The organism is Shinella sp. (assembly GCF_049651085.1).
In the GTDB taxonomy this organism is placed as follows: domain Bacteria; phylum Pseudomonadota; class Alphaproteobacteria; order Rhizobiales; family Rhizobiaceae; genus Shinella.
The window spans coordinates 278106-334290 of record NZ_JBASBL010000009.1; the positions used below are offsets into that span (position 1 = coordinate 278106).

The following is a 56185-nucleotide window of genomic DNA, read 5'->3' on the forward strand; positions in this document are numbered from 1 at the left end:
CGAGCAGACGGGCAGCACGGCCCAGCGCAGCGCCGGCACGGGGCTGGGTCTTGCCATTTCCGCGCGCATCCTCAGCGAGGCCGGCGGTGGCCTGACGCTCGAAAGTGCGCCCGGCAAGGGCAGCACCTTCACCATCCGCATGCCGATCGAGGGCCGCAAGACGGGGGGCGCCGGCCGTTCCCGCAAGGGCATCCTGACGGGCAGCCTCGTCTTCCTGCTGGCGCCGGCGGGCCCGGCTTCGCTGGCGCTGGTGCGCACCATCGGCGCGCTGGGCGGCGCCTGCCATCTGGCGACCTCTGTCGATGAGGCGCTGGCGTTTGCCGAGGGGCTCACCGGCCGAAAGGCCGATCTGACGGATATCATCGTGGACAACCGTCTTGCCGGCGTCTTCCGCCGGGAGCTTGCCGATATGGCCTGTTTCCGAGACAGCCGTGCCCGGCGCATCTATCTCGTCAACCCGGAAGAGCGCAGCGGCCGAGCGATCGGCAATGGCGAGGGCTACGATTCCTGGCTCATCCGACCGCTGCGCGAGCGTTCGCTCGTCGAGGTACTGCGAGGCCGCATGAAGGGTATCGAGGTGCGCGATGCGATCAACGACAACCGGCCGATCCTGAAGGATCTGCCGCAGCTCGTCGAGGAGCCGGCCCCGGTTCCCGCAACGGGCATGCGCATCCTGCTGGCGGAGGACGATCCGGTCAACGCCATGCTGGTGCGCTCCGTGCTGGAGCGGGCGGGCCACACGGTACGCCATGTGCCCGACTACCCGGCCCTCGCTGCCGCGCTCGGCGGGGTTACGGATACTGGCCCGTTCACCGCAGATCTCATCGTCACCGATTTCGGCATGCCCGGCGGCGACGGCAGGCAGATGATCGCCCGCATCGCCCAGCAGGACTTCGGCCATGCCCGCCTGCCGGTCATCGTGCTGACGGCCGACAGCCGCGCCGGGCTGCACGAGGAGCTGCTGGCGGCGGGCGCGGATGCGGTGCTGGCAAAGCCCGCGGACCCCGCGCAACTGATCGCGGAAATAGCGCGGCTCGCCCGGCGGGCCAGCGCCTGAAGGTCGCACCCGGGCGGGTTTTCGCTATCCAAGCCGGCTCCACGTCATTATCCTGTTGCAGAATCGTGGTTAGTTTCACGAAGTTTCGCTTAACGGGTAGACTGCCATGACGTTCGACCTTGCCCAGACTATCGCACCGGCGGAGATCGCCCAGAAGCCGGCGCCCGCTGCCGGGCGTTCTGGGACGGACGTGCTTGGTCGCATCGGCAATCTCGAGACGCGGCTTGCCCGCTCCGTCTCGGAAATCGACGCGGCCCAGGCCGTGCGCTACCGCGTCTTCGCCGAAGAGATGAAGGCAAAGTTGCCCGCCGACGCGGTGCGCCGCAAACGCGACATCGATGCCTGGGACATGGTCTGCGACCATCTGCTCGTGCTCGACACCTCGATCGAGGGCGATGCGGAAGAGCAGATCGTCGGCACCTATCGCCTGCTGCGGCAGGACGTGGCGGCGGTTTCCGGCGGCTTCTATTCCCAGTCGGAATTCGACGTCGATGCGCTGATCGCCCGCCATCCGGACAAGCGCTTCATGGAGCTCGGCCGCTCCTGCGTGCTGCCGGACTACCGCACCAAGCGCACGGTGGAACTGCTCTGGCAGGGCAACTGGGCCTATTCGCTGAAGCACGGCGTCGACGTCATGTTCGGCTGCGCCTCCTTCCATGGCATCGTGCCGGAGGAGCATGCGCTGGCGCTTTCCTTCCTGCACCACAATGTCCAGGCCCGCGACGAATGGAGCGTTTCGGCCCGGCCGGAACTCTTCCGCACCATGGACCTGATGCCGTCGGAAGGCATCGATGCGCGCAGGGCGCTCTCCGCCATGCCGCCGCTCATCAAGGGCTATCTGCGCCTCGGCGCGGCGTTTGGCGACGGCGCTGTCGTCGACCATGGCTTCAACACGACGGACGTGCTGGTCGTTCTGCCGACCGGCAGGATTTCCGGCCGCTACCTCAACTACTACGGCGCCGACGCCGGACGCTTCGCGAGCTAGGGCATTTCCGCAGCTGCGGAAATGCCCTGATTGTCAGACGCCTGAATTGTAGGCGGCGATCGTCGCCATGTTGACGATATCGGAATCCTTCGCCCCCATCGAGACGATCTGTACCGACTTGTCGAGGCCGACGAGCAGCGGGCCGATCACCGTCGCGCCGCCAAGCTCCTGCAGCATCTTGGTCGAGATCGAGGCCGAGTGGAACGCCGGCATCACGAGCACGTTGCCGGGGCCGGACAGGCGGCAGAACGGATATTGCTCCATGATGCGCGGGTCGAGCGCCACATCGGCCGCCATCTCGCCGTCATATTCGAAATCGACGCGCCGGCGGTCGAGGATCTTTACCGCTTCGCGCACCCGCTCCGAGCGCTCGCCCGACGGATGGCCGAAGGTCGAATAGGCGAGCATCGCGACGCGCGGGTCGTAGCCGAGGCGGCGGGCAAGGCCGGCCGCTTCTTCCGCGATATCCGCCAGCTCTTCCGCGGACGGCATGTCGTGCACCGCGGTATCGGCGACGAGCACGGCGCGGCCGCGGCAGAGCGCAAGCGACGCGCCGATGACCCGATGGCCCGGCTTGGCGTCGATGCAGCGACGCACGTCTTCGAGCGCCGTCGAATAGTTGCGGGTAAGACCCGTCACCATTGCATCCGCATCGCCGAGCGCCACCATGCAGGCCGCAAAGTGGTTGCGGTCGTTGTGGATCAGGCGCTGGGCGTCGCGGAAGAGGAAGCCGTCGCGCTGCAGCCGGGCGTAGAGATAGTCGATATAGACGTTGTTGCGCTTCGAGATGCGGGCATTCACCAGCTCTATGCCGGGCCGGTCGAGATCGATGCCGGCGCGTTCGGCCGTTTCGCGGATATGCTCCTCCCGGCCGAGCAGGATGGCGGTGCCGAGCTGCTGGTTCACATAGGAGACGGCAGCGCGCATCATCTGCTCTTCCTCGCCCTCGGCGAAGACGACGCGCTTCGGCTGGCGGCGCACCCGGGCGTAGATCTGCTGCAGCGTCGAGGCGATCGGATCGCGCCGCGCACGCAGATCGCGCGCATAGGCGTCGAGGTCAGGGATAGCCTTGCGTGCGACGCCCGTTTCCATGGCCGCCTTGGCGACGGCGACGGGGATGGCCGAGATGAGGCGCGGGTCGAACGGTACGGGGATGATGTATTGCGAGCCAAAACGGGGGCGCACGCCCTGATAGGCGGCCGCGACATCGTCCGGCACGTCTTCCTTGGCAAGGCTGGCGAGCGCTTCGGCCGCCGCGATCTTCATGGCGTCGTTGATGGTCGAGGCGCGCACGTCGAGAGCGCCCCGGAAAATGTAGGGGAAGCCAAGGACGTTGTTGACCTGGTTCGGATAGTCCGAGCGGCCGGTCGCGACGATGGCGTCGTCACGAATGCGGGCGACTTCCTCCGGCGTGATTTCCGGATCCGGGTTGGCCATGGCGAAAATGATCGGCCGCGGCGCCATGGAGCGGATCATCTCTTCCGAAAGCGCGCCCTTGGCCGAAAGGCCGAAGACCACGTCGGCGCCATCCATGGCTTCTGCCAGCGTGCGGCGGTCGGTCTTCACCGCATGCGCCGATTTCCACTGGTTCATGCCGTCTTCACGGCCCTGGTAGATGACGCCCTTGGTGTCGCACAGGATGATGTTGCCGGGTGCAAAGCCCATCGCCTTGACAAGCTCGATGCAGGCGATGGCGGCGGCGCCAGCGCCGTTGCAGACGAGTTTCGTCGTCTTCAGGTCACGGCCGGTCAGTGCCAGCGCATTGATGAGGCCGGCGGCGGCGATGATGGCGGTGCCGTGCTGGTCGTCGTGGAAGACCGGGATGTCCATCAGTTCGCGCAGGCGCTGCTCGATGATGAAGCAGTCGGGCGCCTTGATGTCCTCGAGGTTGATGCCGCCGAAGGAGGGGCCGAGGTAGCGCACGCAGTTGATGAATTCGTCGACATTTTCAGTGTCGACCTCGAGGTCGATGGAATCGACATCGGCGAAGCGCTTGAAGAGCACCGACTTGCCTTCCATCACGGGCTTGGAGGCGAGCGCGCCGAGATTGCCGAGGCCGAGGATGGCGGTACCGTTGGAGATGACGGCGACCATGTTGCCGCGCGTGGTGTAGTCGTAGGCGGTCGCGGGGTCTTCCGCGATGGCCTTGACCGGCACCGCGACGCCGGGCGAATAGGCGAGCGACAGGTCACGCTGCGTCGCCATCGGCTTGGTCGGCGTGATTTCAAGCTTTCCCGGACGTCCGGACGAATGGAAATCCAGCGCTTCCTTGTCCGTAACCGTTGCCCTCTGGCGCTCTGATTTGTCGATACCCGGCATGCTCTCCCCTTCACACTCCTGTGGGCGATAAACCCATAGCTTCTCACAGCTGTTGTTTTCTATATCGCTGCATGGCTAGGGTGGCACCTCTTTTTTAGGAAGAACAGACTCTCCGTGAACGATCAGATCGCCCGCCAGAACGATATCCTGTCGACAGCCGAGCTTGCCAGCGACGAAAGCCGCGCATCGGCGACGCCGATGATGGAGCAGTATATCGAAATCAAGGCGACCAATCCCGACAGCATGCTGTTCTACCGCATGGGCGATTTCTACGAGCTGTTCTTCCAGGACGCCGTCGATGCCTCCCGCGCGCTCGGCATCACGCTGACGAAGCGCGGCCAGCATCTGGGCCGCGACATTCCGATGTGTGGCGTGCCGGTCCATGCGGCGGACGACTATCTCCAGCGGCTGATCTCCGTCGGCTTCCGGGTCGCGGTCTGCGAACAGGTGGAAGACCCGGCGGAGGCCAAGAAGCGCGGCTCCAAATCCGTGGTGCGCCGCGATGTCGTGCGCCTGGTGACGCCCGGCACGCTGACGGAAGAAAAGCTGCTCTCGCCGTCCGACGCCAATTACCTGATGGCCGTCGCGCGCATCCGCGGCGGGGCGGACCCCGCCATGGCGCTCGCCTGGATCGATATCTCGACGGGTATCTTCCGTCTCTCGGAGACGGGCCAGAGCCAGCTTCTCGCCGATATCCTGCGCATCGATCCGCGCGAGCTGATCGTGCCGGACACGCTGTTCTACGATCCCGATTTCCGTCCGGTGCTGGATGTCATCGGCCGCGTGGCGGTGCCGCAACCGTCCGTGCTCTTCGACAGCGCGACGGCGGAAGGTCGCATCGCGCGCTATTTCGACGTCTCCACGCTCGACGGTTTCGGCACTTTCTCGCGTGCCGAGCTGGCGGCGGCGTCGGCTGCTGTCGCCTATGTGGAAAAGACGCAGATCGCCGAGCGTCCGCCGCTCGGCCGGCCCGAACGCGAAAGCTCGGCCTCCACGCTCTTCATAGATCCGGCGACCCGCACGAACCTCGAACTGGTGCGCACGCAATCGGGCGAACGCGGCGGCACGCTGCTGAAAGCCATCGACCGCACCGTCACGAGCGGCGGGGCGCGGCTTCTCGCCGAACGGCTGATGTCGCCGCTGACCGATCCCGCCGCGATCGGCGCACGGCTCGATTCGCTCTCGACGCTTGGCGACCGTCCGTCCTTCTGCGAGGACCTGCGCCGGGCGCTGCGGCAGCTTCCCGATATGCCGCGGGCGCTGTCGCGCATCGCGCTCGGCCGCGGCGGCCCGCGCGATCTCGGCGCGATCCTGCAGGGCTTTGCCGCGTCGGCCGAAATCACGCATCTGATGGCGGCGGAATATCTCGACGGCGAGCTGGCCGCGGCCCGCAAGGCCACCACGGCCCTGCCGATCGACCTGTCGCATCGCCTCTCCGCCATGCTTGCCGACGAACTGCCGCTGCTGAAGCGCGACGGCGGCTTCATCCGCGAGGGGGCGGACGCAGAGCTTGACGAGATGCGGGCGCTGCGCGACCAGTCCCGCCGCGTCGTCGCCGGCCTCCAGCTGCAATATGCCGAGGAGACGGGCGTCAAGTCGCTGAAGATCAAGCACAACAACGTGCTCGGCTATTTCATCGAGGTGTCCGCCGGCAATGCCTCCGCATTGACGGATGGCGACGAGGCGAAAGCACGCTTCATCCACCGCCAGACCATGGCCGGCGCCATGCGCTTCACGACGACGGTGCTGTCCGAACTCGAAACCAAGATCGCCAACGCCGCCGACCGGGCGCTCGCCATCGAGCTTGCGGCGTTTGACGGGCTCGTCGAGGCGGTCGTTGCTGAGGCCGAGGCCATCAAGACCGCGGCGCGGGCGCTGGCCGTGGTCGATGTTTCCGTCGGGCTTGCGGCGCTTGCCGAAGAGCAGGCCTATTGCCGGCCCGTCGTCGACGATTCGACGATGTTCGCCATTGTCGGTGGGCGTCATCCGGTGGTCGAACAGGCGCTGCGCCGCCAGCAGGCGGCCGCTTTCGTCGCCAATTCCTGCGACCTGTCGCCGGATGACGGCAAGGGGCATGGCGCGATCTGGCTGCTGACCGGTCCGAACATGGGCGGTAAGTCGACATTCCTGCGCCAGAACGCCCTCATCGCCATCCTTGCGCAGATCGGCTCTTACGTTCCGGCCGAAAGCGCCCATATCGGCATCGTCGACCGGCTGTTCTCGCGTGTCGGCGCGTCGGACGATCTTGCCCGCGGTCGCTCGACCTTCATGGTCGAGATGGTCGAGACTGCGGCGATCCTCAACCAGGCGACCGACCGCTCGCTCGTCATCCTCGATGAAATCGGCCGCGGCACGGCGACGTTCGACGGCCTGTCCATCGCCTGGGCGGCGGTCGAGCATCTGCACGAGGCCAATCGTTGCCGCGGTCTTTTCGCCACGCATTTCCATGAGCTGACGGTGCTTTCGGAGAAGCTGGCACGCCTTTCCAACGCCACAATGCGCGTCAAGGAATGGGACGGCGACGTGATCTTCCTGCACGAGGTCGGCCCCGGCGCGGCGGACCGTTCCTACGGTATCCAGGTGGCGCGCCTTGCGGGTCTTCCGCCTTCGGTCGTGGCGCGGGCGAAAGACGTCCTCGCCAAGCTGGAGGATGCGGACCGCAAGAACCCGGCAAGCCAGCTCATCGACGATCTTCCGCTCTTCCAGGTCGCGGTGCGCCGTGAGGAGACCCAGCGCGGTTCCGCGCCGTCGAAGGTCGAGGATCTGGTGAAGGATCTCAACCCGGACGACATGACGCCGCGCGAGGCGCTGGATGCGCTCTATGCGCTGAAGAAAGAACTTGGCAACCGCTAGCCGCTAGGATCACTGTCCTCGCGTGCCGAAAGGGTCTATAGGCATGCGAACCGAACGGGCGATCGAGGACAAGCGGGACGCAAGCCGGCATCCAATGGAAAAGAAGCTCTTGGCACCGGCCGATTCCGGTCTTCTCGACGTGCCGGCGCTACGCGCCAGATGCGAGTTCATCGCCAGCACCAATGCCGACTACCGCGATCGCATGCGGGGCGAGCTGCTGGCCGAATTCAAGAAGATCAATGCTGCCGGCCGCGCCCGGGCGCGCGAACTGCTGTTCGAGGACGGTAGCGGCCTGCAATGCGCGGCGCGTATTTCCTGGCTGCAGGACCAGATCATCTCGGTCCTGCACGATTTCACCCTCAACCACGTCTTCAGCGCCGGTCAGGCGCCGCCCGCCTCGCGCGTTACCGTGACTGCCGTCGGCGGCTATGGCCGCGGCACGCTGGCGCCGGGCTCGGACATCGACCTGCTCTTCCTGCTGCCGCAAAAGCCGGCCGCCTGGAGCGAACCGGCCATCGAGTTCATTCTCTATATCCTGTGGGATCTCGGCTTCAAGGTCGGCCACGCGACGCGCAATCTCGAGGAATGCATCCAGCTCTCCAAGGGCGACATGACGATCCGCACGGCAATCCTCGAAGCCCGCTATATCTGCGGCTCGGTGGCGCTGTTCGAGGAAATGGCTGTGCGCTTCGACCGCGAGATCGTGCGCGGGACCGGGCCGGAATTCATCGCGGCCAAACTTGCCGAGCGCGACGAGCGCCACCGCAAGGCGGGCGATACGCGCTATCTCGTCGAGCCGAACGTCAAGGAAGGCAAGGGGGGGCTGCGCGATCTGCACACGCTGTTCTGGATCGCCAAATACTTCTACCACATCCGCGATCCCGCCGAACTGGTGAAGCTCGGCGTGCTGTCCCGGCAGGAATACAAGCTCTTCCAGAAGGCGGACGATTTTCTCTGGGCGGTGCGCTGCCACATGCATTTCCTGACCGGAAAGGCGGAGGAGCGTCTGTCCTTCGACATCCAGCGCGAGATTGCGGAATGCCTCGGCTACCAGCCGCATCCGGGCCTGTCGGCCGTCGAGCGCTTCATGAAGCACTATTTCCTCGTCGCCAAGGATGTGGGCGACCTCACGCGCATCTTCTGCGCGACGCTGGAGGACCAGCAGGCCAAGGAAGCGCCCGGCATCAGCGCCGCCATCAGCCGCTTCACGCGGCGCACGCGAAAGATCGCCGGCACGCTGGACTTCCTGGAGGACCGCGGCCGCATCACCCTTGCCGACGCGGATGTCTTCAGGCGCGATCCGGTGAACCTCATCCGGCTCTTCCACATCGCCGACATCAACGGGCTGGAGTTTCATCCCAACGCCCTCAAGCAGGTTACACGGTCGTTGAAGCTCATCAATGCGGCGCTGCGCGAGGACGAAGAGGCCAACCGCCTCTTCCTCTCTGTCCTGACCTCGCCGCGCGACCCGGCGCTCATTCTGCGCCGCATGAACGAATCGGGCGTGCTCGGCCGGTTCATCCCGGATTTCGGCAAGATCGTCGCGATGATGCAGTTCAACATGTATCATCATTACACCGTCGACGAGCACCTGATCCGCGCCGTCGGCATCCTGGCCAGCATCGACCAGGGCCGCGAAAAGGATGCGCACCCGCTGAGCTATCAGGTGATGCCCGGCATCGAGGATCGCATCTCCCTCTATGTCGCGGTGCTGTTGCACGATATCGCCAAAGGCCGCCCGGAGGACCATTCCGAAGCCGGCGCCAGGGTCGCACGCAAGCTCTGCCCGCGCTTCGGCCTCTCGCCGAAGCAGACGGAGCTGGTCGTCTGGCTGATCGAGGAACATCTCACCATGTCCATGGTCGCCCAGACCCGCGACCTCAACGACCGCAAGACCATCGTCGATTTCGCCGAGAAGGTGCAGTCAATGGAGCGGCTGAAAATGCTGATGGTGCTGACGGTCTGCGATATCCGCGCCGTCGGCCCCGGCGTGTGGAACGGCTGGAAGGGCCAGTTGCTGCGCACGCTCTACCACGAGACGGAACTTCTGATTTCCGGCGGCTTCTCCGAACTGTCGCGCAAGGAACGTTCGCAGGCCGCGCGCGAAACGCTGTGCGAAGCGCTTCCGGCCGACTGGAGCCAGAAGGACCGCAAGACCTATACGCGCCTGCACTACGACCCCTACCTGCTGACGGTGTCGCTTGAGGACCAGGTGCGCCATGCGACGTTCATCCGCGAGGTGGACAAGGCGCGCCAGACGCTCGCCACCATGGTGCGCACGCACTCCTTCCATGCGATCACCGAGATCACGGTGCTCTCGCCCGACCATCCGCGCCTGCTGACGGTGATTGCCGGAGCCTGCGCGGCGTCGGGGGCCAACATCGTCGATGCGCAGATCTTCACGACGTCCGACGGGCGAGCGCTCGACACGATCCTTGTCAACCGCGAGTTCGCCGACGATGCGGACGAGACGCGCCGCGCCGGCACGATCGGCCGGATGATCGAGGACGTGCTGTCCGGCCGCAAGCGCCTGCCGGAAGTGATCGCGACACGCACGAAAAGCCGCAAGCGCAGCCGCACATTCACCGTTCCGCCGGCCGTCATCATTTCCAATACGCTGTCGAACAAGTTCACTGTCATCGAGATCGAGTGCCTCGACCGTCCCGGCCTGCTTTCGGAAGTGACGGCCGTGCTTTCTGACCTCTCGCTCGACATCGCCTCGGCGCATATCACCACCTTTGGCGAGAAGGTCATCGACACCTTCTACGTCACCGACCTCGTCGGGCAGAAGATTACCAACGACAACCGGCAGGCCAATATCGCGGCACGGCTGAAGGCCGTCATGGCCGACGAGGCAGACGAACTGCGCGACCGCATGCCGCCGGGCATGATCGCGCCCGGCCCCGCCACGCCGAAAAGGATCAGGGCAGAACAATGAGTCTCGTCAAGAAATTCGCGACCGTCGGCGGCGCGACGCTCGGCAGCCGCGTGCTCGGCTTTGCGCGCGAAACGCTGATGGCCGCGGCGCTCGGCACGGGGCCGATGGCCGATGCCTTCTATGCCGCCTTCCGGTTCCCCAACCTTTTCCGGCGTCTTTTTGCCGAGGGCGCGTTCAATGCCGCTTTCGTACCGCTCTTCGCCAAGGAGATCGAGGCCGGCGGCATCGATGGCGCGAAGCGCTTTTCCGAGGAGGTCTTCGGCGTCCTCTTCAGCATCCTCCTGATGCTGACCATCGCGATGGAACTGCTGATGCCGCTCATCGTCGCCTGGGTCATCGCGCCGGGCTTTGTGGGCGATGCGGAGAAGTTCGACGTGACGGTGAAGCTCGCCGTCGTCATGTTCCCCTACCTCATGTGCATGTCGCTGACGGCCATGCTGTCGGGCATGCTGAATTCGCTGCATCACTATTTTGCCGCCGCCGTTGCCCCGGTCTTCCTCAATGTCGTGCTGATCGGCGCGCTTGGCTACGGCCTCTGGCATGGGGCTTCGCCGCTGGAGACGGCCTGGTATCTTTCTTGGGGTGTGCTCGCCGCCGGCCTTCTCCAGATGGCGGTGCTCTATGCCGGCGTGCGACATGCCGGCATGCGCATCGGCTTTCGCCGGCCACGCATGACGCCCAACGTCAGGCGGCTGCTCTGGCTTGCCTTTCCTGCGGCGATAACCGGCGGCATCACCCAGATCAACCAGCTTATCGGCCAGATGATCGCCTCCACCAAGGACGGCGCGATCTCGGCCCTGCAATATGCCGACCGGGTCTACCAGCTGCCGCTCGGCGTCGTCGGCATCGCCGTCGGCGTGGTGCTGCTGCCGGAGCTTGCGCGGGCGCTGAAGGGAGGGCAGGAACGCGAGGCGGGCAACCTTCAGAACCGTTCGATGGAATTCGTGCTCTTCCTGACGCTGCCGGCGGCGGGTGCCCTCTGGGTGATTTCCGACGAGATCGTCCGCGTGCTCTATGAACGCGGCGCCTTCGGCACGGAGACGACCGCTATCGTGGCCGGCACGCTCGCCATCTATGGCCTCGGCCTGCCGGGCTTCGTGCTGATCAAGGCGCTCAATCCCGGCTTCTTCGCGCGCGAAGACACCAGGACGCCGATGCGCATCACACTGTTGTCGGTCGTCATCAACTGCGTGCTGGCGGTCTCGCTCTTCCCGTTGTTCCACGAGCGCGGCATCGCCACCGCCGAGGCCGTCTCCGGCTGGGTGACGGCGCTGCTGCTCTTCGTCACGCTGGTTCGGCGGGGCCATTGGTCGCTGGAAAAGGCGCTCGTCTGGCGCGTCGCACGGCTGTTGGTCGCGACCGTCGTCATGGCGGTCTCGCTCCACTACGCATCCGGCTATTTCGCCGACCGCCTCGCCTCGACCGCGCCACTCTATGAGCAGGTCCTGACGCTCGGCCTTCTCGTCGGGCTCGCCATGCTCGTTTATTTCTCCGTCGCCTTCCTCATCGGCGGGGCGGACCTCGGCATGATCCGCCGCAACATGAAGCGCAAGGCGAAGGCCGCACCCGCCGAGGACCCGAGCGAATAGGCTTGCCGCGTCAGCGCGCGGCGAGCCTCGCTCTCTTGGTCAGCCGGGCCAGCCCGCCGCAATGGTGCCAGCGCCGTTTCGGCCCGACATCGACATGGACGATGCCGTTGCAATAGGTGCCGATCCCGCCGATGGCGGGCGCTGAGCGTGCGGCGGCGATGATCCGCTTCACGGAAATGCCGGGAATACGAATGTCGGCGGCCAGGCATTTGCGGTGATAGGAGCCACGCCGTCCGTTCGAGCGATGGCCCGACGTGACGAGCGGCCGGCGTCCGACCTGGCGGGCGATATGGGAAAGCACGGCCTTCAGCTTGCCGGGAAAACATCGGTGCCGCACGCGCGGCGTCTGGATGGTGTAGATTTTCGCCAAAGTCCCCTTGTCGGTCCGGGAGGCGTGTTTCTGGCTGCGGCCCGCCATGGTTTCGGTCGCGAAAAGCGATGTCAGCGCCATGACGCAGGCAAGCAGAATGGAACCGTTCTTTCGCACGGGTCAGCTCCGTCTTGTGCCCCTTCGTCACAAAACGGCCGATCGGGACCGGCCTCCCTCTAAATCCCCGCGGGGAGACAACGCCCGGATGATGTCTTTTATAAGGACATCCTGATACGTGCGGGCCGGGCAGGCCCCCTTGATCGGCGCCCCGGCGCCGTGCATAAGCGCCACGTATTTTTTAACGCAATCCCGGCCGGAAAACCGCTTCGCACGTTTTCCCGGTATTGCGCGTGCAACAGGGACCAGGCCCTCCACCCGCCTGAAGGAAACACCGTCATGAGCGCATTCAAGCCTCTCGTCTTCTCCGGCGTGCAGCCGACCGGCAACCTCCATCTCGGCAACTATCTCGGCGCGATCCGCAAGTTCGTGGCGCTGCAGGAAGACAATGACTGCATCTATTGCGTCGTCGACCTGCACGCGCTGACCGCCCAGCTGGTGCACGAGGATATGCGGGGCCAGATCCGCTCCATCGCGGCCGCCTTCATCGCTTCCGGCATCGACCCGAAGAAGCACATCGTCTTCAACCAGTCCGCCGTGCCGCAGCACTCGGAACTCGCCTGGATCTTCAACTGCGTGGCGCGCATCGGCTGGATGGAGCGCATGACCCAGTTCAAGGACAAGACCGGCGGCAAGAATGCCGAGCAGGTTTCGCTCGGGCTGCTCGCCTATCCGAGTCTGATGGCGGCCGACATCCTCGTCTATCGCGCGACGCATGTGCCCGTCGGCGACGACCAGAAGCAGCACCTGGAGCTGACCCGCGATATCGCGCAGAAATTCAACATCGATTTCAGCGATCATATCCGCAAGGCCGGCACGGGCGTCGATATCGTCGTCGGCGAGGAGCCGGTGCACGCCTATTTCCCGATGGTCGAGCCGCTGATCGGCGGGCCTGCGCCGCGGGTCATGAGCCTGCGTGACGGCACGAAGAAGATGTCGAAGTCGGATGCATCCGATCTTTCGCGCATCAACCTGCTCGACGATTCCGAAACGATCTCGAAGAAGATTCGCAGGGCCAAGACCGATCCGGATGCGTTGCCGAGCGAGATCGAAGGCCTGAAGGGGCGTCCGGAAGCTGAAAACCTCGTCGGCATCTATGCGGCGCTCTCCGACAAGAGCAAGGCGGAGGTGCTTTCCGAGTTCGGCGGCCAGCAGTTCTCGGCTTTCAAGCCGGCGCTCGTCGACCTTGCCGTCAATGTTCTCTCGCCGATCACCGACGAGATGCGCCGCCTGATGGGCGACACGAGCCATATCGACGCGATCCTTAGGGATGGCGGCGAAAGGGCGCGGGCGCGGGCCGAAAAAACCATGAAGGAAGTTCGCGACATCGTCGGTTTTGTGCAGTAAGATTCGCGCCGAAACGTCCTTGAGAGAAGGGGGCTGTATGGTTTCTCGACGACTTTCCCGCCTTGAAGGCCACCGTCGCAAATTCCTGGCGGTCATCGACGATACGCCGGAATGCCAGCGCGCCGTCCACTATGCGGGAATGCGGGCGAAGAACTCCAATGGCGCCGTGGTTCTGCTCTATGTGATCGCCGACGCCGACTTCCAGCAATGGCTGGGGGTCGAGGAGATCATGCGGGCGGAAGCGCGCGAGGAGGCCGAGGCCGTGCTTGCCAAGGCGGCCCAGGCGCTGCGTGAATCGATCGGCATCGAGCCGGAAACGGTGATCCGCGAGGGCGTGGCGAGCGAGCAGATCAACGGACTGATCGAGGAGGATCGTGATATTGCGATCCTGGTTCTGGCGGCCGGATCCGCCAAGGAAGGGCCGGGGCCGCTGGTCTCGTCTCTGGCCGGCCGCGCGCAGGCTTTCCCGATCCCGGTCACGGTGGTCTCGGATCAGCTCAGCGACGAAGAACTCGACGCACTTAGTTAGTCCCCCGTCTTGAAGAACGGCGCGGAAGCTCCTATCTTCTTTTGAATTATTCTAAATATCTTGGCCGGCCGGCAAGCGCCTGGCCCGCACGGAGAGAAAGATGTTCATCCAGACCGAAGCGACGCCGAACCCGGCGACCCTCAAGTTCCTGCCGGGCAAGGTCGTGCTGGAGGCAGGCACGGCCGAATTCCGCGACGAGACGGAAGCGCGCGCAGGCTCGCCGCTTGCCGCCCGCCTGTTCGCCATACCCGGCGTAAAGGGCGTGTTCCTCGGCTATGACTTCATCACCGTCACCAAGGACGATGCCGATTGGCAGCACATGAAGCCGGCCATCCTCGGCAATATCATGGAACACTTCATGTCCGGCCAGCCGGTCATGGCAAGCGGCGCGCTTTCCGGCAATGACGACGAGGACGGCGAGTTCTTCGACGAGGGTGACGAAACGATCGTCGCCACCATCAAGGAACTGCTCGATACCCGCGTCCGCCCGGCCGTGGCGCAGGACGGCGGCGACATCACCTTCAAGGGGTTCCGCGACGGCGTGGTCTACCTCAACATGAAGGGAGCCTGCTCGGGTTGCCCGTCCTCGACGGCGACGCTGAAGCATGGTGTTCAGAACCTTCTCCGCCATTTCGTACCGGAAGTGCAGGAAGTTGAAGCAGTCGCCTGAGGCCTGCCGCACCTATCGCCGGTGCCCGGCATGATCGTCCTTGCGATCGATACTGCGGGCACGGGCTGCTACGCGGCGCTCTATGATTCCCTTGAGGATACCGTGCTCGGCAGTGCCGGCGCGGATATCGGCCGCGGCCATGCCGAGCGGCTGATGGAATTCGTCGATGCGGCGCTCGATGCCGCGGACATGGTGTTGCAGCAGGTCGATCGTATCGCGGTCACCATCGGCCCCGGCTCGTTCACCGGCATCCGCGTCGGCGTTGCCGCCGCGCGCGGGCTTTCCCTGGCGCTCGGCGTTCCCGCCGTGGGCGTCTCGAGCCTGGCGGCGCTCGCCGCCGACCGCAAGGCCGGCCTGCCGCTTCTGGTCGCGATGGATGCCAAGCGCGACGAGGTCTACTGGCAGTCTTTCGCCGCCGATGGCGCGGCCATCTCGCCGCCCGCGATTGCAACCCTTGCCGAGGCGCGTGACATTGCCGCAGGCCATGACGGCATGATCGCCGGTTCTGCCGCTGTCTTGCTGCGCGAAGGCGCGCTGCAGGAGGGCGATGGCGCTTCCATTGCGACGGTAGCGCGTCTTGGCGCGCTGCTTGAGCCGCAGGACCACCTGCCGAAGCCACTTTACCTGCGCGGTCCCGATGCCAAGCCGCAGGCGGGTTTCGCGATCCGGAGGGCGTGAATGTCGCTCACCGATTATTTCACCCGCAAGCCCGCCTTCGAGATCTTTCCGCTCGAAACGGCTGACGCCGGCATTGCCGCAGCGCTGCATCGCACGCGCTTTCCCAAGCCGTGGAACGACGGCGAGTTTCACTCGCTGCTGTCACAGGATCCGGTTTTTGGCTTCGTGGCGCTGCGCGAAGGCGATCTCGGCCGAACGGCCGGCGGCTTCGTGCTCGCCCGCGCGGCAGCCGGCGAGGCTGAAATCCTGACGATCGGCGTCGATCAGCGGTTCGGGCGCTCCGGTCTCGGCTGGCGGCTGATGCTGGCGGCACTGCGCGAGGCGAAGATGCGCGGCGCCGAGGACGTTTTCCTGGAGGTCGATCAGGAAAATACCGCTGCATGCGGGCTTTATGTCAAGCTCGGCTTTGCCAAGGTCGGCGAACGCAAGGCTTACTATGCCTCGGCCGGGGGCAGCCGCTCCACGGCGCTTGTCATGCGCCGCGATCTTCGCTAGTTCCCCTGTCGGGGGGGCAGAACGAACGAGGGAAGACTGCATGACGGAAGTGGAGAAATCGCTGGAAGAGCTTTGTGTCGAGCGCGGCATGCGCATGACCGATCAGCGCCGCGTCATTGCGCGCGTGCTGGAAGCTTCTGCCGATCATCCGGACGTAGAAGAGCTTTACCGCCGCTCGTCCGCCGTCGATTCGCGGATTTCCATCTCGACGGTCTATCGCACGGTAAAGCTCTTCGAGGATGCCGGCATCATCGAGCGGCATGATTTCCGCGATGGCCGTTCGCGCTACGAAACCGTACCGGATGAGCATCACGATCACCTGATCGACCTGAAGACGGGGACCGTCATCGAATTCCATTCGCCGGAAATCGAGGCCTTGCAGGAGCGCATCGCCCGCGAGCATGGCTTTCGTCTCGTCGATCACCGCCTGGAACTCTACGGTGTTCCGCTCAAGGAGGGCGAGTGAGGCGAACCGCCGCTCACCTCCCTGAACTTCCCCCGGTGAGCCATTGATCACCTGGCTCCGCATTGGGCTCGGCCTCATTGTTCTCGTCACGGCAACGCTCGTCCTGCTGCCGGTCCAGCTTGTCGGTCTCTACTTCGACCTGAGGGTCCGTCGCCGCGTGCCGCGTCTGTGGCACCGGGTCGCCTGCCGCGTGCTGGGCCTCAAGGTCCGGGTGCATGGCACGCTCGAGACGAAACGCCCCCTGCTGATCGCCGCCAACCATGCCTCCTGGAAGGACATCATGGTTTTGGGCTCGATCGCCGACGTTGTCTATATCGCGAAGGCCGAGGTGCGCGGCTGGCCGGTCCTGGGCGTTCTCGCCCGCCTTCAGGCGACGATCTTCGTGGAGCGGAATCAGCGCCAGAAGACCGGCGACCAAGTGGATGAAATCGCCCGGCGCATGGCGGATGACGAGATCGTCGTGCTCTTCCCGGAAGGCACGACCTCGGACGGCAATCGCCTGCTGGAGGTGAAAACCTCGCTGTTCGGCGCTGCCGCTTCCGCCGTTCCGCACGCGCGGGACGGCGTGGTCCATATCCAGCCCGTGTCCATCGCCTATACCGGCCTGCACGGCATGGCGATGGGCCGCTACCACAGGCCGCTTGCCGCCTGGCCGGGCGATATCGCGCTTCTGCCGCACCTTCTCGGCGTGGCGCGCGAGGGGGCGGTCGATGTCGATGTCGATTTCGGCGAGCGGGTGGACTATCTGCAGGCGAGCAATCGCAAGCAGGTGAGCCGTACGGTCGAGGCGCGCATCCGCGCGATGCTGGGCGCGCGGCTGCGCGGCCGGCGATCCGAAATGTGACGGGACTTCATTTTTCGGCACTTTTCCACTATGCAGGCGCCATGAGCGAACAATCAGTCATCACGCCCACAGCAGACGCCACGCCGAACACCCGCAAGGTCTTCGTCAAGACCTATGGCTGCCAGATGAACGTCTATGACAGCGAGCGGATGACGGACGCGTTGTCGAAGGATGGTTATCAGGCGACGGACGTGCTGGAAGAGGCCGATCTCGTTCTCCTCAATACCTGTCATATCCGCGAGAAGGCGGCCGAGAAGGTCTATTCCGAACTAGGGCGCCTGCGCGAGATGAAGAAGGCCCGCGCCAGGGATGGCCGCGAAATGGTGATCGGCGTCACCGGTTGCGTCGCCCAGGCGGAAGGCAAGGAAATCCTGCGCCGTGCGCCCGCGGTCGATCTCGTCATCGGTCCGCAGACCTATCACCGCCTGCCGGAGGCGCTGCGCCGCGCCAAGGACGGCGAGCGCGTCGTGGAAACCGACTACGCCATCGAGGACAAGTTCGAGCATCTGCCGCCGCCGGAAAAGGCAAGGACCCGCGCGCGCGGCGTCACCGCCTTCCTCACCGTGCAGGAGGGCTGCGACAAGTTCTGCACCTTCTGCGTGGTGCCCTATACGCGTGGGTCCGAAGTGTCGCGTCCGGTCGCTCAGATCGTCGCCGAGGCCGAGCGCCTCGTCGAAGGCGGCGTGCGCGAAATCACCTTGCTCGGCCAGAACGTCAATGCCTGGCACGGTCTTGGCCCGGACGGCAGCGAATGGGGGCTCGGCGATCTGCTCTACCGGCTTGCGGAGATCGAGGGCCTGGCGCGCCTGCGCTACACGACCAGCCATCCGCGCGACATGGACGACCGCCTGATCGAGGCGCACCGGGACCTGCCGAAGCTGATGCCCTATCTGCATCTGCCGGTGCAGGCCGGCTCCGACCGCATTCTGAAGGCGATGAACCGTCGGCACACGGCGGCGGACTATATCGCCCTCATCGAGCGCATCCGTGCCGTTCAGCCGGCGCTTGCGATCTCGGGCGATTTCATCGTCGGCTTTCCCGGCGAGACCGACGAAGACTTCGAGGAGACCATGCGCCTCATCGAGACGGTCGGTTATGCACAGGCATTTTCGTTCAAATATTCCACCCGCCCCGGCACGCCCGGCGCGGAGATGGACGGCCATGTCGAAGAGAGCGTGAAGTCCGAACGCCTTGAAAGATTGCAGGCTTTGCTGTTCCGCCAGCAGCGCGAATTCGCGACCGGCTGTATCGGCAAGGAGATCGACCTGCTTCTGGAGAAGCCCGGACGCATGCCCGGCCAGCTCGTCGGCCGCTCGCCCTGGCTCCAGCCTGTGAATGTTGATGCAAAAGGTTCTGAAATCGGTGACATTATCCGGGTACGAATCATCGATGCCGGGCCCAACAGCCTTTTCGCTGAAGCGATCGGGTAACGGGCGGATCGCAAGGAGCTTGACCGCTTGAACGGACACGAACTGATGACGTCATCGCCGCGCCAGTCGAAGACCGAGACCGACGCCAATCAATTCGTGCTCACTTTCGAGAACAATCGATACGCAAGCGAGCTCTTTGGCCAGTTCGACCAGAACCTGAAGCTTCTGGAACAGCGCCTCAGCATCGATGCCCGCGCCCGCGGCAATTCCGTTTCCATTTCCGGCGACGTGGTGGCCACCAACCAGGCCCGACGCGCGCTCGACTATCTCTATGATCGTCTCCAGAAGGGCGGCTCGATCGAGCTTTCCGACGTCGAGGGCGCGATCCGCATGGCGATCGCCGCGGACGACCAGCTTTCGCTGCCGACGATGGAGCGCAAGGCAAAGCTCACCATGTCGCAGATTAGCACCCGCAAGAAGACCATCGCCGCCCGCACGCCGACGCAGGATACCTATATCCGCGCGCTGGAGCGCTCCGAGCTCGTCTTCGGCGTCGGCCCGGCCGGCACCGGCAAGACCTACCTCGCCGTCGCCTATGCCGCCCAGCTCCTGGAGCGCGGCGCGGTCGATCGCATCATCCTGTCGCGCCCGGCCGTCGAAGCCGGTGAGCGCCTCGGCTTCCTGCCGGGCGACATGAAGGAAAAGGTCGATCCCTATCTGCGCCCGCTCTATGACGCGCTCTACGACATGATGCCCGGCGACAAGGTGGAACGGGCGATCACCGCCGGCGTCATCGAGATTGCCCCGCTCGCCTTCATGCGCGGCCGCACGCTCGCCAATGCCGCGGTCATTCTCGATGAGGCGCAGAACACGACCTCGATGCAGATGAAGATGTTCCTGACGCGTCTTGGAGAAAACGGCCGCATGATCGTGACCGGCGACCCGAGCCAGGTCGATTTGCCGCGCGGCGTCAAATCCGGTCTCGTCGAGGCCCTGCAGATCCTCAAGGGCGTGGAAGGCGTTTCGGTCGTCCGCTTCAAGGACGTGGATGTCGTGCGCCATCCGATGGTCGCCCGCATCGTCCGGGCCTATGAGGCCCAGACCGCCGTGCAGGACGAAAGCGAGCAGACGGACCGCTGAGGCGGCGAGGAGCAATTCCAGCAGGATCGTAGAGCAGCCATGCTTGCGGAACTGCGCAGACAAGAAGTCCCATGAGCGAACTTGATATCCAGATTTCCGTCGAAGAGGGTACGTGGCCCTCGGAAGAGCGCCTGCACGCCATAAGCGAGCGCGTGCTCGGCACGGCCGCGACATTCCTGCAGCGGCAGGAAAAGCAGCCCTTCCCGAAGACCGACGCACCGGAGGTTTCTCTCGTCTTTACCAGCGACGAGGAAATCCGCGGCATCAACGCCGAGTGGCGCAGCCAGGACAAGCCGACCAATGTACTGTCCTTCCCCGCCTTTCCGCTGACACCCGGAAAAATGCCGGGTCCGATGCTCGGCGACATCATCTTCGCGCAGGAGACGCTGACCCGCGAGGCGGCCGATCTCGGCAAGTCTTTCGACGATCATCTCACGCATCTTCTGGTGCATGGATTTCTGCATCTCTTCGGATATGATCACATGGACGACGAAGAAGCGGAAAAAATGGAAGGGCTCGAGACTCGCATTCTTGCCGAGCTTGGCTTATCTGACCCATACGGGGATGGCCCCGATTAACAGTTTGGACCAATGAGCGACTTCAGAAATCAGTCGGCAACGACGGAAAAAAACGAGGCGGATGCCTCAAGTCAGGACGAGGCGGGCAGTAGTAGCAGCGCGCCGAAGCAGGAAAGCAGTGGCCGATCATCCTTCTGGTCACGCGCGACACGGCTTTGGCGCATGACGGGCGCGTCCACCCTCCGCAAGGATCTTGCGGATGCCCTGATGACGGAAGATACCGGCGGCGAGCCGGCCTTCCTGCCCGAAGAGCGGGCGATGCTTCACAACATTCTCCGGTTCCGCGAGGTGCGGGTCGAGGACGTCATGGTGCCGCGCGCCGATATCGAGGCGGTCGACCAGGACATCACGATCGCCGAGCTGATGGTGATCTTCGAGGATTCCGGCCGCTCGCGCATGCCGGTCTACAATGAAAGCCTCGACGATCCGCGCGGTATGGTGCATATCCGCGACCTTCTCGCCTATGTCACCAAGCAGGCGCGCAACAAGCGCCGCACCAGCGCGAAGGCTGCTCCCGCCAATGGCGAAAAGCCGGCGCGCGCGCCGAAGGCGGACTTCGATCTCGGCCGTGTCGACCTGTCCAAGACGGTCGCTGAAGCCGGCATCATCCGCCAGGTCCTCTTCGTGCCGCCCTCCATGCTCGCCGCCGACCTGATGGCGCGCATGCAGGCCGACCGCACGCAGATGGCGCTCGTCATCGACGAATATGGCGGTACGGACGGCCTTGCCTCGCTGGAGGATATTGTCGAGATGGTCGTCGGCGACATCGAGGACGAACACGACGACGACGAGGCCATGATCCAGCGCGTCAGCGACGATGTTTTCGTCGCGGATGCCCGTGTCGAGCTGGAAGAGCTTGCCGAGGCGATCGGCCGGGATTTCGATATTCGCGAACAGCTCGAGGATGCCGACACGCTCGGCGGCCTGATCTTCGCCTCGCTCGGTCGCATTCCGGTGCGCGGCGAGGTCGTCCAGGCCGTGCCGGGCTTTGAATTCCACGTGCTCGATGCGGACCCGCGCCGCGTCAAGCGGGTGCGCGTCACCCGCAAGCGGGCCAGTTCCAGCCGCCGCCGGGATCGCCGGCCGGAAGGCGAGGGGACGGGTCTTGCCGCCGATCACCCCAAGCAGCCTGAGCAACAGGGCGGTGAAGCGGGCCCCGAATAGGGCACGTCCGCTGTTCCCGTCACGATGATCTGCGCCTTGTCCTGCCGTAACGCGGGACAAGGCGCAGTTTTTTTGGAAGACTGGCGCGGCTGATTCGGGGCAAGCAATTCCAGCAAGGCGTGCAGCGATGTTGCATGCGCAATTGCGCCAATGCAGGGGGTAGAGCACTTCAGCGGTTCCAGGAAACCCGGAAATGCTCGAGCGAAAGGGGACGGCATGGAGCGGCTTGCGGGCACGGTCATGCTCCTGTCTGGAACGAGACGGGGGCTGGTGGCATTTCTTGCGGGCCTGATCGGGGTGCTGGCGCTGCCGCCCTTCGGCTTCCTTGCGGCGCTCTTCGTGTCCTTCACTTTGCTCGTCTGGCTCATCGACGGCGCCAGCGCCGCACCGGAGGCGGGTTTCCTGCGCCGCCTCGCGCCGGCCTTCCGCATCGGCTGGTTCTTCGGGTTCGGCTATTTCGTCGGCGGGCTCTGGTGGCTCGGCAAGGCGCTTCTCGTGGAGGCGGATGCCTTTGCCTGGGCCTTGCCGCTTGCCGTGTTCGGCCTGCCTGCCGTGCTTGCCCTCTACTATGGTTTTGCCACGGCGCTTGCCCGGCTTTTCTGGTCGGACGGCATGGGCCGGATCGCAGCCCTCGCCTTGGCCTTCGGCATCGGCGAATGGCTGCGCGGCACGCTCTTTACCGGCTTTCCCTGGAATGCGGTCGGCTATGGCGCAATGCCGGTGCCGCTTCTCATGCAGTCGTCGGGCCTCGTCGGCATTGCCGGCATGAATGCGCTTTCCGTCTTCGTCTTCGCCGCACCCGCCCTGCTCGGAACGCGGCGGGGCCGGGGTTTGGGACTGACGATTGCGACGCTTCTGTTCGCGCTGCATGTCGGCTACGGCTACTACGCGCTCAACATCGCGCCGACGCCTGAAAACGACACGACCGCCATCCGCCTCGTCCAGCCGGTGATCGACCAGGCGATGAAGCTTGATGATTCCGCGCGCGCCGAAATCTTCGAGCGGCACCTTTCGCTGAGTGCGGCAGCGCCCGAGGCCGGAGGCAAGCGACCGGACATCGTCGTCTGGCCGGAGACATCGATCCCCTTCATCCTCACGGAAAATCCGGATGCGCTGATGCGCATCGCCGAGGTGCTGGCGGATGACCAGATCCTGATCGCCGGCGCGGTGCGCACGGAAAGCGCCGGCTCCGGCAAGGCGCCGCGCTACTACAATTCCATCTACGCGATCGACGGCAAGGGGCAGATCGTCGGTGCGGCCGACAAGGTGCATCTGGTTCCGTTCGGTGAATACATGCCTTTCGCCGACCTCTTCGAGGGGCTCGGCGTCAATCCGGTCGCCATGCCGGGCGGTTTTTCGGCGGCCCGCGAGCACCAGATGCTGAATGCCGCCGGCAAGGGGCTCTATCCGCTGGTCTGCTACGAGGCGATCTTCCCTTCCGAGATCAATGCGTCGGCGTCGGCGGCGGCTGCCCTCCTCAATGTCACCAACGATGCCTGGTTCGGCAACACGCCAGGTCCCTATCAGCATTTTCTTCAGGCGCGCTTGCGCGCCGTCGAGCGCGGCACGCCGCTGATTCGTGCTGCCAATAACGGTATTTCGGCCGTCGTCGATGCGAGGGGCAGGGTGGTTTCGGGTCTTGCCTATGATGCGCCGGGCTTTGTGGATGCAACCCTTACGGGAAAGCTTGCGCCGGGTGGGTGGGAGGAGTGGCGGGATTACGCCTTTCCGATCATTCTCTGTGTACTGTTCGGAATCGCCGTGATTTCCCGCATTGGTTTTGCAAGCAGGGTGAATTGACCAAAAACCCCTAAAATAGCATAGTGCACCCTGCCGGCCGTTCTCCTGTATTGTAGCGACCATCAGAGTTTGCGCATACAACGTGACGTTAGGTTTTTGTTAAGGGTGCCGGTGGCTGGGGCCATTTCCGCGTTAGGACAAAAGTGATGATGGAAAACAAAAAGAAGCCGAATCCGATCGATATTCATGTCGGCAGCCGGATCAGGCTTCGCAGGACCATGCTCGGCATGAGCCAGGAAAAGCTGGGCGAAAGCCTCGGCATTACCTTCCAGCAGATCCAGAAATACGAGAAGGGCACGAACCGCGTCGGCGCAAGCCGCCTGCAGAACATTTCGAGCATTCTCAACGTGCCGGTCTCCTTCTTCTTCGAGGATGCGCCGGGCGATCAGACGAACGCCCAGGCCGGTCTGGCCGAGGCATCGAGTTCCAACTACGTCGTCGATTTTCTCTCCTCCTCCGAAGGTCTGCAGCTTAACCGCGCCTTCGTGAAGATCGGCGACCCGAAGGTGCGCCGCAAGCTCGTGGATCTGGTGAAGGCGCTGGCCGCCGAAGCCGAGACAGAGTGATTGATCCTCCCAGGATATGGACAAAAAGCGGCCCTTCGGGGCCGTTTTCATGTGCGGTGATCTCTGTATCTTCCGCGCGACAGTCGATGTGAAATCGGCTGGAAACGCGAGACATAAAGATATTCTTATGTCCTTGTGTGCTTGTCTTTGCGCGTTGAACTGAATAACAACGTCGAAGTCCATTTTCTTTGAGGGGAATTCCCGCATGCGCAGCAGTTATCTCTTCACCAGCGAGTCCGTCGCCGAAGGCCACCCGGACAAGGTTTGTGATCGCATCTCCGATGAAATCGTTGATCTCGTTTATCGCGAAGCGGTGAAGTCGAAGGTCGATCCGTGGTCGGTCCGCATTGCCTGCGAGACGCTTGCCACGACCAACCGCGTCGTGATTGCCGGTGAAGTGCGCCTGCCGCCGAGCCTCCTGAAAAAGGACAAGGAAGGCCACGACGTCATCAATCCCGTCAAGTTCAAGGCTGCTGCCCGCAAGGCGATCCGTGATATCGGCTATGAGCAGGACGGCTTCCACTGGAAGACGGCGAAGATCGACGTGCTGCTGCATTCCCAGTCTGCCGATATCGCGCAGGGCGTCGACAATGCCGCCGACAAGCAGGGCGACGAGGGTGCCGGCGACCAGGGCATCATGTTCGGCTATGCCTGCCGCGAGACGGCCGAACTCATGCCGGCTCCGCTCTATTACTCGCACCGCATTCTTCAGTTGCTCGCCGACGCCCGCAAGAAGGGTGAGGGCGATGCAGGCAAGCTCGGCCCCGACGCCAAGAGCCAGGTGACCGTACGCTACGTCGACGGCAAGCCCGCCGACGTCGCTTCGATCGTGCTCTCCACGCAGCATCTGGACAGCAACTGGGATTCCGACAAGGTGCGCCAGGTCGTCGAGCCCTACATCCGCGAGGCGCTGGGTGATCTGAAGATCGCCGACGATTGCTCCTGGTACATCAATCCGACGGGGAAATTCGTGATCGGCGGCCCGGACGGCGATGCCGGCCTTACCGGCCGCAAGATCATCGTCGATACCTATGGCGGTGCCGCTCCGCACGGTGGCGGCGCGTTCTCCGGCAAGGACACGACCAAGGTGGACCGCTCGGCCGCCTATGCGGCGCGCTATCTTGCCAAGAACGTCGTTGCAGCCGGTCTCGCCGATCGCTGCACCATCCAGCTCTCCTACGCCATCGGCGTCGCCCAGCCGCTGTCGGTCTATGTTGACCTGCACGGCACGGGCAAGGTAAGCGAAGATCAGGTTGAGGACGCGATCCGACAGGTCATGGACCTTTCGCCCTCGGGCATCCGTCGCCACCTCGATCTCAACAAGCCGATCTACGCCAAGACGGCGGCTTACGGCCACTTCGGCCGCAAGGCCGGCCGTGACGGCTCCTTCTCCTGGGAGCGCCTCGACCTCGTCAAGGCTCTCAAGGAAGCCCTGAAGAACTGAGGACGACATGAGTGATGCAGAGCGCCGCAGCCGCGCGACCGAAGCCTTCTTCGGTCGCCGCAAGGGAAAGCCGTTGCGTGAGCGGCAGGCGCAGCATCTCGAAACGCTACTGCCGGCGCTGAAGGTCGATCTCTCGGCCCCGGCTCCGGCAGACATCGCGACGCTCTACGATTTTACACCCGCAGGCATTCGCCTCGAAATCGGCTTCGGCGGCGGGGAGCATCTCATCCATCGCGCGCTGGAGCAGCAGGAAACCGCCTTCATCGGCGTCGAGCCCTTCGTCAATTCCATGGCGAAGCTCGTCGGCCGTATCGATGAAACGGGCGCGAAGAACATCCGGCTCTATGATGATGATGCGACGGAGCTTCTGGACTGGCTGCCGGCAGCCTCGATCGACCAGATCGACCTTCTCTACCCGGATCCCTGGCCGAAGAAGAAGCACTGGAAGCGGCGGTTTGTCTCAAGCGTCAATCTGGATCGCTTTGCCCGGGTGCTGAAGCCGGGCGGGCTCTTCTGCTTCGCGTCCGACATCGACACCTATGTCAACTGGACGCTCATGCACTGCGGGGCGCATCCCGCTTTCGAGTGGACCGCGGACAATGCGGCCGACTGGCTGACGCCATATGCCGGCTGGCCGGGCACGCGCTACGAGGCGAAGGCCAAGCGCGAAGGCCGCAAGTCGGCCTATCTCACTTTCCGCCGTCTCTGACGGAAAGTGAACTCTCAGGCGTCAGTGCAGGCTGACCGTGCGCAACTCGTCCTCGGCGGCCTTGTAGAACGTGCTGGACCGGTTGTCGGTCAGCAGGATCGGCGTGCCGTCCGCGCCGAACAGCGCCCACAGGTCGAGGCTCGGATCGATCTCCGGGGCTTCCGGGAAGACCCGCGAGACTTCGTCCGCCTTCATCTTGCGTATATAGCCGACTTCGCCTGCGCCAAGATGGGCAAGGTCTGCCTTCGAAACGGTGAGGGTTGCGGTTTTCAGTCCCATCTTTGCCTCCATGGCAATGCCGGCAGGGCCGGCCACCGGACGCCCACGGCCACCATGGCCCATCGGTGCGTCAGGCGATCACGCTACGCTTGAAACGTTCCGGCGGGTGTTCCCGCAGGAACGGCTCATGATCTAGTCTGATACGGAAATGTTAATTTTCTTTACCGTCCGCTGCGGTTCGGGCCGCACGAGATCAACCGAAAGAAGGCCGTTCTTCAGTTCGGCGCTCTGAACGCGCATGCCGTCGGCAAGCACGAAGGTGCGCTGGAACTGGCGGGCTGCGATGCCGCGGTAAAGATAGTCCCGTTCACCGCCATCGATTTGACGACCGCGAATGACGAGCTGGTTTTCTTCCGTCGTCACATCGAGTTCTTCGTCGGAAAAGCCCGCCACGGCAAGCGTGATGCGCAGGCGCTCGGGTTCGCCGTCCGGCCGCAGCCGCTCGATATTGTACGGAGGGTAGCCATCATTGCCCTTGGCGATACGCTCGAGGGTCTTTTCCATGGCGTCGAAACCGAGCAGCAACGGGCTCGTGAAAGGGGTCATGCGTGTCATCGTCTAGTCCTTGGCTTTCAAGCGACTTTGGCGGGACCCGACCTCGGCATCCCGATGGCTGCAATATGGTGATTGCCGGTCCGTGACGCAAGACGCTTGCGAAAGGCGATCCGGCAAATATAGTCGCCGCTTCGCCCGCGAAGCGCGGGCCAAGCGCATGAGATGCAGAGGAACGGAAAAGGCATGTCTGAGCCACGGAAAATCATCATCGACACGGATCCCGGCCAGGACGATGCCGCCGCGATCATGCTGGCGCTCGGCAGCCCCGAACTCGACGTTCTCGGCATCACCACCGTCGCCGGCAACGTGCCGTTGTCGCGGACCTCTACCAACGCCCGCATCATCCTGGAGTTCTGTTCCCGGCCCGACGTGAGGGTCTTTGCCGGCGCCGACAAGCCGATATCCCGCCCGCTCGTCACCGCCGAGCACGTGCACGGCAAGACCGGCCTCGACGGGCCGGAACTGCATGAGCCGAAGATGCCGCTTGAGGAGCAGCACGCCGTCGACTTCATCATCGATACGCTGAAGCGCGAGCCGTCAGGCACGGTGACGCTCTGCACGCTCGGTCCGCTGACGAACATCGCGACCGCCCTTCACAAGGCGCCGGAAATCGCCGGCCGCGTGCGTGAGCTGGTCATGATGGGGGGCGGCTTCTTCGAGGGGGGCAACATCACCCCGGCTGCCGAGTTCAACATCTATGTCGATCCCGAAGCGGCGGCGGCCGTCTTCCGGTCCGGCATCCCGATCGTCATGATGCCGCTCGACGTCACCCACAAGGTGCTGACGCTGAAGAGCCGCGTTGCGAAACTGCGCGAGATCGGCAGCCGCCCCGCCATCGCCCTTGTCGAGATGCTCGATTTCTTCGAGCGCTTCGATATCGAGAAATACGGCTCCGACGGCGGCCCGCTGCACGATCCGACGGTTATCGCCTACCTTCTGAAGCCCGAGCTTTTCTCCGGCCGCGCCTGCAATGTCGAGGTCGAGACCGCTTCGCCGCTCACGGCGGGCATGACGGTGGTCGACTGGTGGCAGGTTACGGGGCGCAAGCACAATGCGCTCGTTATGAAGGACGTCGATGCCGACGGCTTTTTCGCGCTGCTTGCCGAGCGCGTCGGCCGTCTGTGATGCGTGGGCTGCGCAACGCTGCACCGGGCGCGGAGGGGCGTTTCCACAAGGAGATGATCGGCCTCTATGACCGCTTTGCCGAACTGGGCTTCCGCCCGGTCCTGCTGCGGCGTTGCGTGCTTCTCAATGGCGGTGTGGCGGCGGCCCGCGAACTCGTCTTCAAGCCGGGTACGACGGGCCTCGAACGGCTGCTCGACGCCGGCAAGCCGGAACTCTCCATGGAGGCGCTGATGCTGCGCCCGGAATACCGGGGCTTCTTTTCCGAACTGGAATTGAAAGAAGCCTCGCAGCGGCTGGCAAGCGCCACCCGCTCGCGCTCCCGCGGGCGGCTTCAGCCGCAGCCGACGGAGCGCAAATAGCGTCTTGAGAACGAGAAAGGCCGGCGGTGACGCCGGCCTTTCTGTTTGTCGGGATGTGCTCAGAACTCTTCCCAGTCGTCCTGCGCCAGCGCCGTGTTGCCGACAACCCTCGGCATGGCGCGGGCCGTTGCGCGCGGCGGCTGATAGGCGGCGCGTTGCGGCTGCGGGCGGGTCGCCTGCTGCGCCGGCTGGACCGCCGTGGCGGAGGCGCCGGCGCGGAAGCGGGCAACGAGCGATTTCAGCGTCTGGGCCTCCTCGTTCAGCGCCATGCTGGCAGCGGTGGTCTCTTCCACCATCGCCGCATTTTGCTGGGTCACCTGGTCCATCTGGTTGACGGCCGAGTTGATTTCCTTGAGGCCGACGGCCTGCTCGGAAGCCGAACCGGAAATCTGGCGGATGAGGCCGTTGATCTCGATGACCTGCTCGGCGATGTTTTCCAGCGTGTCGCCAGCCTTGCCGACGAGGTCGACGCCCTCGCGTACCTGCACCTCGGAGGTGTTGATCAGCGTCTTGATTTCCTTGGCCGCATTGGCCGAACGCTGGGCAAGCTCGCGCACTTCCTGGGCGACGACGGCAAAGCCCTTGCCGGCTTCGCCGGCGCGTGCTGCTTCCACACCGGCATTGAGCGCCAGGAGGTTGGTCTGGAAGGCAATGTCGTCGATCACGCCGATGATGTTGGAGATCTCGCGCGACGAGTGCTCGATGCCGTGCATGGCGGCTATGGCCTTCTGCACGACCGCGCCGGACTTGCTGGCATCGTCGCTGGCCGCTTCCACGGACTTGGCGGCGACGCGGGCGTTCTCCGCGCTGGAATTGACCTGCGAGGTGAGCTGGTCGAGGGCGGCTGCGGTCTCTTCCAGGCTGGCGGCCTGCTGCTCGGTGCGGTGCGACAGGTCGGCCGCGCCCTTGGAGATTTCGCCGGTTCCACCGCCGATGTTGCCGACGGAGGCGTTGACCGTCTGAATCGTCTCTTCGAGGCTGGCGATCGCCGAATTGAAGTCGGTCTTCAGCTTGCCGTACTCGCCAGGGAAGTCGCCGGAGAGACGGAAGGTCAGGTTGCCGGACGAAAGCTGGGCGAGGGCGTCGCCGAGACGGGCCACGATATCGCGCTGGAGAGCATTCGCTTCGGCGCGCTCGGCCTCCGAGCGGCCACGCTCGGCTTCGGTAAGCTGGCGCTGGTTGTCGGCTTCGGCTTCAAGGCGCTTTGTGTCGGCGAGCTGGTGGCGGAAGCCTTCGAGGGCTTTGGCGACCGAACCGGTCTCGTCCGAACGGTCCTGCCCGGACACCGGCTGGGTATACTCGCCGTTGCTGAGCACCGCGACGTCGGCGACGAGGCCGGCGAGCGGCTTCTGCACGAACAGACGGACGGAGAAGTAGAGGCCGGCGAGCACCGTGCCGAGGACGATCAGGCCAACGAGGATCATCATGCTGGTCTGGTCGTTGACCGGGGCGTTGATTGCGGCGCGCGGCACGTCGACCAGCACGACCCAGGTCGTGTCGATATCCGGCAGCGCGAAGGGATAGACGACGCGATCGAAGGCGGCGAGTTCGTTGTAGGTGAGGTCTTCGATGAGGCCGGCCTTGCCCGTAGCAAGGGCTTCCTTGACGACTTCGTGGCCCTGGCCGTCATATTCCTTCATGAGAAGATCGACGGTCGGAGCAACGATCCACTTGCCGCTCTGCGACAGCAGCATGACGCGGCCTTCGCCGAACGGCTTCAGCTGGCTGAGCTTGTTGTAGAGCGTGTTCAGCGAGATATCGATGCCGGTGACGCCGATATGCTTGCCGCCCGACATCACGGGATAGGAGATCGACGCCATGGTGATGCTTTCGCCGGTCGAATCGTCCGCATAGGGCTGGCTCATGGCACCCTTGCCGCGGGTCGCGGCGAGCTTGTACCACTCGGCATCGTATTCGGATTCGAAGGTAGACAGCACGATCGAGCTGTCCTTCCGCTTCGTCCAGTACGCATTGAACGAACCGTCCTTGGCCGTACCGGTGTCCAGCTGCGCGGGCATTTCACGCGACTTGCCGTCGAAGGCGTTCGGCTCTTCGGCAAACCACGCGCCGAGCGCGAAGCTGTTCTTTTCGGCATTCGCCTTGACGATATCGACGACTGTCTTGCGGTCGAAATGCCCACCGGAATGGCCCTGCTCGATCACGCCCGCCATGGAGCGCGTCGCGCTTGCCAGCTGGCCGATATCGGTTGCGATGTCAGCGGCGATCGCATGCGCCTCGCTGTTCGCCTCGGAATAGACGAGTTCGGCGACGCGGCGCTGGGTCTGATCGATAAGAACGGTGTTGGAGGCGAGCAATACCAGGGCGATCGTGCCGCCGGTAACTGCGATGAGCTTCGTCGCAAGCGACTTGGCCAGGAACTTGAACATGAAATCCTCATGATGAAAGACGCCCGCGACACCAGGCCGCGAAGGAACACATTCGTTTTTTGGGGGAAGTCTCCATCATGGAGCGCGAGGCGCGTGATCTGCGCCCGAGACGGTTCACGCCCTTGACGGCCGCAATGTCTGAGGATGTGAGTAGCCGGTAAAATATTAATAAATAGCCAAATTTCGCCTGCCTCTTATAGGCTTAACCGGCTGAAGTATCAGGCGTCGCGGCCAATGCGACGCCTGGATTGCCGTTTGCAAAATCGTGCTGACGCAACGGTTGTGCGGGCGCTAGATCTCGGCTTCCACGGCGGAGGAGAAGGGAATGGACGGCTGCGCGCCCGGCTTGAGGCAGGCGAGCGAGCCGGCGACGGCCGCGCGGCGCAATGCATCCTTGAAGCCAAATCCGGCATCGAGCGAGGCGGCGAGATAGCCGCAGAACGTGTCGCCCGCGCCGACCGTGTCGATGGGCTCGATCACGAGGCCGGCAGCGCGATAAAGCTCGTTCTTGCGGATGGCGACGACGCCATCGGCGCCGAGCGTCACGATGATCGTCTGTCCGCTCTCGGCGTGGAGCGCGCGCATGCTCGCCTCGCGCGCCTCGTCCGAAAGCTCGCCTTTGCCGATGAAGAGGTCGAACTCCGTCTCGTTGGCGACAAGGATATCCGCCTTGGCGCCGAGGCGCTTCGCCTCCGCGCTGAACGGTGCGATGTTGGCGAAGGAGATGACGCCCTTTTGCCGGGCGCTGACAAGCGCGGCCTCGATGGCGTCGTTGGGGACTTCGAACTGCAGCATCAGATAGTCACCGCGCGACATGGAGCTGACCGTGCGCTTGGCGTCTTCCTCGGTGACGGTGCCGTTGGCGCCCGGCACCACGACGATGACGTTCTCGCCGTCGTTGTCGACGAGGATATGCGCCGTGCCCGTTGCCTCGGCCGCGGAGCGTACGCCGTTGAGATCGACAGCGGCATCGGCGAGCAGGGCCAGCGCCTGGCTCCCCAGCCTGTCGTCGCCGACGGCGCCGGCCATGCGCACGATCGCGCCGGCGCGGCGGGCGGCCAGCGCCTGGTTGGCGCCCTTGCCGCCAGCGGCCGTGGTAAAGCTGCTGCCCATCACCGTTTCACCCGGCTTCGGCAGGCGTTCAGACGTTGCGATGAGGTCCATGTTGATGGAACCGAAAACCGTGATCATGAGAGCTGCCCCTTATCGTTTCCGTCGGACACTGCCCGAGGCGGTCAGTCCTCGTCAACTACCCTCAGCCGCAACGGGCCGGTCCGGCTGTCGACGGTCTTTTCCGCGGGCTGGGAAAGGGCCGCGACGGCCTCGAATTCCAGCTCGCCGATACGTGCGCCCCGCCGCGCAAGCTTCTCGGTTGACGTGAGAATCAGGTCTACATCCTTCTGCGCGGAGGTGAAGTGGCCATGCAGTTTGCGCACCCGGTCGTCGAGCCGCGTCAAATCGTCCATCAGCCGTGCGACCTCTCCCTGGATGACATGCGCCTGCTCGCGCATGCGCTGATCCTTGAGGAGCGCCTGGAGCACCTGGACCGAAAGCATGAGCAGAGACGGCGAGACGATGACGATTCGCGCGCGGTGGGCACGCTGCACGACGCCTTCGAAATTCTCGTGGATGCTGGCGAAGATCGATTCCGACGGCACGAAGAGGAAGGCCGTGTCCTGCGTCTCGCCCGCCAGAAGATACTTCTCGGCGATATCGCGGATGTGGGTCTCCATGTCGCGGCGGAACTGCTGGGCGGCGAGCTTGGCGGCGTCCGGCGCGCGTCCGTCCGACATCGCGTTCCATGCCTCCAGCGGGAATTTCGCATCGACGACGAGCGGCGGCTGGCCGTTCGGCATGCGGATCGTGCAGTCCGGCCGCACGCCGCTGGAAAGCTGCGCCTGAAACTGGTAGGCGCCGTGCGGCAGGGCGTCGGCGATGATCGTCTCCATGCGCGACTGGCCGAAGGCGCCGCGCGTCTGCTTGTTGGACAGGATCGCCTGCAGGCCGACCACGTCCTTGGCAAGCGACTGGATGTTGGTCTGCGCCGTGTCGATGACCGCAAGCCGTTCCTGCAGTCGCCGGAGGTTTTCGTGGGTCGAGCGCGTCTGCTCGGAAATCGACTGGCCGAGCCGCTGCGTCAGGCCGTCGAGCCGCGCATTGATAGCCTGGTTGGTCTCCGATTGTTTCGCGCCGAAGACCTCCGCCATGGCGCCGACCCGCCCTTGCATCTCGGTCTGCGCCCTGATGAGTTCGGCAAAGCGCAGCTCCGCCATTGCCGCCGCTTCGCGCTGGCGCGCATGGCTGCGGCGGGCCGAGAGGAGGCCGAAGACGGCGAGAAGCGCCGCCGCGAGCAGCAGCAACGCCGGTCCCGGGCCACCGAGCCGGGCAAGAAGGGTCGATAGAAGCGTGTCGAGAGTCGGATCGATCATGCCGCGACCATAACACGGAATGTGACGGAAACCAGATCATAACGTGAACAAGTCGCGCAAGTGGCCCGCGAAGCCGATTGAAAGCGAAAAAAAACCGCGCTAAGGGAGGCTCATGACCATCAAGCCGCTGATTATCCTTCCCGATCCGATCCTCCGCGAGGTCTCGAAGCCCATCGAGACCATGGACAGCGAGGTGAGGAAGCTTGCCGACGACATGCTGGAGACGATGTACGATGCGCCCGGCATCGGCCTCGCCGCCATCCAGATCGGCGTTGCCCGTCGCATGCTGGTGCTGGACGTGTCGAAGGACGGCGAGGAGAAGGCGCCGCTCGTCTTCATCAATCCGGAAGTGGTGAGCGCCTCGGAGACGCGATCGGTCTATGAGGAAGGCTGCCTGTCGATCCCGGATTATTATGCCGAGGTCGAGCGCCCGGCGGTCATCACCGTCAAGCACCTCGACCGCGATGGCAAGGAACGGCTGACGGAGGCCGACGGCCTGCTGGCGACCTGCCTGCAGCACGAGATCGATCACCTCAACGGCGTGCTGTTCATCGACCATATTTCCAAGCTGAAGCGCGAGATGGTGATCCGCAAGTTCACCAAGGCGGCCAAGCTGCGCGGCAGCAAGGCGCTCTGAGACGGCAACCGCCGTTTCCATACTCACGGAGGCTGATTGATGGCCCTTCGCATCATATTCATGGGCACGCCGGATTTCTCCGTTCCGACGCTGGAGGCGCTGGCCGAGGCCGGCCACGAGATCGTCGCCGTCTATTCACAGCCGCCGCGTCCTGCGGGCCGCCGTGGCCTGGAACTGGTAAAGTCGCCGGTTCATCAGGCGGCCGAACGGCTTGGCATTCCCGTCCACACGCCAGTCAATTTCCGCGAGGAAGCCGATCGCGCGGCCTTCCGCGCCCTCGATGCGGATGTGGCGGTCGTCGTCGCCTATGGCCTCCTGTTGCCGGAGGCGATCCTTTCGGGCACCCGTCTCGGCTGCTACAACGGCCACGCCTCGCTGCTGCCGCGCTGGCGCGGCGCCGCGCCCATCCAGCGCGCGATCATGGCCGGCGATAGCGAAACCGGCATGATGGTCATGAAAATGGACAAGGGGCTCGACACCGGCCCGGTCGCGCTCACCCGCCGCGTGGCGATAAGCGAGACCATGACCGCCGGTGAGCTGCACGATGCGCTGATGCGGGCAGGCGGTCCACTGATGGCCGAGGCCATGGCGAAGCTCGAAGCAGGCGACCTGCCGTTGACGCCGCAGGTGCAGGAGGGCGTGCTCTACGCCGCCAAGATCGACAAGGCCGAAACCCGCATCGATTTTTCCCGTCCCGCCGAGGACGTGCACAACCATATCCGCGGCCTCTCGCCGTTCCCCGGCGCATGGTTCGAGCTGACGGTTGCCGGCAAGCCGGAGCGGGTGAAGGTGCTGGCCAGCGCGCGCGGGGGCGAAACCACCGCAAAGCCCGCCGGAACGGTTCTCGACGACCTTTTGACCATCGCCTGCGGCGACGGCGGCGCAGTGCGGCTCGTCCGCTTGCAGAAGGCCGGCGGCAAGCCGCTCGATGCGGCCGATTTCCTGCGCGGAACGCCGGTTCCGGCCGGCGGGGTCCTCGTCTGATGCCGCGCTATCGCCTTCGCATCGAATATGACGGAACGCCCTATGTCGGCTGGCAGCGGCAGGACAATGGCCATTCTGTGCAGGGCGCCATCGAGGCGGCGATCCTCTCGCTGACGGGCGAGACCGTTTCCATCCGTGGTGCAGGGCGCACGGATTCGGGCGTGCACGCCATGGGGCAGGTCGCCCATGCCGACCTTTCGCGGACCTGGGCGGGGCACACGCTGCGCAACGCGCTCAATGCGCATCTGGGCATGGCCCGCGAGCGCGTCGCGATCCTCGACGCGGCCGAAGTCCCGGACGATTTCGACGCCCGCTTTTCCGCGGTGAAGCGACACTATCTCTATCGCATCATCTCGCGCCGCGCCCCTTTGGCGCTGGAGGCGAACCGCGCCTGGTTCGTGGCAAGGGACCTCGACCACGAGGCCATGCATGCGGCTGGCCAGGTTCTGGTCGGCAGGCACGATTTCACGACGTTTCGTGCCGCCCAGTGCCAGGCGAACAGCCCGGTGCGCACCATCGACCGGCTGGAGGTGACGCGCAGCGGGGAACTGATCGAGATGCGCGTCTCGGCGCAGAGCTTCCTGCACAACCAGATCCGCTCCTTCGCCGGAACGCTGAAACTGGCGGGCGAAGGCAAGTGGACGGTGGACGACGTTCGCACGGCGCTCGAAGCGCGCGACCGCAAGGCTTGCGGCCCCGTCGCGCCGCCGGACGGTCTGTATTTCATGGCTGTGGACTACCCGGGCACTTCCGGCGAAATCGCGTAGCAGCTTCGAAAACTGCGTCAGCTCGGCAGCGTGCCGAGGATGCCTTGCAATTCCTGCCCGACGATCATCGGCGGCAGCACGAAGATTGCCGTGATGGCGGCGGCGAGCAGCGATTGCTTGCCGACGCACATCCAGACGAGGCGAAACTGCAGGACGACGCTCGCGCCGAAGACGGCGTAGAGCAGCAGGCCGGCAAAGGGCGCGCTCGCCGGCAGCACGAGGGTCAGCGCGAAGGGGATGGCCGCCGCATAGGAAAAGGGCACGGCGATCCAGTTGCTCGCGGTCACGACCGTGGCGAGATATTTGCCGTAGCCGAGCGGGCGCGCCAGCATCGCGAGCAGCACGAGCGGCAGCAGCCAGCCGGCGACATCGATCACCAGCAGCTTGACGAAGAAATTGACGCCGGCCGGCGTCTGCGCCGGCATGCTGGCGAGATAGTAGAGCCGCCAGGATGCCCAGATGACGGCAAAAGCGGGCAGGCACCAGACGAATGCCCAGAACGAGCGGGCAAGACCGCGCGCCGTCAGGTCAAGCCAGCCGAACCCCTCCTGCTTCTGTTTCAGGAGCAGGTAGATGCCTTTGAGATAGTAGAGGACCTCGTCAAGCCCCGGCATCGCCGAACCAGCGTTCGATGAAGGTTTCGTAGATCACGGTGAGGGTCTCGAGGTCGGCAACTGCCACCCGCTCGTCCACCATGTGCATGGTCTGGCCGACGAGTCCGAACTCCACCACCGGGCAGTAGTCCTTGATGTAGCGCGCATCGGAGGTGCCGCCCGTCGTCGACAGTTTCGGCGCCCGGCCGATGGCGGCCTCGATAGCGCCTGATAGCGAGGCGATCAACTGGTTGTCGCGGGTCAGGAAGACATGGCTCGGCCGCTCGGCCCAGGTGATGTCGTAGCGCAGGGCAGGGCGGCCCGGCCGCAGCTTCTCGTCGCCAGCCGCCGCATCGAGCCGGCGCACGATCTCGGCCATGACCGTCTCGGCCGTCCAGGCGTCATTGAACCGGATGTTGAAGCGGGCGGTTGCCCGCGCCGGCACGACATTGGTGGCCGGATTGCCGACGTCGATGGTCGTCACTTCGAGGTTCGAGGGCTGGAAGTCCTCAGTGCCTGCGTCAAAGGGCGGATGCATCAGCGCGTCCGTGAGGGCGATCACGCCGCGCACCGCATTGTCGGCAAGGTGCGGATAGGCGGCATGGCCCTGCACGCCATGCACGGTGATCGCGCCGGAGACCGAGCCACGCCGGCCGATCTTGATCATGTCGCCAAGCTGGTCCGGATTGGTCGGCTCGCCGACCAGGCAGGCATCCCAGCGTTCGCCCCGCTCGGCCGCCCATTGCAGCAGCTTGATCGTGCCGTTGACGGCCGGGCCTTCCTCGTCGCCGGTGATGAGGAAGGAGAGGGAACCCTTCGGCGGGCCGTTCTTTTCGATCTGGCGCGCGACGGCGGCGATGAAGCAGGCGATGCCGCCCTTCATGTCCACGGCGCCCCGGCCGAACATTTCGCCATCCGCGATTTCCGCGCCGAACGGCGCATGGGTCCACGCCGCCTCGTCGCCGACGGGAACGACATCCGTATGGCCGGCGAACATCAGGTGCGGCCCCTCGCTGCCGATACGGGCATAGAGGTTCTCGATATCCGGCATGCCGGGCTCGCTCGCCGTCATGCGCTCCACCGTGAAGCCCAGCGGCTCCAGCATGGCGGCAAGCGCCGTCAGCGCGCCGCCTTCGGCAGGCGTCACGGAGGGGCAGCGAATGAGCGTTGCGAGATTTTCGATCGGATTGGAAGAGGTCATGGGCATGCGATCACGGCACGAGGTGAAGGGAGAATCGAGATGTACCCGATCGTCCCCGACCTGTCACGCGGGGCCGGGGCGCGCGGTCGTCAGTCCTTGGGGCGATTGGTCAGGCGCCCGTTCTCGTTCGGGCCGTCCGTGCCCGGCCAGACCAGGAAGGCGAAAAGCGCGAAGAAGGAGATGGCCGGGATGAAGAGGCAGATGATCAGCGGCACGGGCACGTTCATGTCGTGCAACCGCTTGACCGTCAGCATGATGGAGGAAATCGTCGATACGATTGCCATGCCAACAAAGACGAAGGACCAGAAGAGGAAGGAGGGATCCTCCTTCGGCACGATGATGATGCGGGCGAGCGAGGCCGAAAGCAGCATGAGCCAGAAGCCCCAGCCGAGTGCGAAGGGCACCCGGCCGAGCCGGCCGGACCAGCCGAAGAAGAGCCAGGTGAGGCTCGGCCCCTGCTCCTCGACGGCTGCCATGGCTCAATCCCGCAGGAGTTCGTTGATGCCGGTCTTCGAGCGGGTCTGTGCGTCGACGCGCTTGACGATGACGGCGCAGTAGAGGCTCGGGGCCGTAAGGCCGTTCGGCATGGTCTTGTCTGACGGCATGGAGCCGGCCACGACGACGGAATAGGGCGGCACTTCGCCATAGGTCACTTCGCCCGTCGCGCGGTCGACGATCTTGGTCGACTTGCCGATGAAGACGCCCATGCCGAGGACCGAACCCTCGCGCACGATACAGCCCTCGACGACTTCCGAACGGGCGCCGATGAAGCAATTGTCCTCGATGATGGTCGGGCCGGCCTGCATCGGCTCCAGAACGCCGCCGATGCCGACGCCGCCGGACAGGTGCACGTTCTTGCCGATCTGCGCGCAGGAACCGACCGTCGCCCAGGTGTCGACCATCGTGCCTTCGCCGACATAGGCGCCGAGATTGACGAAGGACGGCATCAGGATGGCGTTCGGCGCGATATAGGCCGAGCGGCGTACCACGCAGTTCGGTACGGCGCGGAAGCCGGCCTTCTCGAATTCGTTGATGCTCCAGCCGTCGAACTTGGAGGGTACCTTGTCCCACCAGGCGGATTCGCCCGGGCCACCCTTGACGATTTCCATCGGGTTGAGGCGGAAGGAGAGGAGAACGGCTTTCTTGAGCCACTGGTTGACCGTCCAGTTGCCATCCTCGCCGCGCTCGGCGACGCGCACCTTGCCGGCGTCGAGCAGGTTCAGCGAGGTCTCGACGGCATCACGCACTTCGCCGCGTGTCGAGGTATTGATACCATCGCGCTCCTCGAAGGCGCGCTCGATGGTTGCGGAAAGTGTTGTGAGGTTGGAGGTGTTCATCGGAATTCCTTAAACTTCGACACTTATTCTTGATCGTCGGGATGCCGGAAGGTCGATTTCATCAATCAGCAAAATGCTCTAGAGCAAGTGCCGGGAAAGATGAAGCCCCTTTCCGGCAGATACTGTCGCACGGGCGCAATGATAATCCCGTGAGATGTGAAAGCAGGAAAGTGATATGGCGAGACTGAAGAAGAAGAACTTGCGTCGCAAGGACGGCGTTTGGGATCCCCTGGCAGACAGCGCGCAGGACAAGCACCGCGCCGCAGAAGTGCCGCAGACGCCGCAATCGGCCCATCCGGCCTACAGGCTTGCCTATGTTGACGACGATTTCCTCTGCCGCGAGGAACTGCGGCCGGTGCGCCTCCAGCTTGAGTTGCTGAAGGTCGAGATGATGCTCGCCGAGCGCGGCATCAATTCGACCGTCGTCATGTTCGGCGGCGCGCGCATTCCCGCCCCCGGGGCGGATGCCTGGGCCGCGCGCAACGAGACGCAGCGCGCCAATCTGGAAGCCGCGTCGATCTACTACGAGGAAGCGCGCAAGTTCGCCCGCATGTGCTCGCAAAAGTCGGCCGAGTTCAACCACAAGGAATATGTCGTCGTCACCGGCGGCGGCCCTGGTGTCATGGAGGCGGGCAACCGCGGCGCGGCCGATGTCGGTGCGCCGTCGATCGGCCTCAACATCGTCCTGCCGCACGAGCAGGCGCCGAACCCCTATGTGACGCCCGAGCTCAGCTTCAACTTCCACTATTTCGCGATCCGCAAGATGCATTTCCTGCTGCGCGCCAAGGCGGTCACGGTCTTCCCGGGCGGCTTCGGCACGCTGGACGAGCTGTTCGAAACGGTGACGCTGATGCAGACGGGACGCATGGCGCTGGTGCCGCTTATCCTGTTCGGCAAGGAATTCTGGCACAAGATCATCGATTTCAATGCCCTTGCCGACTTCGGCACGATCGCGCCCGGCGATGTCGAACTGATGCAGTTCGTCGAGACGGCCGACGAGGCCTGGGAGATCATCGTGAAGTTCTACGAGAAGCTGGAAGCCGAGCAGGCGCTGGCTGCGCAGGCCTGACGAAAGCCGCCCCGGCAAAATGAAGCCGGGGCGTTTTCGACTGGGCGCCGAGCGCCGCTTGCGACATCGCAGCGTCGCTGGCATGCAAGCGAAACGGGCACTTTCTTGGCATGCTCGCCAAAATCCCGTTCGTGCGAGCGCCCATGTCCGCCTCTACGCTTCCGGTCACTCCCATCCTGCCGGACAGCCGGGGACAGGGCTATGGCGCAACCCTGGTGCTCGGCTCCGCCGTCGTGTGGAGTTTCGGCGGTACTCTGGCCCGCTTCCTTCCCATCGAGGACGGCTGGACCATTGTCTTCTGGCGTTCGCTCTTCGCCGCGCTGTTCCTGCTCGGCTTCATGCTTCTGCGCGATGGACCGCGCGGTACGCTGCAACTCTTCAAGGGCATGGGGCTTGCCGGCGTTGCCGTCGGCATGTGCTTTGCCACCGCCTCCACGTCCTTCATTCTGGCGCTTGCCTATACGACGGTCGCCAATGTGGTGCTGATCCAGGCCGGCGTGCCGCTGATTGCAGCGCTGATGGCCTGGCTTTTCTTCCGCGAGACGGTTTCGGCCCATACCTGGGTCGCCATCGCGGCGGTGATCGGCGGCGTGGCCATCATGGTTTCGGAATCGCTTGGCGGCCGCGTCTCGCTGACGGGCGACGCGCTCGCCATCCTCATCGCCTTTGCCTTTGCCACCGCGACGATCATCACCCGCCGCTTCGCCCATGTGCGCATGACGCCAGCAGTCTTTCTCGGCACGGTCATGGCGGCCGGCATGGCAGCCAGCCAGGCCTCCGGCTTTGCTGTGACCGCGGTGGAACTCGGTGTCCTCGTGGTTTTCGGCGCGCTGAATTTTGGCCTCGGCCTTGCTCTCTTCGTCTCCGGCGTGCGCCTCGTCCCGTCGGCGCTGGCCGCCCTTCTCGGTACCGCAGAGACCGTGCTGGCGCCGCTGTGGGTCGCCGTTGTCCATGGCGAGATACCCGGCGCGCGGACCGTGGTTGGCGGCCTCATCGTGCTTGCAGCCCTCGTCTGCTATCTCGGCCTCGAGCTCTGGCGGCAGCGGCGCGCTTGACTTTCGCGGCCAAAACCCGGAAGCGAAGGGCCTGACAACAAAGGCCAGACTTATGACCGAGACGACGCCACCGGGCGACAAGCCGCTGTTCGGCAGGCCGTGGATCTTCATCCGCGGCGTGCCCGCCATGAAATTCCTGCCGCCGGAAGGCCCGCCGGAGGTCGCCTTTGCCGGGCGCTCGAACGTCGGAAAATCGTCGCTGATCAATGCGCTCGTCGGTCACAAGGGCCTGGCGCGGACGTCGAACACGCCCGGTCGCACGCAGGAACTCAACTATTTCGTGCCGGACGGTTTCTCGGGTGCGGAAGACGACCTGCCGCCGATGGCCCTCGTCGACATGCCCGGCTACGGCTATGCGCAGGCCCCCAAGGAACAGGTCGATACCTGGACCCGGCTCGTCTTCGATTACCTGCGCGGCCGCTCGACGCTGAAGCGCGTCTATGTGCTGGTCGACAGCCGCCACGGCATCAAGTCGAACGACGAGGAGGTCTTCGGCCTGCTCGACAAGGCGGCCGTCTCCTATCAGGTCGTGCTGACGAAGACGGACAAGATCAAGGATGCCGGCGTGCCCCGCCTGCTCGATGAAACGCGGCAGAAGCTCGCCAAGCGGCCCGCCGCCTATCCGGAAGTGATCGCCACGTCGTCGGAGAAGGGCCGCGGCCTCGACGACCTGCGCAGCGCCATCATCACCGCGATCACCCGGTAAAAAGCCGCCGGTAGAACCGGCGGCCAGGGCTTTGGAAGGTCTGCCCCCTGGTGGTGTCAGGCCTTCGGCAGCAGAACCTTGTCGATGACATGGATGACGCCGTTCGACTGCTTGACGTCGGCAACCGTCACCGTCGCGACGCCGCCCGTCTCGTCCGTCAAGGTGATCTTGTCCGCGTCCATCTTGGCCGTCAGCATGCAGCCGCCCACGGTCTTGACCGGATGCGCGCCGCCGTCGTCCTTGATCATCTTGCCGATCGCCTCGGACATGGCATCCGCGGCAACGACATGGCAGGTCAGCACCTTGACGAGCTGGTCCTTGTTTTCTGGCTTCAGCAGCGTATCGACCGTGCCTGCCGGCAGCGCCTCGAAGGCGGCGTTGGTCGGCGCGAAGACGGTGAAGGGGCCGGTGCCCGAGAGCGTCTCGACAAGGCCGGCGGCCTTCACCGCGGCGACCAGCGTCGTATGGTCCTTCGAGTTGACTGCATTCTCGACGATGGTCTTGTTTTCGTACATGGGCGCGCCGCCGACCATCGGGTTTTCGGCATGGGCGGCGAAGGCGCCGAGCGTGAGGACCGAGGCAAGAGCGGCGGTGCGGAGCGTGAAACGGATCATGATGGGTCGTCCTTCTTTTCGGCCCGCGGAATGCGGGTCCTCCCGGTTGCGATGCCCGATGGGCGATCATTGCGAGCAACGGGAGCTTGGGAAAAAGAGTTTCAGGACAGGGGGTATTTCTCGCAGGCCATTGACTGAAAAACAAAAAAAGCCGCGCAAGGCGCGGCCTTCATGCACATTGCCGGTGCGATCAGTCGAACCGGGCAGCGCCTGATGCGATGACCGGGCCGGTCGCGCTGCCGGTCGGCGAGCCGCCGAAAGGCTCGACGCTGACGGCGAGCACCGCGCCCTGAACGAGGCGGCCGCGCATCCGATCAGGTACCGCCAGCTCCCCTTCGCCGGTCTGCGGCAGCACGCCCAGCGAGACAGGCGACTTGCCGTCCTCGACAAGCCAGAGTTCGAGCGACTTTTCCTTTTCCTTGCCTGCCGCGACCGGCGTGACGCGCAGCGCCCCGTTCGCCTCGTCATAGCGAGCCACGAGATTGATCGCGGCGCCTTCACCCGCAAGGTCCGCGACCAGCCGTCCGCCACTGACGGTGCGGGGCGCAAGCAGCGCGCTCATCGAGAAGGCAAGCCCGGCGGCAACCGCCAGCGAGGCGAAGGCAAGCGCACGCCAGAGCGCCAGGGAATTCCAGAAACCGCCTGCGACATTGCCGGCAAAAGCCGCATCCGGCGGTGAGGCCGGGCCGAGGATGCGCTGCTCGATGGCGGAGAAGGCGCGCGGCGGCGGTTGCAGCGTCTCGTAGTCGTCGTTGAAGGTGGAGAGGTTTTCCTCCCAGCGGTTCACCATGGCGGCAAACTGGCGGTCCTTGGCAAGCCGCGCCTCCACCTTGCGGCGGTCTTCGGCGGAAAGTACCCCGAGCACGTATTCGCCCGCGATCACCTCGTCGCGGCGGGGGTCTCTCATCTCTTTGTCGGACGCCGTCATCGGCTCATGCACTCTCTCAGTTTCAACAGGCTTCGGCGAAGCCAGGTTCGCATCGTGTTCAGCGGCACGCCGTGGATATCGGCGAGTTCCTCATAGCTCAGGCCCTCTATATAGGCACGCCGCACGGCTGATGCCCGGTCGGGGGCCAATTCTTCCATACAGGCGTCGATCCGCCGGCCTTCCGAGCGCATGACGACAGCCTCCTCCGGCGACATCAGCGGATCGGCGATATCATAAGCCTCATCGATGTCCGTTGCCACCGGTCTTCGCGCGCGAATGACGTCGATGGAATGGTTGCGCGCGATCGCGGCGAGCCACGCCATCGGATGTACATTGCCGGCCATGTAGCGATCGGCGCGCTGCCAGATCTTCACGTAGACCTCTTGCAGGGCCTCTTCCGCCTCACCCCTGTCCCGGAGAATACGCAGGCAGATGGCGAAGAGTTTCGGGGCGCTGGCATCATAGAGCGCGGCGAAGGCCTTGCGGTCCTTCAGGCAGATGCGGCCGATAAGGTAGGAGATCTCAATGCCCGTCACACGCGGCTCCTTGCCTGTTGCCGACAACCCTAGTCTTTTTGCCGGGCCTTGCGCAATCTCGTCCGGGAATCATTCCATCGTTGGAGAACATGCGTTAAACAGGCCGCGTCCAATTCTGCGAGGCCGTCATGTCCCTATCCGAAAGCGAAACCCAAGCCCGCCTTCTCGCCCAGGCACTGCCCTTCATGCAGCGCTACGAAAACAAGACCATCGTGGTGAAATATGGCGGCCATGCCATGGGCAATGCGGAACTCGGCAAGGCCTTCGCCAGCGATATCGCGCTTTTGAAGCAGTCGGGCGTCAATCCGATCGTCGTGCATGGCGGCGGGCCGCAGATCGGCGCGATGCTGTCCAAGATGGGCATCGAATCGAAGTTCGAGGGAGGGCTTCGCGTCACCGATCGGAAGACGGTCGAGATCGTCGAGATGGTGCTGGCCGGCTCGATCAACAAGGAAATCGTCGCGCTCATCAACCAGACCGGCGAGTGGGCGATCGGCCTGTGCGGCAAGGACGGCAACATGGTCTTCGCCGAGAAGGCCAAGAAGACCGTGGTCGACCCGGACAGCAATATCGAGCGCGTTCTCGATCTCGGCTTTGTCGGTGAGGTGGTCGAGGTCGACCGCACGCTCATCGACCTGCTTGCGAAATCCGAAATGATCCCGGTCATCGCGCCGGTTGCCCCCGGCCGCGACGGCCATACCTACAACATCAATGCCGATACCTTCGCCGGCGCCATTGCCGGGGCGCTCAGCGCCACGCGCCTGCTGTTCCTGACGGACGTTCCCGGCGTGCTCGACAAAAACGGCCAGCTCATCAAGGAGCTTTCGGTCGCCGAGGCCCGTGCGCTCATCAAGGACGGCACGATTTCCGGCGGCATGATCCCGAAGGTCGAGACCTGCATCGACGCCATCAAGGCGGGCGTTCAGGGTGTCGTCATCCTCAATGGCAAGACGGCCCATTCAGTGCTGCTCGAAATCTTCACCGAGCATGGCGCGGGCACGCTGATCGTTCCCTGATCGTCGATCCCGATCAGGCGGAGGCGTCGCCACCGTGCGGCGCTGTTTGCCTGTCGAGCGTCAGCTTCAGCGGCGGAGCTTCCTTCTCGAAGGTCTCGACGCGCTTGTCGTAGACCGGAGAGATCGTGCCCATGGCGCGATCCCAGAACGAGAAGTAGTTCGCGAAGTTGACCTTGAACTCCGCGTGATGCTGGTCGTGATAGGTCGTGCACAGCATGGGCGAGGGATGGCGCGCGGTCTTCGAGGCGAAGTATTCGAAGCCCGCATGGCCGAACGTGCCGTTGACCTGGTCGAACAGCCGGTTTGCCAGCAGGATGACCGGCGGGAACGGCACGATGAAGACGATCACCGCATAGAAGCCCTGGGACAGGGCGGTATCCACGAGGCCGATGGAATCGTTGCTCCAGACGGTCGGCGCGACGCTGCGATGGTGTTCGATGTGGAAGCGGTAGAACGCCCTGGTGTGCAGCAGGCGGTGCGCGAAGTAGAACCAGGCGTCGAAGAGCACCATGGCGAGCAGAAAGAGCGGCGCCGCCGTCCACCAGGAAAACGCCCAGGGCGTCCAGGCCCAGCCCTTGTACTGCGCAAAAAGGCCGATCGAGACGGAGAGGCAGGTGACGAGGATGGAGGCCATGCTGAGGCGGATTTCCGCCATCTTGCGTTTCTCGCCGCGCCGGTCCTTCTGGATGCGTCTCTCGGGATTGCGTTCGTTCAGCCAGGTGATGCCGAAGCCGAGGATGAAATAGATCGCGACGGTCACCGCGTAGATCACGGCGAGCAGCAGCAGGAATTCCCCCGCGCTCCGAATGAATCCGTCCATCCGCATCTTGTCCTTGTGCAGTGCGTTCGTGGCGCAAGCTAGCGTGGCGGGCTGCCCGGGTAAAGGCGCTCAGCCGTAGACGACGAGCGCCAGCACGCCGACGACGATGAGCGCGCAGCCGAGGATCTCCAGCCGGTTGATGCGTTCCTTGAAGATGAAGACGGTGGAGGCGAAGGTGAAGAGCATTTCGACCTGCGCCAGCGCCTTCACCACTGCCGCCTGCTGCAGCGTCATCGCCATGAACCAGCCGAAGGAGGCCGTCGCGCCGACGAAGCCCACCACGAGCGCCGGCCGCCACGCCGCCGCGATGCGTGGCAGTTCCGCTCGCTCGCGCGTCAGGATCCAGCCGAACATCAGCACGGTCTGCAGCACGATGACGAAAACCAGCGTGTAGCTTGCCTGCACCACGTAGTCGGGCGTCGGCAGGCTCGGGGCCAGCGCCAGCGAGGCTGAACGGTAGGCAACGGCTGAGACCCCGAAGAACGTGCCGGACAGCAGGCCGATGGCTGCGGTGCGCGTCAGAACCGATGTGAACAGCGAGCGCGCGGAGACGACGCTGCGGGCAACCGAAATCACCATGACCCCGGCCACCGAGATCGCGATGGCGATCAGCGTGCCGGCGGAAGCGCGCTCGCCCAGGAAAACGAGGCCGAAGAGAGCGGCCTGTGCCGGTTCGGTTCGGGAATAGGCGGTGCCGACCGCGAAATTGCGGAACGAGAAGAGGTGGACGAGCAGGAAGGTCGCGGCGATTTGCGCGACGCCGCCGATGATCGCCCAGAGGAAGAAGGTGCCGTTGGGAACCGGAAGGGGCCGTTCGAGCACGAAGGCGAGAACCGCCATATAGAGCAGCGCGAAGGGCATGCCGAAGCCGAAGCGCACGAAGGTCGCGCCCGTCGTGCCCATTCGTCCCTTGAGGTGTTTCTGCATGGCGGAGCGGACGTTCTGGAGGAAGGCCGCCGCGATCGTGATGAGTACCCAGATTTCCATGCCCTGCCGCTAGCATGCGGGTTGCGGCAAATCCATTGCCTCTCCCGGTTCCGCAGGGAAAATACCGTTTCCCTTCGCGGTCGGGCGTGCCATAAGACAGCCCATGAGCGATCTTCCGAAAAAAGCCGATTTCAACCATGTGCGTGACTGGGTCTTCGACCTCGACAACACGCTCTATCCGCATCACGTCGATCTCTTCGGCCAGATCGACAAGAACATGACGGCTTATGTCTCGGCCCTGCTCGGCCTTTCGCGCGAAGACGCGCGGGCCTTGCAGAAGCGGTACTATTACGATCACGGCACGACGCTGAACGGCCTGATGATCCATCACAAGATCGACCCGGCCGATTTTCTCGAAAAGGCGCATTCGATCGACTACGGCGTGCTGTCGCCGGACCTGTCGCTCGGCGAGGCGATCCAGGCGCTGCCGGGCCGCAAGTTCATCTTCACCAATGGCAGCGTCAAGCATGCCGAGATGGCGGCAAAGGCCCTCGGCATCCTTCACCATTTCGATGACGTCTTCGATATCGTGGCCGCCGAGTATGTGCCCAAGCCTGCCGGCGCGACCTATGACAAGTTCATGTCCCTGCACCGGGTCGATACGAACCATGCCGTCATGTTCGAGGATCTGCCGCGCAATCTTCTCGTGCCGAAGACGCTCGGCATGAAGACGGTGCTGCTCGTCCCGCAGGACGACAATCACGAATTCACCGACGCCTGGGAAAAGCGGTCGGACGAGGACAGGCACATCGACTACATGACGTCGAACCTCACGGCCTTCCTCAACGCGCTGCTCTAGGCAGCGCGCCACAATCCAGACACGGAAAAAACCCTTTCCAGTCAAAAGGTTGAATTACCAATTTGTAACTGGTGCGAGCCGCCGTTCCTTCTATCTTCCTCTCAGGGACAAAGATGGATTGAAAGGAACGACCATGGCTAAAAAGGAACTTCTTCTCGGCGCCGTTGCCGCAGGCCTTCTTCTTTCGGGCGTAGCCGCCCCCGCATTCGCCGCCAAGGGCGAGGGAAAGCACCACCAGCGCCATGCGGCGATGATCGAGCGCCTCGACGCCGACAAGAACGGCAAGGTCTCGCTCGACGAGTTCAAGACGAACATCTCCACCGCCTTCAAGACCTTCGATGCCGATGGCAATGGCGAAGTGACGAAGGACGAGATCAAGGCGCGCCATGCGGCATTCAAGGATGCCCGCAAGGCCGTCCGCGACGCGGCTGACGCCGACAAGGACAAGGCCCGTGAGGCGCTCCGCGCGGCCGGACCATACTGGATGCCGGGCGCGGGCAAGATGTTCGAGCGGGCCGACGCCGACAAGAACGGAACGCTCAGCCAGGCCGAAGTCCTCGCCTCCGCGGAAAAGGTCTTCGAGCGTCGCGACAGCAACAAGGACGGCGTTCTCGACACGGCGGATGCCCGTCCCGGCAAGGGCAAGGGACATCACGGCAAGGGCGGCGAGGAGCGCGCTGAGCGCATGCTGAAGCGCCTCGACACCGACAAGGACGGCAAGATCTCGCAGGACGAGATGCTGGCGCGTGCCGCGGAAACCTTCCAGCGCCTCGACGCGGACAAGAGCGGCGACGTGACGAAGGTCGAGGTCGATGCCAAGCGGGAAGCCTTCCGGGACGCCCGCAAGGCCTTCCATGCCGTGAAGGCAACCGAAGGCGAAGCCAGGGATGCCGCCCGCCAGACGCTGCGCGAGGCGCGGATGGACCGGATGGGTGTCCGCATGTTCGAGCGGGCTGATGCCGACAAGAACGGCACGGTGACGAAGGCTGAGATGGAAACCGCAGCGGCCGCGATGTTCAAGCAGCGCGACCGCAACGGCGACGGCTTCATTACCGTCGACGAAATCGGCAAGCGCCACAAGAAGTAAGCCGGTCTGCTCTCACGCAGGCTGATGGCCGTCCCGGAAACGGGGCGGCCATTTTATTGGGCGGCATGGTCCGGGCAAGGCCGGCATCCGGCGCGTTGCTGCCTGCCCGGATCGAGGGCTCCGTTTCGCCGCGCGCTTCGACTTGCTCCCACCGTCAACGGACAGAAACCCTTAGCCCGAAACGAAAAGAGGCCCCGGTCGAACCGGGGCCTCCAATCATTTCCTGTCTCGCCTGAAGCGTGGTCAGGATGGTTTTGTCTTCTTGCTCCACAGGCCCTTCAGGTTGTCGAAGAGTTCGATCTTCACGCCCTGGCGCTTCATGATGATTGCCTGCTGGATGATCGAGAGCGTGTTGTTCCAGGCCCAGTAGATCACGAGGCCGGCCGGGAAGGTCGCCAGCATGAAGGTGAAGACCAGCGGCATCCAGGTGAAGATCATCGCCTGGGTCGGATCCGGCGGCGTCGGGTTCATGCGCATCTGCAGGAACATGGTGATGCCCATGATGATGGGCCAGACGCCGATCATCAGCATCTGCGGCACCTCGAAGGGCAGCAGGCCGAACAGGTTGAACAGCGACGTCGGATCGGGTGCCGACAGGTCCTGGATCCAGCCGAAGAACGGCGCGTGGCGCATTTCGATCGTGACGTAGATCACCTTGTAGAGCGCGAAGAAGACGGGGATCTGCAGGAGGATCGGCCAGCAACCCGCGAGCGGATTGATCTTCTCTTCCTTGTAGAGCTGCATCATCGCCTGCTGCAGCGCCATGCGGTCGTCGCCGTGCTTGGCCTTCAGCTCTTCCATCTTCGGCTGCATCTTCTTCATGTTCGCCATGGAGGCGTACTGCTTGTTGGCAAGCGGGAAGAAGAGGCCCTTCACGACGATCGTGGTGATCAGGATCGCGATGCCGAAATTGCCGAAGTAGCGGTAGAAGAAGTCCATCAGCTGGAACATCGGCTTGGTGAAGAACCAGAACCAGCCCCAGTCGATCATCAGGTCGAACTGCGGGATGCCGTAGGACGTCTCGTACTGATCGATGATCGGCACTTCCTTGGCGCCGCCGAAGAACAGGTTCTTGACCTCGATCGTCTGGCCCGGCGCGATGGTGATGTCGTCCTGACGGTAGTCGGCCTGATAGCGCGGACGGCCGTCCTTGAAGTAGGAGAAGCGCGTCTCGTAGGGCGTCGCCTGCGGCGGTACCAGCGCGGTCGCCCAGTACTTGTCGGTGATGCCGAGCCAGCCGCCCGTCGCCTTGCCGGGGGCGACCGTCGTGTCGTCCTCGGTCGTGGTGTATTTCACTTCATGCAGGCCGAGCTCGCCCAGAACGCCGATGAAGCCTTCGTGCAGCACGTAGACGGACGGATCTGTCGGCTTGAAGAAGCGCGTCGCGCGGCCATAGGGCGACAGCGCGACTGCTGCATCCGTGCGGTTCTCGATGCTGTCGTTGATCGTGAACATGTAATGTTCGTCGACCGAGATCGTGCGGGTGAAGGTGATGTTCTTGTCGTTGGTGAAGGTTAGCTTCACCGGGGTCGTCTGCGTCAGCTTGCCTGCGCCGTCCTGCGTCCAGACGGTCTGCGGGCCGGGAACCGTACCGGTCGCCTCGCTGCCGACATAGCCGATTTCGGCGAAATAGCCGTGTTCGGTCTCGGCGGGGCTGAGCAGCGTGATGATCGGGCTCGTCTTGTCGACGGTCTCGTGGAATTCCTTGAGCTTCAGGTCATCGAAGCGGGCGCCCGCCAGGCTGATGGAACCGGAGAGCGAGGGCGTGTCGATCTCGATGCGCGCGGAGCGGGCAAGTGCTGCCTCGCGCGTCTCGGTCGCAGTGGCGGCGACGGTGCCGCCGGGCAGCGTACCGCTCGTGCCGGTAGCCGCAGTGCCGCCGGACGTCGTCGTCTGCTGTGCCTGTGCGGCCTGCTGCGCTTCGAGCGCGGCGCGGTCCTTCTCCAGTTTCGGGTTCACATAGAGGAACTGCCAGGCAATGAGGATCAGCACGGACAGCGCGATCGCCACGAAATAATTGCGGTTTTTTTCCATCACTCTTTCCCGGGAGCAGCAGGGCGCTGCTGCTTCTGTTTCTGCCTTGTCGCGATTCTGTCCTTGAGACCGGCTTCAAGGGATTTGAAGGGCGCGCTCAACACGTCCCGTCTGGCGACAACCACATAGTCGTGTCCGGGCTCCATTGCAAACCCGGCCGATAGCCGCACCGCCTCTTTCAGGCGTCGGCGCATGCGATTGCGTTCCACGGCGTTGCCGTGCTTCTTGGTAACGGTGAAGCCGACGCGGGGCGCTTCGTCCGGCATCTGCCGGTCGCGCACTTCGAGAAGGAACAGCGGTCCCTTGCGCCTCTCGCCCTCGCGCACAAAAAGAAACTGCGGACGGCTTTTCAGCCGTCCGACAGCAGATTGTCTAACAGTTTTCTTCATTGCCCGTCGCCTCTGTTCGGGCAGGCACGGCCTTAGGCCGAGAGGCTTGCGCGGCCGCGTGCACGGCGCGCGGACAGAACCTTGCGGCCGCCCTTGGTTGCCATGCGGGCGCGGAAGCCGTGACGACGCTTGCGAACAAGCTTGGAGGGTTGGTAGGTACGCTTCGACATTTATTTAATACCGCGGTGTGCGGCCCTTCTTGGGTTTGCGATACGCAAGGAGCGTTCAAAGTCCGGCACACCCCGGCCCTCGCGGGAGGGCATGTTTCCAGACGTGCGCGGCTTATAAGGGTAAATCCGGTCAAAAGTCAATTGCGGCGACGGCGTACACCAGTCTGTCACAGTCGTTAACGGATTTGCGGCTTCTGGTTGTGTCGGGATTGTGTTTTGTCAGCTCACGTCCGCGCTGCATTCGACGAGGGTATTGATTCTTCCGCTTATTTCGCTGCCTCTAAATTTTAGAGTCTGGGATATACTGGAAGATCTGGCGGGTTGTATCAAAATCTAATTAACCTTTAAGGTTTACCGTTCCGCGTCAAAGGGTGAGGTGGAGGATGCCGTCTTGCCGATCTGTATTCATGATTTCGGAGTGTTTCGTGAAAATACGCGGTAAGATCTACCTCATCGTGGGCGTGATGGGCCTCATTTCCGTCCTTATCGGCGCTATCGCCGTTCATGTCGTCTCCGAATACAGCAAGACGCTGCGCCAATATGAGAATGCCGCCGACCGCGCCTTCCTGGGCGAGCACCTGAACCGCCAGGTCACGGCTGTGGTGATGGAAGCGCGCGGCATCTACGCGTCCAAGGATATGGAGGGCGCCAAGAAGTTTGCCGAGGGCATCTCCAAGGAACTCGACGGCATCGACAAGACGCTGAACGAATGGCGCCCGATTGTGCCGGCTGAACAGAATGCCGCCTTCGAGGCCGTCGCCGCGCGCGCGGCCGATTTCCGCACCTTCCGCATGGAAACCGCCCGCCTCGGCACCACGGTCTCGGTTGCTGCCGCCAACGAGCAGGGCAACAACGAAGGCAATCGCGCCAACCGCAAGGCTTTCCAGCAGGAGATCGATGCGGTCGTCGAGACGGACAACCAGAACCTGGCCGCGATCAAGGAGGACATCGCGTCCTTCGAGACGCTGATGCTGACGCTGGTGCTCGGCACGGTCGGCGTGGGCCTCGTGCTCGGTGGCGGCATTGCCTTCTATATCGCAACCAATGAACTCAGCGGTCCGATCCAGAACGTCACCGAGACGATGAAGCGGCTTGCCGGCGGCGATCTCGACACGGAAGTCCCCTATGCGGACCGCAAGGACGAGATCGGCGAAATGGCCGGTGCCGTCGCGATTTTCCGCCAGAACGCCATCACGGTGCGCGATCTCAACGCCCAGGAGCAGATCCTGCGCGAAAAGAGCGCCGACCTGCAGTCCTCGATCGCGACGGTGGTCCATGCGGCTGCGGCTGGCGACTTCAGTTCGCGCATCAGCAAGGACTACGGGAATGAGGATCTCAACCGCTTCGCGCGCAGCGTCAACGAGCTTGTCGGCGGTGTCGAGGAGGGCATTGCCGAAACCCGCCGGGTCATCGGGGCGCTTGCCGAAGGCGACCTGACGCAGAGCATGAACGGCAGCTTCCGCGGCGCCTTCGCGGAATTGCAGCAGAACGTCAACGCGACGCTCGCCACGCTCCAGCGTACGATGCGTGAAGTGCGCGCCTCGACGGATGCGATCAACGCCAATTCCGGCGAGCTTCGCACCGCCTCCGACGATCTTTCCAAGCGCACCGAGCAGCAGGCAGCCGCGCTCGAGGAAACCTCCGCCGCGCTGGACGAGATCACCGCGGCCGTCAAGAATTCGACCGAGCGCGCCAATGAGGCGAGCGCCATGGTCGAAGAGGCGACGCGCAGTGCCAAGCAGTCCGGCGATATCGTGCGCAACGCAATCGATGCGATGGGCCGCATCGAGCAGGCTTCGAGCGAGATCAGCCAGATCATCTCGGTGATCGACGAGATCGCCTTCCAGACGAACCTCCTGGCGCTCAATGCCGGCGTCGAGGCGGCGCGAGCGGGCGAAGCCGGCAAGGGCTTTGCCGTCGTGGCGCAGGAAGTGCGCGAGCTTGCCCAGCGCGCCGCAAGCGCCGCCAAGGACATCAAGGGCCTCATCACCAAGTCCGGCGACGAAGTTTCCATCGGCGTCAAATATGTGCAGGAGACCGGCACGTCGCTGTCCGACATCGAGACCCGGGTTGTCACCATCAACGATCGCATCCATTCGATCGCCACGGCCGCCCGTGAACAGGCGACCGGCCTCCAGGAGGTCAGCACCGCCATCAACCAGATGGACCAGGTCACCCAGCACAATGCGGCGATGGTCGAGGAAACCTCTGCCGCCACCCACAAGCTGAAGGGTGAGGCGGACGGTCTTGCCGATCTCGTCGCCCGCTTCCGCACCGGCGATGCCGTGCAGCGCATGGCTGCCGTGCGGGCCGAAACGCGCCCGGTCGAATCACCGGCCCGCCGCATGATGGGCAATGTCGCGCGCGCCTTCGGCGGCAACCGCGCCACGGCGACAGCGGCCCAGGAAAACTGGGAAGAGTTCTGATCTGCAAGCGGATCTGTTGGTTTGACGCGGCGGGCCCCGGCCCGCCGCGTTTTGCTTTTTACCGCGGCGTTGGAAAAATCGCCGCAATCTCCTATAATTGGCTGTCGGCTGTGGCCGAGGGTGCATCGTCGATCCTTCGACGCGATGTGAGCGCCGCGTTGCGGCATGTCCGGGAGTTTGAGACATGGTGGAGAGAGACGGGATGCCGTCCTTGACCGAGGCGCCGGTGCCGGCGGTCGGCTTCCTTTCCGGCCTTTCCGGCAAGCTTCTGCTCCTCACCGCCGTTTTCGTGCTGATCGCCGAAGTGCTGATTTTCGTCCCCTCGATCGCCAATATGCGCCTCATGTGGCTGCGTGACCGGTTGAATACCGCCGCTGCCGCCAGTGTCGTCATCGAGGGGCTGCCGGACCAGGAGTTGCCGCGCAACGTGCAGGAGGAAACCCTGCTGGCGACCGGCGCCAAGGCAATCGTGCTGAAGAAAGAGGACGCCTCGCGCGTGGTTGCCGCCATCGATATGCCGCGGAGCGTCGATGCGCAGTACGACCTCACCGACGTCTCGACGCTTGCCTCGGTCTACGACGCGATCGATACGATGCTCTTCGGCGGCGATCGCATCATTCGCGTTTATGGCCCGGTTGGTGAAACGACGACGCGCATCGAACTCCTGCTCGACGAGCACGCGTTGCGCCGCGCCATGTTGAGGGCTGCGCGCAACGTCTTCATCCTGTCGATGGTCATCTCGTTGGCCACGGCCGGTCCGATCTTCTTCGCGCTCAATCGCCTGCTGATCCGCCCGATGCGCCGCATGACGGCGAACATCCAGGAATTTGCTGCCGATCCGTCCAATCCGGCCCGCGTGCTGGAGCCCTCGGGTGGACGCGACGAGATCGCCGTCGCGGGTATTCACCTCGCGGCCATGCAGCAGACGCTGCAGCGCACGCTGAAGGAGCAGAAGAACCTCGCCGATCTCGGCCTTGCCGTGTCGAAGATCAACCACGACATGCGCAACATCCTCTCCTCCGCCCAGCTGATGTCCGACCGCCTTTCCGACGTCGACGATCCGGTCGTCAAGCGCGTCGCGCCAAAGCTGCTGCGCAGCATCGACCGGGCGGTGGGCTACACCAACGAGGTTCTCTCCTACGGCCGCATGCGTGAGCCGGAGCCACGCCGGAGGTTCGTTGCGCTGCGGCCGCTGGTGATGGAAGTCTCAGAGGTGCTGGCGCTCGATACGCGCGGCGACATCGACTTCGTGCTTCAGGTCGAGCCCGGCCTCGAGGTCGATGCGGACGGCGAGCAGCTCTTCCGCATCATTCACAACCTCTGCCGCAACGCCGTCCAGGCACTGCTGCAGGATGTCGGTATCGAGCGGCGCGCCGTGCTGGTCACGGGGCTTCGCACCGGCAGCGTCGTTGCCATCGCCATCGACGACAACGGCCCCGGCATGCCCGCCAAGGCGCGCGAAAATCTCTTTGCCGCCTTCCGGGGCTCTGTACGCTCGGGCGGCACCGGCCTCGGCCTTGCCATCGCCCGCGAACTGGTGCTCGCCCATGGCGGCACGATAGCCCTTGTGGAAAAGTCAACGCCCGGCACGCTCTTCCGCATCGAGCTGCCGGACCGTCCCGTTCCCCTCGACGCCTTCCGCCACCGGGCCTGATTGCGGGGTGGTGCGGGCCGGGATGTGACGGCTCGATGAAAAAAAGTACATTTTTTCATCGAAAGGCGCTTGCCAAGCGTCTGACTACCCTTTAGGAGATCGCCTCGCAGCCGGGCAACAAATCGCCCCTGCCAGCGCACCCGTAGCTCAGCTGGATAGAGCACCAGACTACGAATCTGGGGGTCAGGAGTTCGAATCTCTTCGGGTGCGCCATCTATTCCCTTGTATCTCAGGGGGTTCCTGCAAATCGAAGTGCGGCCGCGTTCTGGAGGCGTTCCTACTCGGACGTTTCTGCTGCGTTCTTTCCTCCGCGTGCCGCTACGCGCAAGTGCGCCACGGTGCGGGTCTTCTCGATCGTTTTCCGGTTATAGCGTTGCGTCGTCGCGGCGTTGCTGTGGTTGGCGTGGTGCCGCAGATGCTCGATGTCGGCGCCAGCGTCCGATCCCTAGTTAACGCCGCCGGCGCGGCTGTCGCGGTTCCAGACATTCGTTGGAACGCCGGCTTCCGTTGCCACCTCGCGCCAGCGCTCAGCAAAATGCCGGTAGCGATAGGGCAGACCGGTGCTTTCGCATTTGATCATCGGCCCGATACGCTACTCCTGCGGGATGAGTTCGATCATCTTGCGGAGGAATGGATAGGCCATGGTGTCGTGCTCGGCTTCCTGCCCGGTCTTGCTGGTGTCCTTTAACAGGATGCCGTTCTCGTCGAGATGCGACCAGAGGAGGCCGTCAACCCAACGGCGGCCTCGATCCACGATGCCGCCGAAGCCCTCGTCGTCGATCTTCTCCCATCGCCCGATCACGTCGATCTGGCGCAAGGTGAGTTCAAATTCGAGCGCCTGGGCGTGCGCGAGGGATATCCTGCCGAACATAACAACGTTTTCGGGAACATCATCGACAAGGTTTACATGGGGATAATGGAAGGCTCGGCCACACCAAGGGGGTCTAATTTCTATAGCACGAACCGGATTTCGGATGCCTCGTCACCTTATGTCAATCTGTCGGCTAGCAGATCGCCTTACCTATCGCCTTTGTCTGGTGGATTTACGATAGGCAAGCAGTCGATTGGTTCAATCTCAGACGTAGGTATCGGCCTTTCGCAAGATGGATTGTTCAACGCGATACGATCTGCTGCTTCTGTTGCGCAGTTCAATAGGCTGGTGAATCATGGGGGCATCATGTCCTAGCATAAGGATGGTGTTCTGATGTGCAGCG

The 56185-nt window shown here is 64.1% G+C and carries 54 protein-coding genes and 1 tRNA gene (1 of these 55 running past the window's edge); 34 read left to right on the forward strand and 21 right to left on the reverse strand.

Translation table 11 applies throughout. From position 1 onward, the window contains the following. On the forward strand, positions 1–1057 hold the end of the coding sequence (locus WA950_RS06625; RefSeq protein ID WP_424550895.1) for an ATP-binding protein. 1235 nt of this gene lie to the left of the window's left edge; only the last 1057 of its 2292 coding nucleotides appear in the window; its start codon lies off the left edge, out of view; the stop codon is at positions 1055–1057. A 106-nt stretch (positions 1058–1163) separates the two neighbouring features. Next, positions 1164–2042: a GNAT family N-acetyltransferase gene (locus WA950_RS06630; RefSeq protein WP_424550896.1), complete on the forward strand. Its 879-nt coding sequence runs from the start codon at positions 1164–1166 to the stop codon at positions 2040–2042. Positions 2043–2075: 33 nt separating this feature from the next. Here the strand turns inward: WA950_RS06630 and WA950_RS06635 are convergent, their stop codons facing one another. Further along, positions 2076–4361, reverse strand: a complete 2286-nt coding sequence (locus tag WA950_RS06635; RefSeq protein ID WP_424550897.1) for an NADP-dependent malic enzyme — start codon at positions 4359–4361, stop codon at positions 2076–2078. Between the two features lie 114 nt (positions 4362–4475). On the opposite strand from WA950_RS06635, the gene mutS reads away from it, so the two are divergent. The 3 genes from mutS to murJ all read left to right on the forward strand — a co-directional run bounded on the left by mutS (position 4476) and on the right by murJ (position 11741). Then, the gene (gene mutS / locus WA950_RS06640; protein ID WP_424550898.1) at positions 4476–7214 is read left to right on the forward strand and encodes a DNA mismatch repair protein MutS; all 2739 of its coding nucleotides are present in this window, start codon (positions 4476–4478) and stop codon (positions 7212–7214) included. Positions 7215–7308: 94 nt separating this feature from the next. Continuing rightward, positions 7309–10152 (forward strand): [protein-PII] uridylyltransferase, encoded by a 2844-nt coding sequence (locus tag WA950_RS06645; RefSeq protein ID WP_424550999.1) that lies wholly within the window; start codon positions 7309–7311, stop codon positions 10150–10152. Next, complete coding sequence (gene murJ / locus WA950_RS06650) at positions 10149–11741, forward strand: murein biosynthesis integral membrane protein MurJ (RefSeq protein WP_424550899.1); 1593 nt, start codon at positions 10149–10151, stop codon at positions 11739–11741. The genes WA950_RS06645 and murJ overlap by 4 nt, the downstream gene beginning before the upstream one ends. Before the next feature lie 10 nt (positions 11742–11751). On the opposite strand, the gene WA950_RS06655 is transcribed toward murJ, so the two are convergent. Then, positions 11752–12159 carry a YcbK family protein gene (locus WA950_RS06655; RefSeq protein ID WP_424551000.1) on the reverse strand — a complete coding sequence of 136 codons (408 nt, stop codon included), beginning with the start codon at positions 12157–12159 and terminating at the stop codon, positions 11752–11754. Positions 12160–12507: 348 nt separating this feature from the next. Between WA950_RS06655 and trpS the strand changes: the two genes are divergently transcribed. From trpS to trmB, 15 genes are all read left to right on the forward strand, one after another. Continuing rightward, positions 12508–13575, forward strand: coding sequence for a tryptophan--tRNA ligase (gene trpS, locus WA950_RS06660; RefSeq protein ID WP_424550900.1), 1068 nt, complete (start codon positions 12508–12510; stop codon positions 13573–13575). A gap of 37 nt (positions 13576–13612) precedes the next feature. Beyond that, positions 13613–14104: a universal stress protein gene (locus WA950_RS06665; protein WP_424550901.1), complete on the forward strand. Its 492-nt coding sequence runs from the start codon at positions 13613–13615 to the stop codon at positions 14102–14104. A 100-nt stretch (positions 14105–14204) separates the two neighbouring features. Next, positions 14205–14774: a NifU family protein gene (locus WA950_RS06670; RefSeq protein ID WP_424550902.1), complete on the forward strand. Its 570-nt coding sequence runs from the start codon at positions 14205–14207 to the stop codon at positions 14772–14774. A 30-nt stretch (positions 14775–14804) separates the two neighbouring features. After that, the gene (gene tsaB / locus WA950_RS06675; RefSeq protein ID WP_424550903.1) at positions 14805–15452 is read left to right on the forward strand and encodes a tRNA (adenosine(37)-N6)-threonylcarbamoyltransferase complex dimerization subunit type 1 TsaB; all 648 of its coding nucleotides are present in this window, start codon (positions 14805–14807) and stop codon (positions 15450–15452) included. Further along, complete coding sequence (locus WA950_RS06680) at positions 15453–15947, forward strand: GNAT family N-acetyltransferase (RefSeq protein ID WP_424550904.1); 495 nt, start codon at positions 15453–15455, stop codon at positions 15945–15947. Positions 15948–15987: 40 nt separating this feature from the next. Then, a complete protein-coding gene (locus WA950_RS06685) occupies positions 15988–16413 on the forward strand; it encodes a Fur family transcriptional regulator (protein WP_424550905.1) in 426 nt (141 codons plus the stop codon). Between the two features lie 43 nt (positions 16414–16456). Beyond that, complete coding sequence (locus WA950_RS06690) at positions 16457–17257, forward strand: lysophospholipid acyltransferase family protein (RefSeq protein WP_424550906.1); 801 nt, start codon at positions 16457–16459, stop codon at positions 17255–17257. 41 nt (positions 17258–17298) lie between these two features. Continuing rightward, the gene (gene miaB, locus WA950_RS06695; protein ID WP_424550907.1) at positions 17299–18687 is read left to right on the forward strand and encodes a tRNA (N6-isopentenyl adenosine(37)-C2)-methylthiotransferase MiaB; all 1389 of its coding nucleotides are present in this window, start codon (positions 17299–17301) and stop codon (positions 18685–18687) included. 27 nt (positions 18688–18714) lie between these two features. Then, on the forward strand, positions 18715–19767 hold the full coding sequence (locus tag WA950_RS06700) for a PhoH family protein (RefSeq protein WP_424550908.1): 1053 nt from the start codon (positions 18715–18717) through the stop codon (positions 19765–19767). Between the two features lie 71 nt (positions 19768–19838). Beyond that, the gene (gene ybeY / locus WA950_RS06705; RefSeq protein ID WP_424550909.1) at positions 19839–20345 is read left to right on the forward strand and encodes an rRNA maturation RNase YbeY; all 507 of its coding nucleotides are present in this window, start codon (positions 19839–19841) and stop codon (positions 20343–20345) included. Between the two features lie 12 nt (positions 20346–20357). Further along, entirely contained in the window at positions 20358–21509 is a 1152-nt protein-coding gene (locus WA950_RS06710; protein ID WP_424550910.1) for a hemolysin family protein, read from the forward strand. Positions 21510–21725: 216 nt separating this feature from the next. Next, positions 21726–23309, forward strand: coding sequence for an apolipoprotein N-acyltransferase (lnt, locus tag WA950_RS06715; RefSeq protein WP_424550911.1), 1584 nt, complete (start codon positions 21726–21728; stop codon positions 23307–23309). A 146-nt stretch (positions 23310–23455) separates the two neighbouring features. Further along, positions 23456–23875, forward strand: a complete 420-nt coding sequence (locus tag WA950_RS06720) for a helix-turn-helix domain-containing protein (RefSeq protein WP_424550912.1) — start codon at positions 23456–23458, stop codon at positions 23873–23875. A 205-nt stretch (positions 23876–24080) separates the two neighbouring features. Beyond that, positions 24081–25319 carry a methionine adenosyltransferase gene (gene metK, locus WA950_RS06725; RefSeq protein ID WP_424550913.1) on the forward strand — a complete coding sequence of 413 codons (1239 nt, stop codon included), beginning with the start codon at positions 24081–24083 and terminating at the stop codon, positions 25317–25319. A gap of 7 nt (positions 25320–25326) precedes the next feature. Then, positions 25327–26028, forward strand: coding sequence for a tRNA (guanosine(46)-N7)-methyltransferase TrmB (gene trmB, locus WA950_RS06730; RefSeq protein ID WP_424550914.1), 702 nt, complete (start codon positions 25327–25329; stop codon positions 26026–26028). A 21-nt stretch (positions 26029–26049) separates the two neighbouring features. Here trmB and WA950_RS06735 read toward each other — a convergent pair whose 3' ends face one another. Further along, on the reverse strand, positions 26050–26307 hold the full coding sequence (locus WA950_RS06735; protein WP_424550915.1) for a DUF1150 family protein: 258 nt from the start codon (positions 26305–26307) through the stop codon (positions 26050–26052). Positions 26308–26439: 132 nt separating this feature from the next. Then, positions 26440–26862, reverse strand: a complete 423-nt coding sequence (locus WA950_RS06740) for an Hsp20 family protein (protein WP_424550916.1) — start codon at positions 26860–26862, stop codon at positions 26440–26442. Between the two features lie 183 nt (positions 26863–27045). Between WA950_RS06740 and WA950_RS06745 the strand changes: the two genes are divergently transcribed. Next, the gene (locus WA950_RS06745; RefSeq protein WP_424550917.1) at positions 27046–27987 is read left to right on the forward strand and encodes a nucleoside hydrolase; all 942 of its coding nucleotides are present in this window, start codon (positions 27046–27048) and stop codon (positions 27985–27987) included. After that, on the forward strand, positions 27987–28346 hold the full coding sequence (locus tag WA950_RS06750) for a hypothetical protein (RefSeq protein WP_424550918.1): 360 nt from the start codon (positions 27987–27989) through the stop codon (positions 28344–28346). Before WA950_RS06745 ends, WA950_RS06750 begins: the two co-directional genes overlap by 1 nt. Positions 28347–28405: 59 nt before the next feature. Here WA950_RS06750 and WA950_RS06755 read toward each other — a convergent pair whose 3' ends face one another. From WA950_RS06755 to WA950_RS06765, 3 genes are all read right to left on the reverse strand, one after another. Further along, complete coding sequence (locus WA950_RS06755) at positions 28406–30733, reverse strand: methyl-accepting chemotaxis protein (protein WP_424550919.1); 2328 nt, start codon at positions 30731–30733, stop codon at positions 28406–28408. A gap of 291 nt (positions 30734–31024) precedes the next feature. After that, positions 31025–31924 carry a ribokinase gene (locus tag WA950_RS06760; RefSeq protein ID WP_424550920.1) on the reverse strand — a complete coding sequence of 300 codons (900 nt, stop codon included), beginning with the start codon at positions 31922–31924 and terminating at the stop codon, positions 31025–31027. A gap of 44 nt (positions 31925–31968) precedes the next feature. After that, positions 31969–33162, reverse strand: a complete 1194-nt coding sequence (locus WA950_RS06765; RefSeq protein WP_424550921.1) for a DNA recombination protein RmuC — start codon at positions 33160–33162, stop codon at positions 31969–31971. 112 nt (positions 33163–33274) lie between these two features. Between WA950_RS06765 and def the strand changes: the two genes are divergently transcribed. From def to truA, 3 genes are read left to right on the forward strand one after another with little or no spacing between them, the layout of a single operon-like run. Beyond that, the gene (def, locus tag WA950_RS06770; protein ID WP_424550922.1) at positions 33275–33799 is read left to right on the forward strand and encodes a peptide deformylase; all 525 of its coding nucleotides are present in this window, start codon (positions 33275–33277) and stop codon (positions 33797–33799) included. Between the two features lie 39 nt (positions 33800–33838). Next, positions 33839–34783, forward strand: coding sequence for a methionyl-tRNA formyltransferase (gene fmt, locus WA950_RS06775; protein WP_424550923.1), 945 nt, complete (start codon positions 33839–33841; stop codon positions 34781–34783). Continuing rightward, positions 34783–35550 (forward strand): tRNA pseudouridine(38-40) synthase TruA, encoded by a 768-nt coding sequence (gene truA, locus WA950_RS06780; RefSeq protein WP_424550924.1) that lies wholly within the window; start codon positions 34783–34785, stop codon positions 35548–35550. Before fmt ends, truA begins: the two co-directional genes overlap by 1 nt. Before the next feature lie 17 nt (positions 35551–35567). On the opposite strand, the gene WA950_RS06785 is transcribed toward truA, so the two are convergent. The 4 genes from WA950_RS06785 to dapD all read right to left on the reverse strand — a co-directional run bounded on the left by WA950_RS06785 (position 35568) and on the right by dapD (position 38681). Further along, the gene (locus WA950_RS06785) at positions 35568–36164 is read right to left on the reverse strand and encodes a hypothetical protein (RefSeq protein WP_424550925.1); all 597 of its coding nucleotides are present in this window, start codon (positions 36162–36164) and stop codon (positions 35568–35570) included. After that, entirely contained in the window at positions 36151–37344 is a 1194-nt protein-coding gene (gene dapE / locus WA950_RS06790) for a succinyl-diaminopimelate desuccinylase (RefSeq protein WP_424550926.1), read from the reverse strand. The genes WA950_RS06785 and dapE overlap by 14 nt, the downstream gene beginning before the upstream one ends. 89 nt (positions 37345–37433) lie before the next feature. Then, on the reverse strand, positions 37434–37820 hold the full coding sequence (locus tag WA950_RS06795) for a DUF805 domain-containing protein (protein WP_424550927.1): 387 nt from the start codon (positions 37818–37820) through the stop codon (positions 37434–37436). Between the two features lie 3 nt (positions 37821–37823). Continuing rightward, positions 37824–38681: a 2,3,4,5-tetrahydropyridine-2,6-dicarboxylate N-succinyltransferase gene (gene dapD, locus WA950_RS06800; protein ID WP_424550928.1), complete on the reverse strand. Its 858-nt coding sequence runs from the start codon at positions 38679–38681 to the stop codon at positions 37824–37826. 175 nt (positions 38682–38856) lie between these two features. Here dapD and WA950_RS06805 point away from each other — a divergent pair, with 175 nt between their 5' ends. The 3 genes from WA950_RS06805 to yihA all read left to right on the forward strand — a co-directional run bounded on the left by WA950_RS06805 (position 38857) and on the right by yihA (position 41511). Continuing rightward, on the forward strand, positions 38857–39750 hold the full coding sequence (locus tag WA950_RS06805; protein ID WP_424550929.1) for an LOG family protein: 894 nt from the start codon (positions 38857–38859) through the stop codon (positions 39748–39750). Positions 39751–39893: 143 nt separating this feature from the next. Next, the gene (locus WA950_RS06810) at positions 39894–40805 is read left to right on the forward strand and encodes a DMT family transporter (protein WP_424550930.1); all 912 of its coding nucleotides are present in this window, start codon (positions 39894–39896) and stop codon (positions 40803–40805) included. 52 nt (positions 40806–40857) lie between these two features. Further along, positions 40858–41511 (forward strand): ribosome biogenesis GTP-binding protein YihA/YsxC, encoded by a 654-nt coding sequence (gene yihA, locus WA950_RS06815; RefSeq protein ID WP_424550931.1) that lies wholly within the window; start codon positions 40858–40860, stop codon positions 41509–41511. A 56-nt stretch (positions 41512–41567) separates the two neighbouring features. On the opposite strand, the gene WA950_RS06820 is transcribed toward yihA, so the two are convergent. From WA950_RS06820 to WA950_RS06830, 3 genes are all read right to left on the reverse strand, one after another. Beyond that, positions 41568–42125 carry a fasciclin domain-containing protein gene (locus WA950_RS06820; RefSeq protein WP_424550932.1) on the reverse strand — a complete coding sequence of 186 codons (558 nt, stop codon included), beginning with the start codon at positions 42123–42125 and terminating at the stop codon, positions 41568–41570. Positions 42126–42315: 190 nt separating this feature from the next. Continuing rightward, positions 42316–43053: an anti-sigma factor gene (locus tag WA950_RS06825; RefSeq protein ID WP_424550933.1), complete on the reverse strand. Its 738-nt coding sequence runs from the start codon at positions 43051–43053 to the stop codon at positions 42316–42318. Beyond that, positions 43050–43589: a sigma-70 family RNA polymerase sigma factor gene (locus WA950_RS06830; protein ID WP_424550934.1), complete on the reverse strand. Its 540-nt coding sequence runs from the start codon at positions 43587–43589 to the stop codon at positions 43050–43052. Before WA950_RS06830 ends, WA950_RS06825 begins: the two co-directional genes overlap by 4 nt. A 128-nt stretch (positions 43590–43717) precedes the next feature. Here WA950_RS06830 and argB point away from each other — a divergent pair, with 128 nt between their 5' ends. Continuing rightward, a complete protein-coding gene (argB, locus tag WA950_RS06835) occupies positions 43718–44605 on the forward strand; it encodes an acetylglutamate kinase (RefSeq protein WP_424550935.1) in 888 nt (295 codons plus the stop codon). Between the two features lie 13 nt (positions 44606–44618). On the opposite strand, the gene WA950_RS06840 is transcribed toward argB, so the two are convergent. Next, positions 44619–45425 (reverse strand): sterol desaturase family protein, encoded by an 807-nt coding sequence (locus tag WA950_RS06840; protein WP_424550936.1) that lies wholly within the window; start codon positions 45423–45425, stop codon positions 44619–44621. A gap of 69 nt (positions 45426–45494) precedes the next feature. Then, positions 45495–46412 (reverse strand): EamA family transporter, encoded by a 918-nt coding sequence (locus WA950_RS06845; RefSeq protein WP_424550937.1) that lies wholly within the window; start codon positions 46410–46412, stop codon positions 45495–45497. A gap of 103 nt (positions 46413–46515) precedes the next feature. On the opposite strand from WA950_RS06845, the gene WA950_RS06850 reads away from it, so the two are divergent. Both WA950_RS06850 and WA950_RS06855 read left to right on the forward strand, forming a co-directional pair. After that, complete coding sequence (locus WA950_RS06850; protein WP_424550938.1) at positions 46516–47211, forward strand: pyrimidine 5'-nucleotidase; 696 nt, start codon at positions 46516–46518, stop codon at positions 47209–47211. Between the two features lie 133 nt (positions 47212–47344). Continuing rightward, a complete protein-coding gene (locus WA950_RS06855) occupies positions 47345–48298 on the forward strand; it encodes an EF-hand domain-containing protein (protein WP_424550939.1) in 954 nt (317 codons plus the stop codon). Between the two features lie 243 nt (positions 48299–48541). Here the strand turns inward: WA950_RS06855 and yidC are convergent, their stop codons facing one another. From yidC to rpmH, 3 genes are read right to left on the reverse strand one after another with little or no spacing between them, the layout of a single operon-like run. Further along, a complete protein-coding gene (yidC, locus tag WA950_RS06860) occupies positions 48542–50332 on the reverse strand; it encodes a membrane protein insertase YidC (protein WP_424550940.1) in 1791 nt (596 codons plus the stop codon). Beyond that, positions 50332–50721, reverse strand: coding sequence for a ribonuclease P protein component (gene rnpA, locus WA950_RS06865; RefSeq protein WP_424550941.1), 390 nt, complete (start codon positions 50719–50721; stop codon positions 50332–50334). The genes yidC and rnpA overlap by 1 nt, the downstream gene beginning before the upstream one ends. Before the next feature lie 32 nt (positions 50722–50753). Continuing rightward, positions 50754–50891, reverse strand: coding sequence for a 50S ribosomal protein L34 (gene rpmH, locus WA950_RS06870; protein WP_117367779.1), 138 nt, complete (start codon positions 50889–50891; stop codon positions 50754–50756). Positions 50892–51316: 425 nt separating this feature from the next. On the opposite strand from rpmH, the gene WA950_RS06875 reads away from it, so the two are divergent. The 3 genes from WA950_RS06875 to WA950_RS06885 all read left to right on the forward strand — a co-directional run bounded on the left by WA950_RS06875 (position 51317) and on the right by WA950_RS06885 (position 55184). Beyond that, positions 51317–53317, forward strand: a complete 2001-nt coding sequence (locus WA950_RS06875; protein ID WP_424550942.1) for a methyl-accepting chemotaxis protein — start codon at positions 51317–51319, stop codon at positions 53315–53317. Positions 53318–53501: 184 nt separating this feature from the next. Continuing rightward, complete coding sequence (locus tag WA950_RS06880) at positions 53502–54971, forward strand: sensor histidine kinase (protein ID WP_424550943.1); 1470 nt, start codon at positions 53502–53504, stop codon at positions 54969–54971. 136 nt (positions 54972–55107) lie between these two features. Continuing rightward, positions 55108–55184 (forward strand) — tRNA-Arg (locus WA950_RS06885). 232 nt (positions 55185–55416) lie between these two features. On the opposite strand, the gene WA950_RS06890 is transcribed toward WA950_RS06885, so the two are convergent. Beyond that, positions 55417–55551 (reverse strand): hypothetical protein, encoded by a 135-nt coding sequence (locus tag WA950_RS06890; protein ID WP_424550944.1) that lies wholly within the window; start codon positions 55549–55551, stop codon positions 55417–55419. Between the two features lie 12 nt (positions 55552–55563). After that, positions 55564–55842 (reverse strand): hypothetical protein, encoded by a 279-nt coding sequence (locus WA950_RS06895; protein ID WP_424550945.1) that lies wholly within the window; start codon positions 55840–55842, stop codon positions 55564–55566. Positions 55843–56185: the final 343 nt, after the last annotated feature.

What these genes read in the sequence shown, in the direction of transcription:
- WA950_RS06740 (WP_424550916.1), bottom strand. Translation starts at nt 26,862, where the DNA reads ATGACACGCATGACCCCTTTCACGAGCCCGTTGCTGCTCGGTTTCGAC.
- WA950_RS06810 (WP_424550930.1), top strand. Translation starts at nt 39,894, where the DNA reads ATGTCCGCCTCTACGCTTCCGGTCACTCCCATCCTGCCGGACAGCCGG.
- dapD (WP_424550928.1), bottom strand. Translation starts at nt 38,681, where the DNA reads ATGAACACCTCCAACCTCACAACACTTTCCGCAACCATCGAGCGCGCC.
- WA950_RS06655 (WP_424551000.1), bottom strand. Translation starts at nt 12,159, where the DNA reads ATGGCGGGCCGCAGCCAGAAACACGCCTCCCGGACCGACAAGGGGACT.
- WA950_RS06630 (WP_424550896.1), top strand. Translation starts at nt 1,164, where the DNA reads ATGACGTTCGACCTTGCCCAGACTATCGCACCGGCGGAGATCGCCCAG.
- truA (WP_424550924.1), top strand. Translation starts at nt 34,783, where the DNA reads ATGCCGCGCTATCGCCTTCGCATCGAATATGACGGAACGCCCTATGTC.
- WA950_RS06645 (WP_424550999.1), top strand. Translation starts at nt 7,309, where the DNA reads ATGGAAAAGAAGCTCTTGGCACCGGCCGATTCCGGTCTTCTCGACGTG.
- trpS (WP_424550900.1), top strand. Translation starts at nt 12,508, where the DNA reads ATGAGCGCATTCAAGCCTCTCGTCTTCTCCGGCGTGCAGCCGACCGGC.
- WA950_RS06855 (WP_424550939.1), top strand. Translation starts at nt 47,345, where the DNA reads ATGGCTAAAAAGGAACTTCTTCTCGGCGCCGTTGCCGCAGGCCTTCTT.
- murJ (WP_424550899.1), top strand. Translation starts at nt 10,149, where the DNA reads ATGAGTCTCGTCAAGAAATTCGCGACCGTCGGCGGCGCGACGCTCGGC.
- WA950_RS06880 (WP_424550943.1), top strand. Translation starts at nt 53,502, where the DNA reads ATGGTGGAGAGAGACGGGATGCCGTCCTTGACCGAGGCGCCGGTGCCG.
- WA950_RS06750 (WP_424550918.1), top strand. Translation starts at nt 27,987, where the DNA reads ATGCGTGGGCTGCGCAACGCTGCACCGGGCGCGGAGGGGCGTTTCCAC.
- ybeY (WP_424550909.1), top strand. Translation starts at nt 19,839, where the DNA reads ATGAGCGAACTTGATATCCAGATTTCCGTCGAAGAGGGTACGTGGCCC.
- WA950_RS06765 (WP_424550921.1), bottom strand. Translation starts at nt 33,162, where the DNA reads ATGATCGATCCGACTCTCGACACGCTTCTATCGACCCTTCTTGCCCGG.
- fmt (WP_424550923.1), top strand. Translation starts at nt 33,839, where the DNA reads ATGGCCCTTCGCATCATATTCATGGGCACGCCGGATTTCTCCGTTCCG.
- WA950_RS06820 (WP_424550932.1), bottom strand. Translation starts at nt 42,125, where the DNA reads ATGATCCGTTTCACGCTCCGCACCGCCGCTCTTGCCTCGGTCCTCACG.
- WA950_RS06850 (WP_424550938.1), top strand. Translation starts at nt 46,516, where the DNA reads ATGAGCGATCTTCCGAAAAAAGCCGATTTCAACCATGTGCGTGACTGG.
- WA950_RS06665 (WP_424550901.1), top strand. Translation starts at nt 13,613, where the DNA reads ATGGTTTCTCGACGACTTTCCCGCCTTGAAGGCCACCGTCGCAAATTC.
- WA950_RS06890 (WP_424550944.1), bottom strand. Translation starts at nt 55,551, where the DNA reads ATGATCAAATGCGAAAGCACCGGTCTGCCCTATCGCTACCGGCATTTT.
- WA950_RS06785 (WP_424550925.1), bottom strand. Translation starts at nt 36,164, where the DNA reads ATGCCGGGGCTTGACGAGGTCCTCTACTATCTCAAAGGCATCTACCTG.
- trmB (WP_424550914.1), top strand. Translation starts at nt 25,327, where the DNA reads ATGAGTGATGCAGAGCGCCGCAGCCGCGCGACCGAAGCCTTCTTCGGT.
- WA950_RS06635 (WP_424550897.1), bottom strand. Translation starts at nt 4,361, where the DNA reads ATGCCGGGTATCGACAAATCAGAGCGCCAGAGGGCAACGGTTACGGAC.
- WA950_RS06895 (WP_424550945.1), bottom strand. Translation starts at nt 55,842, where the DNA reads ATGTTCGGCAGGATATCCCTCGCGCACGCCCAGGCGCTCGAATTTGAA.
- rnpA (WP_424550941.1), bottom strand. Translation starts at nt 50,721, where the DNA reads ATGAAGAAAACTGTTAGACAATCTGCTGTCGGACGGCTGAAAAGCCGT.
- WA950_RS06840 (WP_424550936.1), bottom strand. Translation starts at nt 45,425, where the DNA reads ATGGACGGATTCATTCGGAGCGCGGGGGAATTCCTGCTGCTGCTCGCC.
- WA950_RS06760 (WP_424550920.1), bottom strand. Translation starts at nt 31,924, where the DNA reads ATGATCACGGTTTTCGGTTCCATCAACATGGACCTCATCGCAACGTCT.
- yidC (WP_424550940.1), bottom strand. Translation starts at nt 50,332, where the DNA reads ATGGAAAAAAACCGCAATTATTTCGTGGCGATCGCGCTGTCCGTGCTG.
- yihA (WP_424550931.1), top strand. Translation starts at nt 40,858, where the DNA reads ATGACCGAGACGACGCCACCGGGCGACAAGCCGCTGTTCGGCAGGCCG.
- WA950_RS06845 (WP_424550937.1), bottom strand. Translation starts at nt 46,412, where the DNA reads ATGGAAATCTGGGTACTCATCACGATCGCGGCGGCCTTCCTCCAGAAC.
- WA950_RS06685 (WP_424550905.1), top strand. Translation starts at nt 15,988, where the DNA reads ATGACGGAAGTGGAGAAATCGCTGGAAGAGCTTTGTGTCGAGCGCGGC.
- WA950_RS06710 (WP_424550910.1), top strand. Translation starts at nt 20,358, where the DNA reads ATGAGCGACTTCAGAAATCAGTCGGCAACGACGGAAAAAAACGAGGCG.
- WA950_RS06735 (WP_424550915.1), bottom strand. Translation starts at nt 26,307, where the DNA reads ATGGGACTGAAAACCGCAACCCTCACCGTTTCGAAGGCAGACCTTGCC.
- argB (WP_424550935.1), top strand. Translation starts at nt 43,718, where the DNA reads ATGTCCCTATCCGAAAGCGAAACCCAAGCCCGCCTTCTCGCCCAGGCA.
- WA950_RS06755 (WP_424550919.1), bottom strand. Translation starts at nt 30,733, where the DNA reads ATGTTCAAGTTCCTGGCCAAGTCGCTTGCGACGAAGCTCATCGCAGTT.
- WA950_RS06745 (WP_424550917.1), top strand. Translation starts at nt 27,046, where the DNA reads ATGTCTGAGCCACGGAAAATCATCATCGACACGGATCCCGGCCAGGAC.
- dapE (WP_424550926.1), bottom strand. Translation starts at nt 37,344, where the DNA reads ATGACCTCTTCCAATCCGATCGAAAATCTCGCAACGCTCATTCGCTGC.
- WA950_RS06670 (WP_424550902.1), top strand. Translation starts at nt 14,205, where the DNA reads ATGTTCATCCAGACCGAAGCGACGCCGAACCCGGCGACCCTCAAGTTC.
- WA950_RS06680 (WP_424550904.1), top strand. Translation starts at nt 15,453, where the DNA reads ATGTCGCTCACCGATTATTTCACCCGCAAGCCCGCCTTCGAGATCTTT.
- WA950_RS06795 (WP_424550927.1), bottom strand. Translation starts at nt 37,820, where the DNA reads ATGGCAGCCGTCGAGGAGCAGGGGCCGAGCCTCACCTGGCTCTTCTTC.
- WA950_RS06825 (WP_424550933.1), bottom strand. Translation starts at nt 43,053, where the DNA reads ATGACGGCGTCCGACAAAGAGATGAGAGACCCCCGCCGCGACGAGGTG.
- lnt (WP_424550911.1), top strand. Translation starts at nt 21,726, where the DNA reads ATGGAGCGGCTTGCGGGCACGGTCATGCTCCTGTCTGGAACGAGACGG.
- WA950_RS06805 (WP_424550929.1), top strand. Translation starts at nt 38,857, where the DNA reads ATGGCGAGACTGAAGAAGAAGAACTTGCGTCGCAAGGACGGCGTTTGG.
- metK (WP_424550913.1), top strand. Translation starts at nt 24,081, where the DNA reads ATGCGCAGCAGTTATCTCTTCACCAGCGAGTCCGTCGCCGAAGGCCAC.
- WA950_RS06720 (WP_424550912.1), top strand. Translation starts at nt 23,456, where the DNA reads ATGATGGAAAACAAAAAGAAGCCGAATCCGATCGATATTCATGTCGGC.
- miaB (WP_424550907.1), top strand. Translation starts at nt 17,299, where the DNA reads ATGAGCGAACAATCAGTCATCACGCCCACAGCAGACGCCACGCCGAAC.
- rpmH (WP_117367779.1), bottom strand. Translation starts at nt 50,891, where the DNA reads ATGTCGAAGCGTACCTACCAACCCTCCAAGCTTGTTCGCAAGCGTCGT.
- tsaB (WP_424550903.1), top strand. Translation starts at nt 14,805, where the DNA reads ATGATCGTCCTTGCGATCGATACTGCGGGCACGGGCTGCTACGCGGCG.
- def (WP_424550922.1), top strand. Translation starts at nt 33,275, where the DNA reads ATGACCATCAAGCCGCTGATTATCCTTCCCGATCCGATCCTCCGCGAG.